This is a genomic window from Desulfosporosinus sp., assembly GCF_014237355.1.
Lineage (GTDB): Bacteria > Bacillota > Desulfitobacteriia > Desulfitobacteriales > Desulfitobacteriaceae > Desulfosporosinus.
Genome location: NZ_JABZFS010000080.1, coordinates 57,672 through 114,595 on the forward strand (window position 1 = coordinate 57,672; position 56,924 = coordinate 114,595).

Sequence of the window (56,924 nt, forward strand, 5' to 3'; positions counted from 1 at the left end):
GATCTTCTTGGTATCGGTAGAAAAGTATACCAATCCAGATCCGGTGGCTACGGGTTTTGCGGATTCTACTCCCTCCCTAAACTCTGGTGTATTACCCCCGTCTTTTACAGGAGTGAACCCGAGGGCAGTTGTGACGTTTGAGCTTGTAATCTCACCCCGGATTGTGGCTGAGGATTTGTTTTCAACAGCGCTTAACCCTACGTCAGTCTTAGTTAGGGTGCCCCACGACAGGCTTCCAGCGGTAGCTCCAGCCTTTAGAACCTTACCGTTGTTAGTGGTACCCGTTGCAGGGACGTGTAAATTGCCGTCACCCGTGGGATGGGAGTAATTATTAGCATTAGTAGCTATCCCGTCAAGCTTAGTTTTTAAGGCGTTGGTGAATGCGACTTCCATAGCGTTGAGAACGGCTAAATTAGAGTGGGAGTGTCGCTTAGTAAGGGCATCGGCAACATTGGCGCTTAGATTGTCATCGTCTATTAAGGATGCGCATGCATTAATCAGGGTTACTATGCTAGCCCCGGTTAATACCTGGCCTAAGTTAAGCTTTATGGTACCATTCCAGCCGTAGAAGGTATTGTCAGCTGTGCTGTACCATAGTTGGCCGGGAACGGGACTAGCCGGATCAACTGCTAGGTTCTGTATCCGCGCGTTTTGTAATTCATTTTTTGCTAGATCTATATTGGTTAAGATCTGCAAGATATCTCCCCCTTAATTAAGGTAAGCTTTACCGCTAAATACGTAACTAAACGATAATTCAACGGAGTTATTGGACAGGTATTTGACCTCACCCATCACGGTACTTCCAGCACTGTCTACGACAGTTACCGACGGAAAAAGCCCCAGGCCATGGTTAACAGTCCATATCTGTGATGGAGATAGTTGTGTATGGATATACGTTGATGCTTGGGGAGCTTCACTAACTGTTATATATCCGGCATCGTTTTCAAGTTGTGAGGTTTTGGTCGGGATATTCTCAACAGATAAATTAGACTTCTCAACTAACGGACTATCTAATACTTTCTTAATTTTTTCAACAAGTGTTGGGACATCGTTTCCAAAGGTCGCCTCTAGTTTAAAACCGTCTGGCTCATATATTTCCTTCACTTCCGTGATACGAGCATCTAGTGTTACGTCCCATTTACGGTTCATGGCAGTGACAATATCCCCAAGATCCCAGTCCTCTTTGTACGTGTAAGGCCCATTGGTCAAAATCTCGTTGTCAAAGGTCTGAATTTCGCCCATCTCAGAGAGCTTTTGTTGACCTCGGGATACTAGGTCATCACCATCCTCTATGTCCCGGGCATCAATAAACGTCTCAAGACGCTCTAGACCACTTAGGCCAGTACCGACCTCGATAATCTCGCGCTCTTCACCTTCACCTTGGCCACCAACATAGCCAGTATTTCGGTACCCGAAATCGCTATCAATAAAGGTTTGGACTTTAACTGCGTCAAAATCAACCGAAAAGATGACTGGAGGATTCACGGTTTGCCCAGCTGTAAGATCACGCCCTTCGTAAGTTTCGAATATACACTGTTTACTTACGGTATCTAGGATAACGTCCCAGCCTAAGCCACTAGAAAGTGATATAGCCTCAAGCTCTGCGTCCAACGCTTTGAGTCTACTCAGATGGACAATGTTAGGACCTCTTGAAAGATTCGGAGCAATAGCCAATGAAGGCATCTTTCGCCTTAGATCAACCGGATTTACGCAGTTCTTATCTACGTAGTGCTTCATGGCCTCTTCAGCTGTAGTTTCAACTCTATCATAAGCAAATCCAGCCGGTGGGACAGTTATCCTTCTCCCGACCATAGATGCAATAGTTGTGCCTTTGATCAAGATTGTCTCTTCCCCGTTTTCTCCAACCGATATTTCCCTGTGCAAAATAAAAGCCGCCTTATCCCCGGCGACAACGATTCTTCCTTTTTGCAATTGCCCGGTGTTCGCTTTATCCACCGAAATGTGAAGTTCGAATTCCCCAGCTTTATGCCAACGTCTGGTCCAGATCAGGCTCTCATAGTCATCTATTTCTGCGTATAAATTAAATTGTTTGTCTATGATCCGGATCGGTTGCATAATTACACCTCTTCAAACCAGAAATCTCCAGCAACTATCCCTGAAGGCTCCGAAGGGCCTGGACCTGCTAAAACCCTTAGGCCTATATCATTTTGCCTTGATGCGAACCACGTTTGCCAGTCAGCCTGGATGCTATCCCATTCGATATCGACTGAGGCCTTTTTATTTGTCCATTCGTTATCAACCACCGAAGTATGTGCTGTCCAGGCTGCCTCAATTTGATTTAGTGTGCTGTTCCATACGTCCCACATTTCCTGTGCCGGAATAGTTATTAAGCTTGATACTAGTCCGCAATTTGCTGTTAGTCGCTCATCAGTGATGTCTGAGGCTAGTATTGTGGTTGCTCCTTTGCGGATCCGCGTCTGTGCCAGGGCAAGTTCTTTGACTGTACTTGTAATCTCTAGTGAGGGTGCCTGAGGAGTACTTGAGAATGCACCCTTCTTTATGACCACACCTATTGTTCTAGCTACCTCATCAAATCGCAAAACCGTTCGATCAATGCGGTCAAGCATGGAATCGCTAGCATCTAATTCCTTAGCCAGATTGGCATCATTATGGTACATATAGCCACGAATAAATCCGAATCCAGGCTCTATGCTAACGCTTAGCCCGCTGCCTGGTGCGACCTTTAATCCTGCCTGTCCATTTTCCGTATATAAACCATCGCTCAGAAATCGACTGAAGTATTCTGCATAGTCGCTTGCTAGGTATAACCGTTCGTCACCCTCAGCGCTGTTAAAAAATCGATAATGCTCCACGTTTCCACCCCCTAAATCCCGATATAACGGTTTCTATAGCTTACAAACACTGCAGCCGGCTCGACTTGGTCATCGCTCGAATACTCTACAACATTGTCGCCTACCTGCAGCGACCAAAACGTACTTCCAAGATCGATCCAGTTGAAAGCGTTAATTCTAGAACCTGACTCATCCTCGATCTCAACTCGTTTTGCACCAAAGTCCGTTGTGATGATTAGTTTATCGGTGTTCAGTAAGCTCCGATTAACCTGAATGTATTCTCCGGTGGTTTGGTTCGTAATTCGAGGGTTAGTCGCCGGACCCTTGAACTCTATTCTAGCCGGCGTTTCCACGTCTCCCTGGTTAATAATGTTGATTAGCTTGGGACCTTTCGTGGCATAGATGGTCGGCAAGCGTAGAGGGAAGCTCATACCGCCGATCCATGTCACAATCTCATCCGTTTCAGTCTCAATGTCGAGCCAAAAGGGCTTGGGGCAAAGGAGGGTTATTAAAAAGACCTGATGGTTTACTGAGAAATTGCTCGGAAATGCCGGGGCCAGTTCTGTTATGCATTCGATCTCCTTAACAACTGAGCCTTTTTCATAGCGAAGAGTGCCGCCTAGCTTGGGATTAAAGGCTTGCAGGAGTTGCCTGCGATAAGTGTCTTTATCGGGTGCTAAGATACTGCCTTCGATGGTCAGCTCCCGTTCGGCCAACGTTCCACCTGTCACGGTTGAGCCATCTTGATAAGGTGCTTTTTGTCTCAGGATTTCGTTGTAAACACTTCCAATGCCATCAAAGCGAGTAACTAATAATGGAGCAGAGTCCCCAAGCATGACACTCTGCCCTCGTTCGTTTGTGTAAGTAACTTTTGGCATGCTACCACTCCAGCGCCAGCCGTCTGCTGGCATTTTTTACTTGACGCGCTGTCTCTGACGGTGAAAGAGGCGTTGGAGACTCAATGGTAATGTATTGAGTTATTCCGTTGGGCTTATCCTGATTACCGGCCAACACACCGCGAGCAACCTCCTGGGCTGTTTTTAAGACCAAATCTTCACTAGCTTCATGGTTATAAATTTTTGTTCCTCGCGGGAGGTTGTAGATTTCATAGCCCTTCTCATGAAGTGTTGTAAGTCCGCCAGAAAAGTAGTTCGTTCCGTTATAGTTTTCGTCCACGTCATCATCTCCGCTTGAACCGCCGGATGTCTTCGTTATAATCCAACGGATAATTGGATTATTAGTAAACCATTCTTTAAGCTTGTCCCACCCGGTTTTAATGGTACCGTCCTGCTCGTTGAGCTGCTCAGCGACATCCGCGTTTTGTTGCTGGAGCTCATATACCACCTTTTCATGCATATCTTTTGCTTTAGTGATAGATGCTGCTCTGGTTCTTTCAGCAGCTTCTATCATCTTCTTGGCTTGATCATCAGAGGTAATGACCCCTTCATTTCGTTGCCTTGTAATGGATGCCACGACCTTTTCATACTGTTCATTAGCATAACTTCGGCTGCTTGCAGAGTCGTTATATCTTTTGCCTGAAGCTGCATGCGGGTGAGAATTGCCTTCTGTTCTGCTTCAGAATCCGTTAAAGCCTGAATCGCCAGTTGCTCCATTTCGTCCTTGATCCTTTTAATTTGATCCGCTTCTTCTTGAGTTATTGACCGATGATCAGCGGCGGCCTTTTCATAAATCTCTTTGATGGTCGCATGGAAGGAAGTTAGTTCATTATTCTTTGTCTCATGGGTTTGCTTCATCTTATCGAGTGCGTTTTGAGCTTCTTGCGTGTCCAAAAGGCCTTGATCAGCATAGAACTTGGTTAGATTGGCCAGATCCTCTTCGTAATGCTTATCCCGCCCTGCTTTAATATCGGCACCCATCTTCTCAAAGGTACCCACCATCTCGGCAGCCATCCCTTGGGTAATGGTTGTGTTAGTTGCCTTAAATGCCATGAGGGATGTACTTACTTTTTTGTCCATCTCCATGTAGGATGTTACCGCTTTTTTGGTTGTGTCGGAAACTTCATCGCCAAACAGATCTACACTTGGTATAACTTCTTCGTTTAAGGAACTTACCAAGGATCCTCCTATGGCAACCACTGCCGCCACTCCGGCTACTGCTATTCCTACCGGTCCGGAAAGTGCTGTCAACGCCGTACCTAAGGCTGGAAAAGCTCTCGTCAGAATACCAACTCCGGCAGCCCCTCCTGTAGCTGCGGCACTCACGGCACCAATCGCTCCTGCTGCTCCGCCGACCAGGGATATGAGTGGGCCTAGTACCATCATTAACGGTCCAATGGCTGCAGTTATGCCGATAATGGCAAGGACTGTCTTTTGTCCAGCTGGGGACAGCTGGTTAAACCATTTCTCCATCGATTTAATCGCCGGCACAATGATGTTCTTGATGATGTCTGCTAGGGGCAAAAGGGCTGGTCCTATTGCGGCTTGCATCTCGCGCAATGATTCAGTAAGGGCTCTCGCTGGATTTGTCTCATAGGCTGCTTTAGCGGCATTCTCTGTGGCACCTTTGAAATCTCCAAGACCCTGCATTCCGTCGGCCATGGCCATAATAACTTTTGATCGGACATCTTCCCACTGGGTCCCGAATAGGGCAACGCCTGCAGTATTCTGTTCGACCGGATCTTTCATTGCCGCTAAACCCGCGACTGTCGCCATAAATGCTTGCTGACCTTTTTCGCCCCCTTCAGCGATGGCGGTACCCATTTCCTCAGCAGATAGGCCAATGGCGGTAAAGCCTTCGGCTGTTGTCTTGGATCCGTCTTGGGCTCTTATGTTAAACTCTTTCATGGAGTCTCCGACTTTATCCAGGTTCCAAGCCCCAGCCTGAGCACCGGAAATAAGAATCCCCATCATCTGTTCAGCTGATATGCCCATTGCGGCAAACTGGGGGCTATATTCCCGCAAGGTATCGATAAGCTCGCCAGAATAATCTCCGCCTTTCTGGAAGCCAACGGTGATTAGGTCCAACGCCTCTTGTCCATCGATGCCGAATGCCTTCATGGCCACACCGGCAGCGGCAGTGACTTCTTTGATATCCTGATCGAATACGTCAGCAATGGTCATAGCACCTTCTGCAACGTATTGTAACTCCTCATCGACCAAGGCGCCCATATTTAACCTGACGTCTTTGATTGCGTTGTTAACTTCCTCAATGTTTTCTCCAAAGCCGTTTTTCCAGACTTCTTCTGCGGTGTCGCCTAAGTTTTCCGCTTCCTCGGCAGTAATACCAAGCTGAGCTTGAAGCTTGTTTTGAGCGTTTTCGGCGTCTACTGCCCCTTTAAGCATAACTGCACCAGCTGCGATGGCGGGTGCGGTGATACCAACAGTCATCTTTTCGCCGATGCCTTTTACTTTATCCCCAACTTCACTTAATCTGTTGGTATTACTTTCAGCGGTTTCCCCTAATTCGTTCAACTCGCTACTTGTACTTGTTATTTGCTCCTCAAAGCGTCTCAGTTGCTGCTCTGCGGCAGCAATTTCTCGCTGAAAAGCACGATATTCATCCTGGCCGATATCCCCTCTTGCCAGTTGTTCATTGACTTGCTCTTGGGCAGCACGAAGACGGTCAAGCTTTTCCCGAGCATTTGCTACCGCGTTCCCCAATAAGGTCTGCCTTTGAGTAAGTAATTCCGTATTCGTAGGATCGAATCTGAGTAGTCTTTCAACCTGTCTGAGTTCACCCTGAATGTCTCGGCTTGATCTATTTACATCAGCCAGGGCTCTTGTTAGTCCAGTTGTTTCGCCTTCGATTAATACTGAGATTCCTTTAATTGTTGCTGCTATGTTAATCACCTCCCTTACGGCATAAGAAAAACGCCCATAAGGCGTTTATAAAAAAACTTATTCACATTTCCACTAGTACTCTAAAGCAGTCTTTAGTGAAGTTAAGGTGCCATACTAATATTCTTGAAAGATGAAAATAATTCAGAGGCGCATTTCAGCTAACGTGACATTAGTTGAAAAATAAAATCTTATAATAATTATACCCAATAACTAAGTAAGCAATATTGACTAAAGCAATACAATATTCAATCTTTGACTTTGTTTGTCTTTTATAAATAGAAATTCCGATAATAACTATACAAAGAACCGCAGATAAAATTGTTACATAGTGAAAGAAAAGCAAAAACGTAAGTAAATTGATGTCTATTGTTGATTTTATAAAGTAAAGTCTCAAAATCGGTAACCAATTGATTATGCTCATTAAAATTAGTATAAATGTTATCTTCTTTGTCATAAAACGATTTATCCCCACCTAACGATATTCCTTTTAACATTATATGGCCTGGATAATCTTAATTATCTCCTTTACTCTCAAAAATCTGCCCTAACTAATCAAATAAGAGACCCAGGTATGGCGTATAACGTCCCGCGTATTCCCGAAGTCTGGTTATTACATGCATACTGTCTCAGATTTTGGGAATACGCTGTTATCTGATGCCGGGTGCCCCCAGAGTTATTCTAAAAACCTATTTAGCTAAGTCTTTTTCGGCGATCCAGGTTAAGAATGATGTGTCAGCGCTACCCAGTTCGACAATTCTATCCTTATACATCATAATTCCTAGGCCATGTTCTTCATCCCAAGTGCAATTTAATTCATAACCTACATATGCCATACCATCTTTATAAACATTCATTATATGAACCTGGGATAGTCCTATTAACCTTTTAAAATCTTCATATGCCTCTACATCTGGCATGTATTCTAATTTCTCATCACCCTCATACCCATAATCAGCATGCAAATCTGAGTAAATTTTAAATAAGGCCTCAATAATTCTGTCTCTTATTTCATTCTGATAATCAACTGTATATTGGTATGCTACAAGATGCTCATTTGATAAATGTGGATCCTTCTGAACCATATCTCCACCAATATCTAATCTGTAAACACCTTTTGAGCTTGATACAAAGCCATTCCATGAAGTTAAGTGAATTGTGCCTTCATATCCATATTCTCCAAGTGACACATTTGGTATATTGACATTCATTTTCCTTACCCCCTTATCCCGACTCCTAAGAATGGCACCGATACACCCGGTTTCAGATAACGTAGGATTAGCGAAATAGTTCGTATTATATCCGATATGAGAATTATATTCCGAAAAGTACATATATCTTACTTTATATGTTTTCGTCATATTACCTAAATTTCCTCCTGCGTCGGATATCTCTCACGAGTAACTGATCATTTCTCCATTATCGATGCACCTAACCTCGCAGTTTGGATTTTTATTTGATTCGCTAAACTCCCAAGAAAGGAATCTTAATCATATCAGACACTACAAATCAATTCCTATAAAATACATCAATGTCTTTTTGAGTGGCCTCCCTTTCCTTGCTATCCCCATCACCAACATATGATTTAGAGTAGGCAAGTAAGTCGCATACTCTAAACTCATTTATTTCTGCAAAACTTAAACCCGTTCGTTTGCCTATTGCCAATAATTCAAGATCTAATCGTTCCGGTACCCAGCTATCCTTTGACTCACCGTCTTTTATTCTTCCCAAGAAAGCCATTGGCGACCTCCTCCATTGAGGCCGCGAGAAAGGTTGGGTTTGTTAAATCGATTTCGTCAAATGTCACGAGCCATCCTTCAAAACTTGGAAACGGTTGCGGATAGGCATCCGCTTTGGTCATCGCCCAGGTAATCTGCAACAAGAAAACGGTATCGAGTTTCGAAGAATCTTTCTCGATCCCTTTCATTCTTGTTAAATCACCCAAGAGATCTGAATGAAATTCTTGTTTGTAATACAAGAGGGCCAGAGGCGTTGCTCTGACCCTCACTTTCTTATCGCCAATCATTAGCTCTTTCATAGGGATCCTCCTTAAGCTGCAGCCGGTATTGTAACTGCTGTGAAGAATGCGTTATAGGCCGTAGCATTCGTTTCGGAGAGTTCCATCGTCCCCTTAACCACGTTCTTGCCGCCGATTTCCATAGGTTTAATAACTAATGAAAGAATATCCGTTGCCGGCTCGATTGCGTCCCCATTTGTTTTATGTTCTTTAGCTGGACGGCTGGCAGTGCAGTCAAAGTACACGAAACGCCGATTCTTCTGATCACCTAAAACTTGCCCTAAGAGGGCAAAGGGCTTAGGTATCGCGTTCGCTATTTCAACCAGCATCCCATTTTACTGTCAATTTCCCAGCCGAGCATTTCCGCAAGCACTGCATCCGGCACTAAGGCCATTTCCAGGTCTGCCGTGTAGCCATTATTGCTCGTGCTCACATAATAAGACCCATTGTCTGCATAAAACGTACTATCTTTGCCTTCGGCTTTTGGCTTAAAGCTAACCGCGCCAGGTATAGCGATGGGAGTTTCCCAGGCGGGCTGGGTTACATTTGTAAGGTCTTTAAAGGCGATATGGACTTTCTCAAGGCCAAAGGTTACTTTGTTATCCATGTTTTATCCTCCTATCAGCTGAATTCTGTAGATCACTTGATATAATTCTTCCAATTCAATTTTTGCCTCACTTTTGGAATAGGGCAGGTGCAATTCTTTAAGCTTGTCTTGGACTAACTTCTCTATAGTAAGATCCTTCTTGTCCGTGTAAAGCTCTATGTTGTAATCACCAATATCAACATAGTTTTGGTTGTCCGCTTTGAGATCCTCGTCGTCCGTAAATTGATACGTAATAAACGGAGGAGATGGGGATGGGTTCTCAGGGGTTGACTCAAATTCACCATAAGCTATGGGCATGCCCAAGCTTTTTAATGCTGTTACTAATTCAACCTGATTCATATTACCCACCATTCCTTATAATCCGTTCAATGTTCCTTACCATTCTAGGGGCATATTTATCGTGCGCCGGCCCAAGATGAGGATAAGCCTGCACTCTTCCGCCTCCTCGCTTGGCGTGACCAAATTCAAGTAAGTGAACTAGTCGATAGAATTTCTTGTTCCAAATTACATATCGCCGATTACCTGGGAGAGACTTATCCGTCTTCACAAAGCTTGCCGCATATTTTCCTTTTCGCTTTGGAGCGAGTCTTTCCGTTTCAGCTAAGACATTATCGGCAGTGGTACCAACTTCTCTCTCGATGGAGACCGTGACGTCTTCTGTGTATTCCCGGATAGAATTTGCTATTTCGTTGGCCAGTTGATCAATTCTAATGTAAGCCATCGGCAGCCACCGCCTCACAGGTCAGTTCAATCTTTTCGCCTTTTCCTCCTGTACGAATGATTCGATAGTTTATGCCGTTGTGCTTGAGCTTGGCTTCGCCGAGGTATTCCCGGACATAGATTTCGAATCGTTTGGAAGGTCGCAAACCGTTAAGAGCCGCATTGTAAAACTCACCCGAACCCACCGAGAGTTCTTCTGCAAAGACTAGGCGTTCCGTAAGAGTCTTGATCTGATTGCCAATCTCATCCGATGTAATTGTTGAACTAACTAAAAATACAGCTTGATCCGGTCTGCTCATGGCAAGCTCACCGCCTTAAGCTGGGTCATGAGAATATCGAAAGCGGGACTAAAGGCGACCTCTCCACTTTTGAGGTTCCAAATATCATTCACACCCACGGTCAAGGCTGCAATCCCTAACTCAGTCTCTACATTTTCAGCTGTTACACCAGCGTTTAACATGTACTGCTTGACTGCAATTGCTTTGATCGAAATCGTTCCGTCGGTGTACGGGCTTGTTATCCCTAGCCCGGTTTTTACTTTCTCAAGTAATTCTTCGTTCGTCATTTACTCACCCTCTACGGGATCTAAGGAAAACGGGACTAAAACCATGGTCAGTCCCGTTTTTTTCATCTCATACCGTAACTTTTGAGATAGTTCCTCATGCTCCCTGACAGTGAGTGGCCTTTTTGCTTTCAAATAAAGAACGCCCTCAGTCTGTTTTAGTTCAACAGCTTCAGGCGCCTTGCTTTTGGTTCTAGGCATTTATGCCACCTTCCTTAACAAATTAGGTTGCGGAGTAGCTGTAATAGGCGAAGGTGTTCTTAGCGAACAATGGCTTGCCACCGGAGTACAGCTTGCCTCTCCATACCGTCTTATCCTCTGAAAACTTCTCAGAAGCATTCGCTTCAATGACGAAGGCCTCCGATTCATTGACAATATACGTTGAAAGATCGCCATACAACACGGACTCAGTATCAGGCATTTGGGATGTGAACACCACTGGCTGCCCGGCAATTAAGTAATTGGATTGACCAGGTCCACCCTGCACCGGAAGGCCGGATACTAAAGGCTTCCCTGCTGCATCGGTAATTGCGAAAAACCGCTTAAAGAACGTGCTGCGTTTCATAACCCATGTTGCATTATCTCCATAAGGGCTTTCAACCTCTGAACAGATCGTGGCAATCTGTTGCCAGTCCATCGCGGAATAAGTTTTAGCTGCTGAGGGTGCAACTTTAAGGGCTGCAATAATTCCTTGGAAGGTCGAGGTATCCACCGCGCCATTTAGCACATAGTTTTCAAGTAGAATCCCAATGTACTTCCCAATTTCCATGGCAAGGAACTTTTCAAAGGCTGGAATGCTGTTTCTGAGCAGCAGATTCTTAACAACAATCGTTGCCACAACGGCCTGCTGAGAAATTTTCACTTCAGTAAATGAGAAGTTAAGGGTTACTGTGCCGTCGGGATTCTCGGTGGGTGCCTCGGTAGTACCAATAGGAAGGGACACGTCACCTGTAAAGCCAAACTTAGTGATAGCCGTATACAATCGGCCATATTGTTTGATCACCGAATAGACATTATCGAGAGTTGTTTGGGGAACCAGGTATTCAGCGCCGCTGGCCACACTTTCGCCGCTCATATCCGTAACAGCGCGCTTACCATATGCCATAATGTCGGCATCTGCTTCGCTGATTTTCCCATTGAGATAACTTCTATAGAAAGCATCCCGGTACTTTGTGCTTGAGCGATAATTCTCTTCCGTTAGATCGTTATGGTTTTGCTTGCCGAACATAAATCCTCCTCGTTTCTCGGTCTCCGGTGCTTCCTGGAGCCTTTCATTGATTTCGTCCAATCGTTCAGACATACTTCTAAGGTTGTCGGCCACTTCGTTCATATCTTCGGCTGACATATCCCGATGATTTTTAACCTTGCTTTTCAGCTCCAGTCGCTTTTGTTCCAACTCAGATTTTTCCCTACGGAGTTCAGCCGCCTCTTTTTGCGTTAATTTCATGGATCCTTTTCCTCCTCTTTCTTAGTTGTCACGTATGGTTTACAACTGACTGATCAGGTTCATTAAGGCCAATTTGAGAGCTGCATCGTCAGCCGATGCAGGCGTCTCAGCGGTCTGCTCTTCGGTAATAATGACCGTTTCTTCATACGCCGGGAAGACGACGATACTTACCTCATAGACATCATTAATCTTGAGGATTACATCGATCTTGTTTTCCCAGTCGGTGGCGATCATGGCATTGTTATCGAACCAAAAGGACATGCCATCCACAATTTCGTTTTGAACTCGGTCAAAGACGTAATCGTCCAACCAGGTATTCCCCAGAGTTACCTCAATAAACAAACCGACCTCGTCAACAACGGTTCTCATATTCTTTCCTGCTCTGCCGAGCACCCAAGACGTGGCATGATCCCACAATAAAACAAGCTTTGAAAGATCAACCCCTTCCAAAGCTTTCTTATCGACCTTCTCGATCCACTTACTCCCACGGTAGGGGCGTCCCGGTGTGTCGAAAAGTATTGGGTACCCCCGCAATCTCCTGACGTTTTGGCCATCCACTTCTTCGCTGATCGCTCTAAATTTTGACCGATCATCATCAAAGAGCATGCGCTTTTTAGACTGCTGACTCAGGGGTGATTTTTTCTCCGCTTCCTTGTTCATCGCTCTCTCCTCCTTTCTGCTCCACCACGTAGCTCCCGGGACTTAGCACTTGAAAGTTCTTGTTTTCCAAGAACTTGTCTAGTTCCGGCGGCCCTTTGGTGATGCCAAGCCGTTTTCTGATCTCATTTCGGTTCATAATTGTCCCATAGACCATTTCTTTATAGAAGGCAGTCTTGGTCGCCAGAGTGCTGATTTCCAAGTCCACCAATTCTGCCTGAACGCAATTTCCGTGAAAGATTTCCGTTTCACTGAACAAGGCATAGGTGGAGGTCTCTTCGATTTGCCACACCCAGGGCTTGATGGTGTTGTCCACAAACTGCTCAAACTGAAGTTCTGAGGCGGTTCCGTTAATGATTTCATAGCTAACACCGAAGTAGTTATAGAGTTTTCGGGTGATATCATCCAGAAGTTTGGTATCTAAAGGATTGAGTTTCATGTCAAGATTGTGGACTTCATACTCAGCGCCGATCATTCCGAAACCGGTCGTGTTTTCAGCTGTTAGAAATAGCTCTTTAAACTCATCCAGCTTTTTCTTCATGTCAGAGCTCTTCAGCTGGGACTTGACTTGAAGCAAAGCAGCGATTCTTTGACTGTTCTCACTGTCCTTGACGGCTTGGTTTTGCATGGTGTTGACAATTTGTACATAGTTTCCTGAGGCCTGTTTGCTGAATCCTTGTTTGCCGTCAGGGAACCGCTGCAAATGAATTAGGTCCTCGTAATAAAATGGATAGCTTCCGCCTAACGTGACAATGATTCTCCCCTGGGCATCCTGGCTGAACTCACCTCTGGTAAAGGGCAATGGCCAAAGCCAGCGCAGTTTGCCGCTGTGTTCATCCCATTCGGGCATGATGAAACAGTTATTGGTTAATAACACTTTGGTCATACAATGAGTCCAGAAAACTTGAGGGCACTGATAAAGATTGGTTCTTACCTTCAGGGCAAACCCCAGCCGGTCATTGACTTGGGTCATGTTACCTTCCGTGTCTGCTCGGATATGGTAAAAGGGAATGCTGGCGACCTTTTCAGCGATGAAGTTAATGGCGGTCCGGATTTCCGGGATGTTGTAAATATTCCCCCCGAAGAGTTGCGTCAGGGAATATCCTCGGTTCAGTAAATCGATGACTTTGGCAGCCGTTATTTTTTCTTTCTGAAAATAACCTGCCACATATCGGAAGAACCCCAATTGATCACCTCTTTTCTACGGCTGGTATTCTTCGAACAGATCCAATACTTTTTTATAAGCAATATAGGCCATTAAAAAGCTCAGGTACCCGTCGATTCTCGCCTTACTCTTTGCCTTGTCCGGTTGAATGTTTGCGTTGGTGTCGATCTTAGCTGCAGTATTTGTTGTACACCACCGGAAAAGACCATTGTGTCGACTGAACTGTACAATCTTGTCCTCAAACAATGATTTGGTTTCCTTCATGGGTTGGGAAAGACTTTTAGCTCCCATCGCAACAGGGAAAACCACACCTCGTCCCTCGTTGTCTTCTCTTGGGAACCCCGATATCTCCATGTCGCTGGCAAAGTCCTCAAAGTGCCAACGGTCAGCACCGATCTTCCAGAAGGTCACGCCATAGTTCTCGGCTAGATCAACGTACCATTGCACAACGTCCTTTCTGCTTACCATGCTCCCCTCGCAAATATGCAAGAGCTCATGGTTAAGTCCATCACTTGCTCCGGTGTAAGTAAAGCTCTCGTAAGCCATTTTATCTGCCTTGCTTGTTTTGCTCAATCCTTGACCGGGCAATGAAATACTTTTGAAACAAATACAGTTTGCCTCCGATGGGTACCAGGGCTGACGATGCACAAAGATCCGTCGTCTCAGCAATGTCACTTGCTCCAACTGCATAAAGATCCCGTATCATGTCCTCGGTCATATCGATAGCGCATTGATCAACAATGGGGAGATCAAAATAGATCATGCTTAAGGAGCTGGCCCTGTTCAGATGCTTGGCCAAAAACGATGGCATTTGAGCATGGTCTTCCAGGGCTTTTTGATATTCGCCTTCGAGATAACTCATGGTGGGTCTGGCTTCCCCTGCTCCTGGGTTAGCCTTTATCCAGCACGTTCGATCCTCAGGCTTGTCATCATCGTCGATCCGCAAGATCATCGGGAAGACGCGCTCTTTACTCTTTCCGTTTAAGACCTTTTTACAGCGCTCGAAGATGCTGTCAAAGATTCCTTCACGGACAAAGCCAAAGGTTGAGATGATGACGTTCAACGGTTGAGCTCGGGCTCCTTGGGCCGAGGAAAAGACATCATAGGTGTTACGGTTTTTAATTGCATGAAGCTCATCGATGACAACACCATGAGGGTTTAAACCGTCCTGACCTTCGCTGTTTTTACTGCCGGCTTTCATGTATGAATTGGTAGCAGGAAACAGGATCATCTCAGTGTTGTCTTTATCCCTCTTAGTCCGCCAATGTTTTTTGGGGTTATCTTTGGGGGTCAGAACATCACTCGTCTGCAGAAAAGATTTTGCCGCTTCGTAAACAATGGCCGCTTGAGTTTTCATGGTGGCCAGACACCACACCTGAGCAGCCGGTTCTCCGTCGGCCAGTAAGAGAAAGTCTGCAATGGCTGAAATGAAAGTAGATTTACCCCATTTTCTGGCCACGAATAGGATGAGTTCCCTAAAGTATCGAACGGTCATCTGGAGTTCGGTGTCATAAATTTTGAAACCAAAAATGCAGGCAGATATATACTTTTGCTCTATGGATAATTCAAAAGGTTGTCCGGCCCAGCGGCCTTCCTTGTGCTTAACGAGTTTGCAGAAATCAATAAAGGCCTCTACGTCGGTATCGTCGTAGAAGACCTTTGGGTTTTTAAGTAAGGATTCAATGAGTTTCTTTAGCTTTTTGATGTCTTTACAATGCTTTTTAGGCTCTCGATCAACATAATCATGCCAGCTTTTTATATACTCGGGAAGAGCGACCTTAGGCCTAGCCACCTTTCCCCCGCCTTAGGATAATTTTTTCGAAGGCATCCGGCTCCGGGGCTTTAGGTGGAGGACCCTGCGGCGTTAAGTCTGTCAGCTGCTTGATTATGCTCATGTGGTTCTTCACCATCGTATTATAGATCTCAACCTCAGGTGATTTTTTCGTTCCAAATTGGTTTTCACCGTTCTTGTATTCAGAGACAGTGCCTTCTCGGTTAATGGTTTCCTGCAGATCCTCAAGGGTAATGGTCATGAAGGCAGCGTTGGTGATCAGCGATAAAACTCTGTTCATGGTCTCTTTGGGCATATTCTTGAAAAGACGCTTAAGTCTTTGGATCTCTTTCTTAATTCGCTCTTCTTTCGTTAAATCTTGATGTTCCTTTTTCATGGTTTTATCACCTCCCCACCACACCCCCCTATACGGATCTAACTCGCGTAATAAATAACCTTCCCTCCCCGGTCCCCAAGCTAAAAGCATTACTTTTTTACCCCGGGGGGGGTTGTGAAATCTTGTAATCCTGTACTTCTCCCGCTTTTATGGTTATGACAATCAGAACACAAGTATTGTAGGTTATCCGGATTGTAAGCTATGTTCCAGTCATGCTTGTTTGAATCGGTTAATTCAATGATGTGGTCAACTTCCTTGCCCGGCTTGATGATACACTTAGCTTGGCATTGCTCACAGAGACCGTTAGCTCTAATAATGACAAACTGTCTTGCCTTCTCTCATTCTTTGTTTTTATAGATCTCGGGATGCCTTGCCATTACATTGGTCCAGATATACCCTTATTCGACCGCATCATCCGATCAAGTGCTTTAAATATCTTTGTATCCTCGTACTTTATTTTAGGATGATATTTAACCGGTTCTTTCTTTAGAGTCTCATTAGCCATGTACTGCCCTCCTTATTGGACATAAGAAAAGAGCCTTTCGGCTCTTAAGCCCTTTACTGCACTGGGACACAGCAAGAGCACTTTTCAAAATTCTCTACACCTACACATTAACATATATTTGCGAGTTTTAAGTGCCAAGACTCTGCCAGCTTTATGCCAATTTACTGCCAGAATCAAAACACTGATACCTTTTTTACGACTCAAAAAATATTGTCATTTCCTAAAGGAATTGGAAAGTTTTTGTAGAAAGTATTTAGCATTTGAAAATTAGTTATTAATAGATAAAAGCACCATTTTTCTATCAAAATGAATATTTCTTGTGTTGATAAACGGAGTATTACCGACACATGCGTATTACATATATATTTTGGGCGTCTCCGACACTTGTAGAGAATTCATGGTTATATGACATACCAACTTAGATAGATATGAGAATAGGGGAGAAAGAAGTGGAAGAAATTAGTTTTTCTGTTATATTAATTGCTGTAATTACTGCCTATATTGGATACAAGTTCAATGATAGAACTAAAAAGAAAGAAAAGTTTATAAAAGAGTTGACTAATAGTTATAATGAAGTTTATTTTCCTATGTATGAGCTTCTTTTGAATATAACTAAGGCAGAAGATAGCATCCAAAGAGATAAATTACTAGAAGATTTTTTGGTTACATATTCTGGTGTTGATTCTAAGATTCGATTTATTGGTACTTGTTCTATATTGGAATACTTCTATGACCTCAGGAGCACATATAACAAGTACATTAAAGAGAACAAACAAAATGAATCTATATTATCAGAAAAACTAACTAACTTATTAAATATGATTGAAACTGAATTTTGGGATGCACACGATATTATTTATGAAGATCACATTCAGTTTAAAGATGATTCATTTAAAAATCCGTTTTTAGTTGTATCATTAAGTATTCTAAGAGTTATTTATTATTTTACTTCTTTTGCGCTTGGACTTAGTTTTCTTGTACTTTATGTTGTTATATGGGATAGAATTATACCTGTTGAATTATTACCTAAAGAAGTTAACTTCCAAAGCACAATTGGTTTAATATTATTTTTAACAATGGTCTACGGTATGATGTTTACTATTAAGGAATTTGCAGTGAAAAGGAATAGAAGGAAAAGTAAAAGTTTTAAAAATATTGTAAGAAGAATAAAGAGTAAAGTCTCTAAGAAGAATTGAGCGCAAGTTGGTACGTCATATAACACGCAGTTCCCGAAACTTAGAATATATGGATAAGGTAAGATGCTTCGGACTGCTGGGGCCTTAGACGACATGGATTAGAAGGAGAATAATAAGAATGATTGATTCTGAGAAAATTAAAAATCGTATTAGGAGATATGAACGTGCCTACTATGATGAATTAAGAATGCAAATGAGTAGATTAACAACTGTTTTGGATGCCTTTCCGGATTTTTTGAAAGGTCATAGGAAAATCGAAGCTTATCTTGTTCAGGATGGACTTGTAATTATTCATTGGTATGATGAGACGGATTCTTTTCATTTCACTGTTTCTGCGCTATATGCCCAAAATTTAATTAAAGAATTAAGTGATGAGATTCTGGTATTTGGTGGAATACCATTATCTCGACCGCTGAATATGTTGTTTTCGGATATGAATGTGAAAATGGAAACTACTATGGGGCCAGTTGAATGGTCAACTCCATGGGTAACAATGGAGGTAACAACTGAGCTAGGAATCTCTCGATGGGGAGAAGATAGCGCTAGGGATCAGGCCAGAAAAGATGTGTTAACGTTTACAAGTGCTTACTTAATGGATATGAATAATTTGACTAGACAAGATACTCCGAAAATCTTTGAAAAGCTCGAAGAGATAATAAAAGGTTTTCGTTTGGTCTTAGATTCAAATCCAAATGAAGAGGTTTGTCAGCGATATCTGACAGAAAATCCGGTACTGATGTATCCATCGGCCTTATCTATAATTCCTAAACATCGTCTAGGAACGGAGTATATTACTGATTTCGTAATTGAAAGTAGTTCGACCGAGTACATTTTGGTAGAAATTGAACCACCTAGTTTCAAATTATTTAATAATAATGGTGACCCATCAGCCAGACTTATGCACGCACAAAAACAGGTAGAAGATTGGCGTCAATGGGTTCAGGAAAATCTATCTTATGCTCGTAATTCTTTGCAAGGAATTATGGACCCTGAATGCTGGGTGATAGTTGGTAGACAAAAAGAACTAAGTGATGCGGATATTAAGGCTCTAAAAAGAAAAAACTCAGAACTTCATCATATAACTATTATGACTTACGATGAACTATTAGATAGAGCTAATCGATATGTGGAAAATTTGAAGAAACTGGGATAGCCCCACGTCATCTAAACCAGCTAATTGGTTGTAGTTTATTTAGCTCGAAGTAAGAGGAAGTTTAAAATGAGGACAATAAATGCAATTTATATTTCAGTATTCAAAGGAGGAGTAAAATGGAATGGAAATCGCCTGAATACTCAAAGGGTCAAATTATTAATGCAGGAAAATTCATAAAAGATACTGCTTCCAGTGCTGAAGAAAATAAAGAAGCATTAAAGGTTATTGATAATTGGAGAGCTTCACACGCATTCCCGCTTCAAGTTATTTATTGTCACTTGAAAAGAAAATATGATAAACCTAATTTTATTGTTGCGCAGAGGTTGAAGCGACTTGATTCAATCGTTAAAAAATTAGAACGAGAGCCCACTATGAGCCTTTGGACTATGCAAGATTTGGGTGGGTGTAGGGTTGTCGTTCCCACTATTGATGATGTATATGATGCGGCAAAAAAATACAAATCATCTCGTGTTCGCCATGTTCTAAAGAAAGAATACGATTATATACAACAACCAAAGCGCTCTGGCTACAGGAGTTATCATCTAGTGTATCAATATCAAAGCGACACTAAAGAGACATATAATCGTAATATGCTCATTGAAATTCAAATACGAACATATTTGCAGCATTTATGGGCCACTGCAGTAGAAACGATGGGGTTGTTTACCAAGCAAGCGTTGAAAGCCAGCAATGGGGAAGAAGATGCACTACGCTTCTTTGCACTAATATCCTCGCTGTTTGCGTTAAAAGAAGATATGCCAATTGTACCTGAAACACCTGAACAACCAGAAGATATTATTTCAGAATTGCAATTACTTGAGTCCAAGCACAACTATTTAGGCATGCTAAGCGGGATTCGTGTAGCAGTTGATCGTTTGGATGAGAAAAGTAGTAAGCGCATAAGCTACTGCATACTAATCTTAAACTATACTACACGACGTCTTAGGATGAAATTTTATAAACCAAGCCAGATAGATGAAGCAACAAAAGAGTATAATCAAATTGAAAGCACCAGAGCTGAAAACAAAATTGACGCTGTTTTGGTATCGGTATCCTCATTTAGCACACTAAAAGCTGCTTACCCAAACTACTTTTCTGATATCGACGACTTCGTAACTACTATAAATGAAATTATTAACGAAAAATAGTTGTATTCTAATTTATGGTAGATATACAGATTATGACCAAATTCTGTAGCAAATCAGGTTACATTCATATATTTATTTTTTGTGATTTGGAGTTTTGTCGGTAAATACTTAATACAGCTCTGTCTTAATCTGGGGGCACGATACGTCGTAGAACAGCGTATTCCCGAAATCTGAGAGAATATGGACGTAGTAATCTGACTTCGAGAATACGCGGGACGTTGGCAAAACTAAGGATGAGTGTTCAACCTTCACCAACCAACTCCTCAAAGCTAATCTGCTCCCTCTTTACATACCCAAATATCTGCGCCGCCATAACCACAAAACAAAATGAGTCCAAAAGTCTAATTAAAAAAATAATATTTTCAAACCATATTAAAAAGCTGCCCCTTTCTAACCTCTTTCATTTTATATTATATACAATTGAATTTTAGCTCACTGCTAGTTTTTGCCAATTCAAAAGAACTTGTCTGACTGACTAATATCGATTATAATACATGTTAACATAATAAAGTTATACGACTGGAGTGGGTTCGATTCCCACACTCCCCTCCAAGGTTGCAATCCTTTTAAGTAGTAGTTGGTGGTGGGCTGGCACATTGATTGCGGGACTAATATCCACTAACATAGCAAATATCTATTTAATTCTTAAACCTAATTGTAAAACGGGGTGGTTACTAATGAACGGATTGCCGATTTTGTTTGTAGCTCTAGTAGTCGTGGGGAGTTAGTGTAAAGGTTAGCATAGTGTTTAAACACCTAGAGCTACGATAAAGCGTCTTTATAGGCGCTTTTTCATTTTTTACCCCACCAACTCCTCAAAACTAATCTGCTCCCTTTTGACGTACCCAAACATCTGAGCAGCCAAAACAATCAACTCATCCTTTAACCTGTAATACGACCTCACAGCAATCCCTATTTCCCCTGCTACCCAAAAATCTTTGTTGAACCGCTGCATATACTTAAGATCAATCAACTTTCTCTCCGTTTTTCCCAGAGAGCCAAGAATCATATCAACCTCCCAGATCTTTTGCCTTAGATCCCTAATCTCGGTTTCAAGCTCCACTCTCCTATTTACATAGCTACCTGTTTGATCGCCAATCTTTCCAATGGAGCGGCCAGGGCTTAGGCTAATCTGAGCCGTATTACTAGGAAATTCGTTCTCAAGTTGTGCAATAAGTATCTGTAGACGAAGTTTGTCCTGCGTGTATGCCGTAAACCGACGGATCGTTTGTCGGTACCACAACGGCTTTACACGCTTTTTCTTTTCCTCAGTTGCGGCTTCAGTTGTCTCCAAGCCCCTTACCTCCTTATCCACATTTAGCTAAAAGTTTGTCCTTCGAGTTATTCACTTGACCCACAAACTAAGCAATGCATAGCAACACCAACCGTAACAGTCTTACCCCCACATTCTTTGCAGCCAGCACCTTCCCTATGGTAATAACAATTTTTCATCTTTGGCTTCTTGCCAAGACTTATTACCCTACACTCCTGGACATCCTTTTCGGTTTTTCTTTCCGGATTACTGCAGAATCTATCCCCGCACTTAAGCACCTTTCTTCCCTCCGATCCTCTCCCACCGACAATCGTCAGTATACGGATATTTACATTTATCATTTTCTTCACAAGCCTTGCACTGACATTTAGAGGCTTGTCCTTTACACTTGCGGCAGTTGCACATTTGACCTCAATCCTCTCTTCTCTCTAAGTATTTCTAGTCTTCTCAGCTCAATTTCATTGTCCATAACCCATCCTGAAATTGCATGGATAATATATTTAAACGTCCTTCATCAACCGGCACTGCCTTGGCCCTCTCAGGTTCAAATATGAGCTTGTTTTCTTGGGCATTTTCGCCGGCATAATATTGGCCGTTAAGTACAACGAGTGCTTTTTATGACTTGCTTCCCTCCTTGCCAAATCCTGACCAGCTTCCCATTCTCTAAAAATCTTGAACCAATCCTCGGCATCCATGCAGACTTTCCATTTCTCACGGTTTCGGCGGAAAGCCACAATTGGCATTTCGCCTTCTTTGGCATCCCTTCGGCTTTGAATCATTGCTTTTTCAATGTTGAGCGCTTCAACTCTCTTGCATTCAATGTGGATTCCAGGGAGGCCAACGACATCTTCCCCTTCAAGCCCACTAAATTGTTGGCCTCGTCTGCAATCATATCCTTGATCCCTACAGAGCCGAGCAAACTCGCGCTCACCGGCTGCACCTTTATCGCGACTGTTTGTCATTGCGCTCTTTTCAACTCCTGTTCATGCTCTGCTTCGTATGCTAGTCATCATTTACAGATAAAAGCCCTCGTACTTCCCAGGAGAGGCTTTATTAACAGGATCCTTATTCCCGCGCTTGTGCCCTTTTTGGCTTTTACGTTCAGCTTCACGGGTCTTAATATGATCAACTGTCAGAACACCAACATCTCGCCATTTGGAAAGGATACCTCCAAGATATTTTCTATTCCGCTTGTCTGGCCCAGCTGCATCACACTCATTGAGTGCTTCAATGACCACGGCATCTGGATCCGGACTTCCTCTGGATGAGAATTCATCACACCATGCGATAATATCCTCAGCCTCTCCTGGGGAAATCATCCTCCCCCATTTCTTATGAGCCCAATCGACGGCTTTTGTGCCAATAGCCACGGGGCGGTCTTCGCCAGTTTCGGATATGGCTTCCTCATCCTCGTTCAAGCTTGTCTCAATTTCCTCGCGCGCGGTGATGGTGATGATATTAATATCTTTATCTATATCTCCTTCTTTATCTTCATCTTCTTCTATAGCGTTTTCTTCGCGTTGCTTTGGCGTTACATTAGCGTTACTCTTTTTCTCTCGATGTTTACGCGCACGCTTTGCAACTTCTTCAGGCTTGTCAGAAGGCTTTTCATATTGTCTATCATCAAAGTGGATAACCGTAATGATCCCATCTTGATCCACATCGATCATGCGAAGCTTTTGGAACTTCTTAAGACAAGATGTTAGTTCCTCTTTTGAAATAAAGAGAGTCCTAGCCAACCCTTCAATAGGATAAGCTAGGCCTTCTTCGATGCAAATAATACCCCGAACTTTTGACTCTGCAGATAAACACAAGATGTTTATCCAAGTCCGAAATTCTAAATCACTTAATGCCTGCATCTTCGGGTCGGTTCTTATTTCGGTGTAGAGTTTAAGCCAGGGCATCTTTGCCATTTGTCCTCCTCCTAACGGAAATTTGATAAAGCTAATACTTAGGAACGTTGGGGGTTATCACTCATGCTGTTCAGCAGCATTGCTTTGATCTATCTGAGAGTCTTCATCCGTCCGAGTAATATCTACAATGACTTCCGGGACATCCGTCATATCTTCGGCAATATCAGCCTTTATGGTCTCATCTGAGGACTCCACTTGCTTGGCTACCTCGATGGAGATCGGCAACCATTTCCACGCAGATCTAACGACGGTTTTCTTTCCCATCTCAACGTAATCAGTTACCCACGGGCCATTATTTGAGCTCTTTGAACGCTTTCGGTGCTGATCAATTTCTGTCTTACTCATGTAATGGGTCTGATACCCTCCGTCTTTGAATTTAGCGACCATATAGAATCCACGAATCTGCCCTTGTTCCGTGAACTTCTGATCATCTCGTAGGTGCCAGGGAATATGTTCGAGCTTTTCATCCAGGCCATACTGGAGTTTGAATAAATCATTTTCATAAACTTCATGGGCTGCAATTGATTGAATATGGCCGGATCGTCGTGCTAGGTCAATCATTCCGCGATAACCAATTTGGAATTGAGCCTCTTTTCCGTAGGGGATGATATAGCAAGCACCCAGCATATTAGGTTCTAGCCCCAGTTGAGCTGACTGCATAACCGCTCCCATCAAACTCTCGATACTACACTCCAAAAGTTTTGGATTCGTCCTAATAGTTGTCAGCGCGATCCGGGCAAGCCGGTCAGCGTTCATATGCTTAGGCAGCGCTTTTGCAATTTGTGACTGCATTTTATCCAAGTAAGCTGCCACTGTTCTGGCTGGGTCGTTTACCTTCGCTGGGGCCTGTGCCTTATTTGCAAGCTTGTCCTTTAAAGCGTTATTATCCATCTCTTTTATCCTCCACTCCTTATTTAATAATGAATCGACGGGATTCGCTCCGGTTGGTAAATTGAACATATAGATCTGGATGAGCTTTCTTTAGGCTCTTACTATCTATTCGATTGGACGTTACGCTCTTCCAAGTGACCTTGCGATCTCCAAGTACCGCAATTTCGCTATTTTCCATAAGTAACTTAATTTTATTCTCAGATTCCTCCTTCCTATTTTCCCAGTGCTCTAAGTTTTCTTTTGCTTCATCATATTGTTTAAGAAGCACTTTAGCCTCATCAGGCAAAAGAATCACGCTTCCCGGATCTGCTGAGGGATACAACCGATTGAGCAGTTCGGTCGAAGCATCTGACCCATCAACTTCTGGCGGTGTTCTCTTAGCTACAAGTTGCCAGAAATCGTGCTCAATAGTGATGATATAGTCAATAAGTTCGTTGTCCCTATCAACCCTTTGATGCCGAAATTTATTCCCCCCAATCAGAACGGCGATATAACAAGATGGAAGATCTGTAACTGCTAAATAATGTTGTATTTGAAGCATATAAGCATCAGGTACCTTATCCTCTTCCCACGATGACTTAAGATATTCTGAAGCCGTCTTGCATTCCAGAAATGCACTTTCACCTACGACTACCCTGTCCAAGTTTGCAAGCATCCATGGATATTTAGAATGCTGCAGCATTTGATTCCTACGTCTAACTTTCATTCCGGTTCTCTTCATGAATTCCTGTGCAATCAGTTCCTCATGAAGTGTCCCCCAATAGGCTGCTTCCCCTGCCTCGTCAGGCTCAATTTGACCTGTCTTATCTAGCCACACTCCAATTGGACTTCTATATTTACTAAGACCTGCGATAGCAGCTACATCAGATCCTCCTATTCCACAGCGGCGCCATTTCAGCCAATCTTCACGAGTCATGTCCTTAGTTTTTACGAGTAACTGAACCCCCATTTTTATAACCCCATCTTTACAAATTTGTTATATAATATCTCATGCGAATTTTTCTTTTCGGCTTCCGTTCCAGCGGGAGCTTTTTTCATGCACAGATGTATAGGCGTTTGGCCGTTATAGTCAATAAAATGGAATTCCGATAGTTCGCCACCATCAATCTCAACGCCGACATTGCCTCGGTACTCCATGCCAGGGAATATGTCCTCTAGCACTCCGTATAGATCATCCTGATCGGCATCTAGCGCTGAAATGATCGTAACTCGCATGAGTCCATTCTCGTGAAAATCTATACTTGCCTTGGATACCAAATGGTTATGATTTCTGGCGAGGCCCTGGATATCTATAAGTTGACCTGCTGTGAGTTGTTTCATTTCATCCCTCCACTTTTTCAATCCGAACTTCTAATTCCCAAACTCCGAATTCTATGGCATCTCTACGGTTCTCCATGTAAAGATCTAGCTTATCCCCGCATATTGCACCACCCCGATCCGTGACGGTGTACGTATTATCCAATTTAGGTATATAGATCAGGGTACCAAATGGAAAACTCGGATCCGCTGCTATAGTCCGACCTTCTAGTACATGTTCACCGCTGGCCGTGATGCCCTTACCATCCATCCCTTTGTCATTGGCCGTATAAGCCGTGACGATCATTATTCGTCGTTCGAACTTTGAGGATGTACCTCGGCTAATCGAGGTTGCAGGATCGAATCCCTGATGGTATCTCGATTGCTGGTCGTGTAATTGCGACAGCTCCGGACAAACAGCCTCCGTTGGTGTTAAACATAAGATCGCTGCCAGTAGTGGGATAACAAAAATCCTTCGAACTTTTAATCACTCCTTTTCTAGCGAGTTTTTCAACATAGGCGCATACAAGTGCAAATCGGCATTGCATTTTATCTCTCGGCCCTGTGCACCCCCCGCATATTTCAAGACGCTGAAAAAAGCGTTCATAGGTCATTTGTGAGCCCTTCTTCCTTTGGTCTTGTTTCTCCATTTCATGTACTTTTGATAATGATTTAGCTTTTGCCTAGACTTTCTAGTGAAAAGTGGGGTAAATATAATTGTGAATAGTCCCGTCGCCCAGTATCCTTCAGGTCCTCTCTCCCACCTCATCCCACATCCGTCAACGGGGCATCTGGCTTTGGTTTTTCCTTCAGGAAACGTTATGGCTTGTCCACACTTACAGAGTGGAGTTAGTACAGTGTTTTTCAAAGTTGCCGACCTCCTTAATCCATCCGGCAATACATCAATTTTTCACCTCTCCTCGCCATACTTTTTCCCACATGCCGGGCAAAACCTGAACATAAGCTGCTCTAACTCGTAAGCTGTGTGTCGCCTTCAGGCAATTCCTGGACTGCTTTCTGAAGCAAGGCCTCTATCTGTTTACAATTGCAAAACGGATCCGAAGGCAACAGTTCTAATGTCAGGTAAAAGCTGAGAGTTTTGTCGGCCAGCTCTTTTGCAAGCACTCTTGATATCTCAATCTTCTCGTTCGTCTTTGCCCGGCTGCCTTTTGTAATCCAGCCCACGCGCGGTGAGTGCATAATCTTCATTACCACATCATGCGCTTGGTCCTTATTGGTTATCTGTTCTTTCATTAGGACCTCACCTCTCTTTCCTATGCCGCTCTCATCCATTGCCTCTTCTTCAGAATCAAAGCTCCCAGCGAACTTTCCGTCAATCCAGAGCTCAACATAACCGCGTTTCTGGATGATTTCGTATGACATAGCTTCACCACCTTAATAAACTCTTTTCACCACTTTCCCAGATCTGCTTGCATCAGGCACTCGTATTCGACGCTCCAAAATATCAGCAATTCTGAACCTGATTTGTCCCGGATGATTTTCCCACCCGGAACCAGCGGGCACTCTTTTACTGTCACGGATCCTGGTACAAAACAATCGTTGATAAACTTAAGAACTTTTCTGCTCGGACTTACGATATCGCTCTTGTCCAAATGTTTTTACCTCCTCCAAGTGTCTTAAGCATTTTGTTCGAGGCTTAACATAACCACGGCTTTCAAGCTTTTGCCGATGTTTCTCCTTGACTTCTGTAGCACTAAACTCATATTCACGACAAATCACATCTAGATAGTGGTCGATTGCTACTCTGGCGTCCAGCGCCTGCAGTAAGCTTTCAAAGATTATCTCCCTTTGTTGCTCGTTTATAGTCTCCGGAGGGCTTATGATCATCTTGGCTGCCTTTAAAGCCTCTATTGCCTCTTCAAGTTCCTCTTGGGTCTTTGCCCAAACCGTTGTCCTGTGCAAGTCTACCTCCCCATCCAGCCAAACTGCCCCATAAAGCCCACCCGTTACTTCTTCGGCTACGGCCATGCAAAGACGATGACTATCAATTGTCTTTGTCAGTCCGGAAAGGACCTCTGGTGGAGTCGGCAGCTCCCCACGTTCATATTCACTCAGAGAAGATTTTCCGATATATAATTGTGCGGCTAACGACTGCAGCGAAAGCTGAAATTCCGTCCTGGTTTCTCTGATCACTTGTCCAATGCTCATTATCATTCACCTTCTTTCAAGCGGAAATTTAAAGCTCGTCCATGCGTAATTCCGGAATAAAGGCGGATTTTATTCCGCTAGAGTAAGATGTATTCTATGGTCAACAGCCTTTCAGTCATTCTTTCAAGCTTCCTTGCCTGTCAGAACCTCAGTACCCCCAGAATTAATAAAATCCATAACCGCTTTAGTCGGTATCCTAATACCTCTACCAATTTTCGTGGCCGGCAACTTCTTGCGTTTTACGAGTTCGTATACGGTCCACCGGCTAACCTTCATGAGTTCAGCCACTTCAAAGGGATAGAGCATCACTTGAGTAATACTTTTTGCAACTTGGGAGACGGGTCTCTCCTCTCCTTCTGTTGCTGGATTTAAAACTGTTTTCTCCATCTTCATTCTCCTCTCACCTGAATTTCTACTATATGACTACATTTCGGACATTTTGTCTTTAAGACCAAAGATCCGCGTAGACTAAACTCAGCAAGTTTTCGGCCACAATATGGACAGCGGATCTGGTTCATTGGGCCTCATCTCCTTCACACTCAATTGTAACTAGATTTACTACCCGCTATTACGATAGCGTAACGGTTCGTGTAAAAAAAAGAGGTCTTCAAACTTCATATCAGGAAATGCAGCTAATACCCCTGCTACAAAATCTGGGCCTGGATCATTGTGCCTTGGATCATCATCTGGTAAGCGGACTCGCCAAAGTTGAACTGTAGAAACTCCAATTTTGCTTGCTATATCCACATCTCGAAGTCCATCGGTTATTTTTTTGAACACTTTAAATTTTAATTTAATTGAAGCCAACTAAATCCCTCCCTTCTCCATTACGCCCTCGCAACATTATAGTAGCACAACGCCTTACGAACACGCAAGTACTTTGCTTGATTTATTTACGCACGCGTAAGTATTACGTTAACGAAATAAATGTATTATACTAAATAGTGGGAAATCTTGAACGGAGTTGATGTAAATGCCGCAAGATGACATTGGAGCTCATTTGAAAAGCTTACGATTAAAGGCCGGATATGAATCCCTTGGATCATTATCCAGAGCCTCTGGAGTTACCGTTGCCACACTCTCTAGAATTGAATCGGGGGGACAAAAGCCAAATCCAGAAACTCTAGAAAAGCTGGCTCCTTTTTTAAAAGTTTCACACGAGGAGTTAATGACCGAGGCGGGTTACCTAAAGCCACTGTCTGGTAAAAGCAAATTAAAAACCAGTAACCTACAGGGCCGTACCGATAATATTACTCATACAAATAACCTCACCCCAAAAGAAGAACGCGACATTGCCAGGGACCTAGATAGAATACTGTCTGATCTCGAAAGCAACGAAGCCCTAGCATTTGATGGAGAACCTCTTGATGATGAAACCAAGGCACTTATGAAGGTCTCATTAGAAAATTCAATGCGCTTAGCCAAGCAAATTGCTAAAAACAAATTTACCCCTAAGAAATATAAATAGGCATTGCTGTGGAGGAGGGGTTTACTATAAATAGAACTAAGCAAGCAGCGGACAAGCTTATTAGACGCTATAAAACAAATGACCCCTGCAAGATTGCAGAGGCCAAAAACATGATCATAATATATGAACCATTGGGAAGTACATTAGGCTATTATAGCTCTTATAAGCGCATTAACTTCATTCATATCAATAACAGTTTAAATAGTGTCTGGCAACGGTTTGTCTGTGCACATGAGTTGGGACATGCTATCTTGCATCCAAAAGTAAATACTCCATTTTTAAGGTCTTATACCCTCTTTTCAGTCCAACGGATTGAACGAGAGGCAAACGAGTTTGCTGTTGAGTTACTTATGCCGGATTATACTATTTGCGCACATGATAATAAATCCCGATCAATCTATGAGATTGCGGCTAGTTGCGGGATCCCAAAAGAGTTAGTCAAATTAAAAAAGCTGGATAATTAAGAAGCTACCCTGGACATTTCAGGCGTAGCTTCTATTGCTATCTATTCATATCGACATATTGCGACTAGAAATATCTTATTATTCAAAATAAAACTAAGTTATTGAGTAGTGAGTAATACCAATTACTCACCATGAGCTAGTGCAAACAACATTCAGGGTACGGACAAGATAAGAGGGGGATGAAATATGTCCAACGCTATTTCTTATGACGATATGGCCTATCGAGAGTTCACAAAAAAATCCGAATTAGACACCATCCTGAATACTCTCATCGGGATCCTAGAAGGAATTACCCTAGACAAGAAAATCAACCCAAGCGAACTAGAAGAACTAAGACATTGGTGCAACTATTACCGCAAGTATGAAAAGAGGCATCCTTTCAATCAATTATTACCTATCATTGATTCTGCTCTCGAAGACAACATCTTAACGGATGAAGAAGTTCAAGATATTTTTTGGCTTGCAAAAAACCTACAAAATTCTGAGGGCTTCTATGATTATATTACTACCTCCTTACAGCGTCTATATGGCCTCTGTCATGGAATACTAGCTGATAACGAAGTAACCGAAACCGAAATAAGAAACCTGTCTGAATGGATCAATGAAAATGAAGATTTAAAAGGTTGCTATCCTTATGATGAGATTGACAGCTTGATAATATCGGTACTGGCCGACGGCAAAATTGATCAGGATGAGAAAAATATACTAAAAGCCTTTTTCGGCGAATTCGTCAATACATCGCGATCATTAAACATAAGCAAAACCGAGCTAGAAGAGTTAAAATCCAAATATAACATAAAGGGTATATGTGCCGCTTGCCCTGAAATTACAATAGAAAATTCAACGTTTTGTTTGACCGGATGTTCAATTTTTGCCCAAAGAGAGCAGATAAAGTCCCTAATTGAATTATGTGGAGGCAAATTTAGCAACACCGTAACGAAAAGCACAGATTACCTCGTTGTTGGCGCAGATGGCAATCCATGCTGGGCTTATTCGTGCTATGGGAGAAAAGTTGAAAAGGCTGTTATTTTGAGAAAATCCGGTCATCCAATTACCATAGTTCATGAGAACGATTTTTGGGATGAGTTATTACCATACGCTCAGCGCAAGGGTATAGACACTAAGGTGTACATGAAGAGGTAGTAATGTATCCCATTTACGACTTAAGCATGTGTGCAAGGAAGACGGTTACAATGGTTCAATTGCTATAAATTGGAGCTATTTATTTTTGTCTTTTATGTTATTTTATATTAATTTAGGTTATATTATAAGAGAGGAAGTTATATATATATGCCAAGAAGCCCTGAAGACTCTATAAGATCCTCTGCTTGGAGTGGAAAAATTGGCTTTTCTGCTCATGCTATGGAACGCATGGGTGAGAGAATGATAACAATTGATCAAGTCTATGATTGCATTTTATATGGTGCAAATATCGAAACTCAAAAATCATGGCAGAGATATCAAGGTGATATTTCAACAAGCTACAGGCGGTATTCCTTGTTACTATGTTGTAGTTGCAGATAGTTCCCCTTTTCCAGAGGTTATTACAGTGTGTTCTACTATAGATGAAGTTTGGGAAATCATTAATGGTATTCTCAAAAGGAGGTCAAACAAATGAAGTGCGTATATTGTGGTTCTGAGATGAAAAAGATTAAAACCAGTGTCTCCGCCTCGTGGGGAAAATACAAAATAGAAATTCAAGGGGTGGAACCTTATGTTTGTACCGGCTGCGATCACAAGATGTATGACCCTGAAGAGGCTAGGATGATTCAGGAAATAGCCCGCGGATATGCCGATTCTAAATTAATAGAAAAGCCTGAATTTCTAAATGTAGACGAAGTTTCCGATTTATTAAAAGTTTCACAACAAACTATTTACAATATGCTTAAAGATGGCAGATTAATTGCTTCAAAGATAGGCCGTGAATGGAGATTTAACAGAAACTCGGTCGAAAGGCTTTTCGCACCTCAAGCAGTAGCCGCAAGAGGCAATACAATAACTAAAAATGATTTAGATATTATTGACTCCCTTTTAGGAGAGTGAAGTTGATGTCAAGTTTTCTTGTCCAGAAACTACCTCCCGAGCATTACGCTCGGGAGCTTTTGGCCAATTTGAAAATCAGTACAGTACCTACACCGGTGGAAGTAATTTGTAAAAACCTCGGAATATTACTTAATTATCACTCAGGATTAAGTTGTGAATCCCTAATAGCAAAAAAGAACGGAAAGACTGGAATTATTATAAACGATAGAGAAAGCAATTGGCATCGTAAACGTTTTAGCATTGGGCATGAGTTGGGTCATTATTCTATTCCTGCACATTTACAAGATACATATCAGTGCAACCTTAACGACTTAAATCACTACTATCCTGATAAAATTGCGGAATTAGAGGCCAACCAATTCGCTTCTGAACTATTAATGCCTTCGAATCACTTTCTACCAGATGTAAAAAAACATGAATTAAGTCTTTTTAATCTCATTGAGTTATCCAATAAGTATGATACATCTTTGATTTCCACTGCTATAAGATTTATAAAAACAACGGAAGATTTAGGCGCCATAGTTCTATCTAAGGATAAAAACATAAAATGGACTTTCCACTCGCCACGTTTTTTTGGTGTAATTAAAGACAGAGGGCCGTTACACATTTCTTCAACTGCCCATGATTACTTTGAATATGGAATCGACCTTCCTACCTCTAGCCGCCGCGTGTCAAGTGATGTGTGGTCAAATCATTTTAGTGGAACCACTCTTATAGAAGAGACTCTATCAATGCCTTTGTTAGAGCTTACCTTATCAGTAATTAAGCCGTTACCAGAATATGTTGATGAACATTACAACACATACTACGGATAATACTAATAAGGAAGTTTTTTATAGTAATACAATTGATTCTTTATTTTACTAATGATAAAATACACTATATAGTGCGCCAGAGGACCAGTGCCGGATCGCGACGGCGAGAGACCCGGAGCGCCAAACATTTCAGAGGGCCTTCGAGCCCCACATTTCTCTTTAACGGAGAAGTGTGGGGCTTTCGTTTTTTTGAGAGCCCCGATAACTTAGGAGAAATCAAAATGAAAGTTAGAGCTCATGTCGAGAAACGCTCAAAGGATCGGTACACAATTGTCATTGATAAAGGTCGAAATGCTGATGGCGGTAGAGACCGAGATTATATCCCTACAGAAATCACTAACAAACGAAAGGCTGAAGAGGAAGCCGATCGAATACTCCAAGAATACCGAAATGGCACCTACATCCCACCCTCTACATTAACTTTTGGTGATTTCCTGGACGTGTGGCTAAAAGATTACGGGTTACAGAAACTTAGCGACAGAACTTATGAATTTGACGAGAAAATGTTCGAGCTACATGTTAAACCCCGTTTGGGTTCTATTTCCCTTGACCAACTTATGCCTCTTCACCTACAAAGATATTACAACTACTTACGCACAGAAGGCAGAAAAGACGGTAAGCCTGGCGGCCTATCTGAATCAACTGTCTTTAAACATCACTGCATTCTCCATAAAGTCTTAAAGACCGGTGTAAAATGGAAAATGATTCGAGAGAACCCTGCTGACTTCGTTGAGATTCCAAAGCGCCCAGATTCCGATGTAGCCTCTTACTACGAACCTGACCAAGCTGTTGTCATGTTGGAGTGTGCAAGAAATGAGCCTATTGATAAATACTCCATGGTGTCGATCGCAGTTTATGGCGGTACTCGACGAGGTGAAACCATCGGCCTAAGGCGGCAAGATATTGACTGGGATAACAATATTCTTAGAATCAGACAAACAGTCCAATATACAAAGAAAAAAGGGATCTTCATTAAGGGGACAAAAAGCAAGAAAGGAATTAGAGACATAAAAGTACCTGACTTAGTAATGGACGCTTTACGAACTCATTTGGCGAATCAGGAAAAGCTTAGGGATGAATTAGGAGAGGATTATATCGACAACGATTTAGTGTTTTGCCAGGATGACGGAAAGCCTATGTTCCCAGACACTATTACAAGTTGGTTCCGTAAATTTCTCATAAACCACAATCTGCCTAAAATTCGCTTTCACGATTTGCGCCATACGAACATCACTATCATGATTGCCAACAAAATTCCCGATAATGAAATTGCGCGAAGAGCTGGCCACGCGGATCCTGCCACTTCTAAGCGCCTCTATGGCCATGTATACGCCAGCATGAAAGATGAAGCAGCCAGTGCTATTGAGAATGCTTTAAAACCTGCAGCAAAAAAGGAACCCGATCCCCCGCAACCTACTTCAGCAAGTGCCAAAATAATTGCCTTCCCAAAAAGGAATCTTGCATAGGATGAATATTTATACAGACTAAAACAACCCTCAGAGATATTTCTGGGGGTTGAATTTTTGTGTTGAATAGTATAGGCGTGTAAATTTGGGCGACGATTTGGCGACGATTCGTTAAAATGGGCCTATCCCCCAAAAACACAAAATCCCGCAATCTCTTGCGGGAGTAGTGTTCCTATGGAGCCAATGGTCGGAATCGAACCGACGACCTGCTCATTACGAGTGAGCTGCTCTACCCCTGAGCCACATTGGCATAAATAAAAAATTCGACTTAGACAGTATAACATAAGTCGACTCGTTTGTTAAGGATAAATTAATTAGATTTATGCAAAAGTTATTAGGAAATTGGTGTTTATTCTCCTCTTTTTGGAAATAATACCCTTCCAAGGAGGATTAACCATGCTAAGCCGACGTGACTTTTTAAAATTGGCTGTCAAAGGAGCCGTTCTGGGCAATTTTTATCAACTTATCACTCCTCCTCTAGCAGAAGCTGTGGCAGCTGGTGAAGTTAAAAAACTTCCCGTGGTCATGATTGAGACAGGCACTTGTACTGGAGACAGTATCTCCCTTGACAATATTTGGACGCCAACCTTTTCGGATATTCTTACTAATATTGTCGATTGGCGCTATGATTGGACCATGAACCAAGTTCAAGGAGATGCAGCCTATAGAATTCTGCAGGACACCTACGAAAAACTTCCGAACGAATATATTCTTATCGTCCAGGGTTCCATGATTCAACGGGATGACGGACATTATAATCATGTTGCTTACGAGGATGGAAGGTTAATTACAGGGATCGATCTTGTTCGCCGTATAGGGCTCAAAGCAAAATACGTTGTTGCCATTGGAAGTTGTGCTACTTACGGAGGCCCTGTTGCAGGCTATCCCAATCCTACTCAGGCAACGGGAGTACAAAATATTTTACCCGAGCGCAGAGTCATAAATGTTTCCGGTTGCCCTGCTCATCCTGATTGGATTATGGGAACCTTGCTCCATTTGGCTTTATATGGTGAACCTGAGCTTGAGAAATTTGGACGGCCAAAACTTTTTTACGGTGAAACAATACATAATCGCTGTCCTCGCAGGGCTGACTATGACCAAGGTATCTTTGCCACTGATATCGGGCAAAAAGAATGCTTATTCCGAGTCGGCTGTAAAGGACCGGTCACCTATGCCGACTGTTCCATCCGCCGTTGGAATGACCGATTTAATTGGCCGATTGGTTGCAATACGCCCTGTATCGGGTGTACGGAACCCGGTTATCCGGATTTGATGTCCCCGTTTACAGTACATTTGCCCGATATCCCTTTTCCTGGGGGAACAAAAGTTAACACCGACTCCATCGGTCTAGGGGTTCTAGGGTTAACCTCTGTAGCGATTACCGGACATGTTGTGACATCTCTCGCTAAGGGGCGCCTGCAAAAGAATTTACTTAGGAGCTCTGTCAAAGTCCAACATCGACCCGCCATCAAAAAGGTCAATACTTATCATCAGTACCGGCTTAAGAAAACTAAGAATTAGGAGTTAGCATGCTGCAAAAGAAAACTATCTTTCCAGTGACTAGAATCCATAATCCAATGTTGTTAGAAGCTTGGCTCGAAAACGGGGAAATCAAGGACGCCTATATTTCTGATACACTTTATCGGGGGTTCGAGCAAATTCTAATCGGGCGTTCCGCCATGGATATGCCCTATTACACTCAACGTATCTGCGGCATTTGTTCATCTGCCCATGCTATTACTGCGGCACTAGCAGTAGAGCAGGCTTTAGGGATGCAAGTCCCCCCGAATGGGTTGTTAATTCGCAATCTTATCCTAGCTAGTGATTTTATCCAGAACCATATTCGTCACCTTTATTTATACACTATGCCTGATTATTTTCGGGGGCCAGATCTGGCCCCATTTATTCCCCATTCAGAATCAGACTTACGTTTAACCAGCCAAGAAAATACAATTATGACTGAACACTACTTTAAAGCTCTAGAAATCTCTCGAGATGCCCACGCTGCCTTTGCAGTGTTCGGAGGCAAGGCCCCTCATGGCCATGGGATTGTTCCCGGTGGTGCCAGTATGGAAGTCGATGCAGATAAAGTAAACCGTTATCGCGGGTATATGATGATGATCCTCGGCTTTATCGATGACGTTCTATTACCTGATGTTACTCTGATTATGGAGCGCTACCCAGAGTACATCGATCTTGGTAAAGGGATCGGTAACTATTTGTCAGTCGGAGGATTCCCCAGTCCAGAGGGAAGCACCCTTTACCCCCAAGGGGTCATTCTTCAAGGCAAACGAGAAAGCTTTAGTGAAAAACATGTTACAGAAGATGTCACCTACGCTTGGTATAAGCCCCACGGACCTCTTCACCCTATGGAAGAGGATACGGTTCCCGACCGCAGTCAAGCTAAAGGATACACTTGGGTTAAATCTCCTCGTTACCGGGGACAACCCGTAGAAGTAGGCCCCCTAGCAAGGGCTATAATTAATAAAGAAGAGGTTTTGGGCCATGGTGCCCTCGGTCGGACATGGGCGCGAGCAATCGAACTAAAAAAAATTGCTGTTACGACCTTGGAATGGCTAAACCGTCTTGAACCTGGAGCGGAAACCTTGGACCGTAAGATGGGACAAGATTCAGGGGTAGGGATAGGGCTTCATGAAGCAATGCGCGGTGCCTTAGGGCATTGGATATTGGTTGAAAACATGCGAGTCAAACATTATCAAATCGTTACCCCTTCAGCCTTAAACTTTGGTGCTCGTGATGAAACCGGAACACCTAGTGTCGGAGAAACATCCATACTAGGCTTAAAAATTCAATCTGAAGACCTTAAGGAAGCGGGCCGTGTTATTCGCTCATTCGACCCTTGCTTTTCCTGCAGTGTTCATATCATTGATGGAGAAAAGATTCGCGCCCTAGAAATTCCTGTCTAAATCTGAGGCTCCACGAGATATTTCTTTTATCTTAAACAAAACTTCTAGAGAGCCTGCTTCATCTAGTTTCATCGAACTTTTACAAGTGGGCTTAGTTCATTTTAGTTTTAGCGGAATTATCAGAGGCATAATGTACGGTATAAGGATAAGGGATTAACATGAAACACCATGTCAAACTAAGAAAATCTGTCAGGAAACAACTTCAAAAGGGAAACGTAGAAGGAACACTTATACAATCCCAGCCGATTTGGGTTAGAATCTTTCATTGGGGATTTGCGTTTAGTCTAACTCTTGTTATATTATCTGGCCTTCAGTTACATAAACCAGCTAGTTTTTTGGCTCTAAATTTCAGCAAAGTTCTAACCATACATCTAATTTCCTGTTGGTTTGCGCTTGGATTCTTGGGGATACGTATAGCAGACGCTCTCATCCGTAAGGACGATTCTTTGATCCCAAAACTTCAGGATCTCAAGCATTTCCCCCAACTTATGGCCTATTATTTCTTTCTGCGTTCTTCTCCCCCCCCAGGAAGAAAATATAATAGCGGGCAACTAATAATCTATACTTCCTGGTTCGTCCTGTTTCTAGTAGCAACTCTTCTCGGCCTTGCCTCATATTGGGAAGGCGAGCATCTTATTTGGGTCTGGAGGCTGGTAGGAGGTTTTCAAGTCATTCGTTGGGTTAAGTTTATTGTTAGTATTTATTTTCTTGCGACAATCCCTGTCCATATCTATCTGAGTATAACAGAAGATATCAGCCGACTTCAGGCCATGGTCACCGGTTACGAACGAAAACCCACCCCAAACAATCGTTAGAAAAATTTTCCTTGAATAATATGATACTTTTTGCTTCAAGTTTGGGTATAATGGGGGGTAGAGTTTTATACATGAAAGGGACGATTTGCCTTGGCATTACATATTCATTTTGTTGGTATTAAAGGTACTGGGATGAGCGCTCTAGCTCAAATTAGCGCGCAAATTGAAGGGGCTACTATATCGGGATCTGATGTTGAAGAAAGCTTTTATACTGACAGTGTGTTAAAACGTGCCAATATTCCTGTTTTAGGCTTTTCTCCAAGTAACGTAGAAAAGGCTAATTTGGTGGTTACCTCTGCGGCCTACACCAATCAACATCCTGAAATTGCCCGAGCCTTAGAGCTCAACATTCCGGTATTAAGTTATCCCCAATATCTAGGACGCTTGCTTGCTAAAAAACGAGGGATTTGCGTGACTGGAACCCATGGTAAAACAACAACAACCGCCATGATGGGTCTCGTTATGCTTCAAGCCGGATTAGATCCAACCATCGTTGTTGGCAGCGATGTCCCAAGTATTGGTGGAAATGCACATTCCGGCAAAGGCGAATTTTTCTTAGCAGAGTCTTGTGAATATCGTCGACATTTTCTTAATTACACTCCAGAACACCTGATTATTACCAACATAGAATTTGATCATCCCGATTATTTTAAGGACCTTGAGGATGTTATGTCTGCCTTTGCTGAATTAGCTCTAAAAGTCCCTGAACACGGTCACATTTACGTTTGGGATGAAGATCCAAACCGGCAATTCCTTAAATCAGCTGCGCCCATTACAACCTTTGGCATCTCTGAATCTGCGGATATTCGCGCAACAGAAATCCTATTTAAAGATGAGAAGAGTTCTATGAAAATCATGCTTAAAGGAAAGTACGTTGGGGATTTGGATCTGCATGTTGCGGGAAGACACAATATTGTCAATGCCTTAGCAACCATTGCCCTATGTCATGAAATCGGTATTCCTATGGAGGAAATCCTCTCTAGCTTAAGCAAGTTTAATGGGACGAAACGTCGTTTTGAACATATTGGCAGTAACACAAATGGAGCTTTAATCGTCGATGATTATGCCCATCATCCTACGGAAATACGTACGACCCTGGAAGGAGCGCGACTTTCTTTCCCTGATCGTCGTATTAGAGCTATTTTCCAGCCTCATACCTTTAGCCGAACGGAAAAACTCTTACTTGAGTTTTCACAAGCTTTTGAAGGAGCTGACGAAGTCGTTATTGCCGACATCTTCGCTTCGGCACGAGAACTAGAACATCATACGGTTTCTGCCCCAAATCTAGCTGAAATGATCCTTCAACAGGGTGTTCAAGCTCGCTACATTGGAACGTTGGACGATATCAAGGTTTATCTTAATCAAACACTCGCGCCCGAAGACCTTGTCCTTACTTTAGGGGCAGGAGATATCTATAAAGTCGGCTTAGAAATTGTTAGTTAAGTAGCGTTCTGAACAAATATCTAATTATTATTAAATAGGAGCCTTACATGTACTTAAGATAAGTATATGTAAGGCTCTTGGTTATACTGCCATTAGATTGTCATAGCTGTTGGTTTATCATCGTAAGATTTCCCCTTCTTCAAGTGGAGTCTTACGTTTTTTTGACTCAATCCCCCGTATGCCTGTGATAATATCCTTCCAATTGTGGCATCGGATAATGCCCTGAGGGAGCTCCTCTTGGTTATAACTGGCATCTAACAAAAATACGGGGACTCCACATTCAGCTATCAGCTTGGCATTTACTTGATAATCCTCAATAAACGCCTCGATCCCCCACTCTTTAACAACCTCCGCCTTACTGCCAAATCCTGTGCAGAGAACATGTTCATGATGAATTTCTTTTAACAAAAACCATTGCAATGTAAGATCCTTTTGTTCAGGTGTTCTTGCTGTGACATAAATTATTTCATGCCCATCTCGAAGAAGGGCTTCAATTCCTTCCTTAGCACCTGGTATTGGCTCAGGCATCATTAGCAAACGTTCTACGTTATTGTCAAAAAAGTTATTCATATCTTCACTAGAAACGCCAAAGGCCACATGCATATCATAATCATCGACGACTGGTATGTTCTTGCCATAGTGCCGATTTAATTCCTGTAACCAAAAAGGATAGCTATCAGAAACGACACCGTCAATATCTATTCCAATTCGCACCTTAATCTAACCTCTCAAGTTTGGGAAGTTCAAGGCTTGGTGGCATGTGGCGTTTATGTTCACTCTGACGATGGAGAGACTCGATGCGTTCTTGGATTTCAGGAGGGACTTCTTCCCCTAGCAGGTAGCGATCTATTTGGTCATAAGTAACTCTCATTTCCGCTTCATCCGTCTGACCCGGCCATAGCCCGGCAGTGGGTACACGAGTAGCAATTCTCATGGGTAGACCAAACATCCTTGCCCATTCACGTACTTCAGACTTAGTAAGTGAACTAATCGGTAAAAGATCGACACCGCCATCACCATATTTCGTGAAATATCCGGTATAGCTTTCAGGAGCATTATCCGTTCCCACGACCAAATAATTCATAGCGTTTGCCACTGCATAGAGAGTCGACATACGTAAACGAGCTTTCAAATTTCCTTGACTCATTTTTTCTGCCACTAAACTGCAGCTTATACTTTCCAGACCCTTTTTTACTTGTCCCATGACCTGTGTATGTGCACCACTTAGGTTTACTTCTATCGTTCTCATCTCGAAGCCCTCGGCGATCCATAGTGCATCCTCTGCATCTTCCGGATCAGAATGGCTAGGCATAACTACCCCTATAGAATTCTCTGGAAATGCTCGACTACAGAGACCTGCGACTACTGCTGAGTCAACTCCTCCGGAGATTCCTACAACAACTCCCCTTGCCTTCGCCTCACTGACCTTTTCACGTAACCAGTCTATGGCTTGTTCAATTCGGTCTGCTAATTGCTGATCTGTCCACATTCTTACTCCACTCCCTGCTTTTGCTTTATATCATTATGAATCGTTAAAAGTAATTGTTGTTTTAACTCAAAAAGATTGGTCGATAAATCCACAATATAGGTGTGCGGATTTATCAGTCGTTTCACTTCATCCCAAAAAGTGTCTAACTCTTGTTTTGCATAGGTTTGAATTTCCTTGAGCTTAGGTAATTCATACACTCGTTTCCCGCCCCTGAATACTGGGATCAATAGTTCCCTAGTATGGAAATTGGTTAATGTTTTTCGTTTCCACGTCTGAATAGGATCGAAAATAGTCAGAGGTTTTTCTGGATCAAAAACGTCATCTTCCATTGCAATAAGATCTGCCATAGCTTTTCCTGCTCTATCGTAAAAGCGCACAACTTTCTTGATTCCGGGATTGGTGATCTTTGCGATATTCTCCGAGACCTTTAACCGAGGATGAAAAACCCCCTGTTCTCCTTCGGCAGCCAGTTTGTAAACTCCCCCTAAAGAAGGGTTATCTTTAGATGTAATGAGATTGGTTCCAACACCCCAGGAATTGATCGCTGCCCCCTGAGCACGAATCGCGAAGATAGTTTCCTCATCTAAATCATTCGACGCCACAATGATGGCATCCTTAAGCCCTGCTTCGTCAAGCATACGACGGGCTTCTTTAGACAAATAGGTTAGATCTCCACTGTCAAGACGAATACCAACAAAATGGTGCCCTCTTGCTTCCAACTCAAGCCCGACTTTAATGGCATTTGGCACGCCTGATTTGAGGACATTATAGGTATCCACTAGCAATAAGCAACGATCGGGAAAGGTGTGAGCATAGGCTCGAAAGGCTTCCAATTCTGTTGGAAAGCATTGAATCCAGCTATGAGCCTGAGTCCCTGACACCGGGATACCGTAACGCTTTCCTGCTAAGACATTGGATGTTGATTGGCATCCTCCGATAAAAGCTGCTCGTGCTCCTAAAATCCCAGCGTCCGGCCCTTGCGCTCTCCGTAAGCCAAACTCCATGACAGGTCCCCCATCTGCAGCAGTGACTACTCGAGACGCCTTTGTTGCAATAAGAGTCTCAAAATTAACTAGGTTAAGAATTGTGGTCTCCAGAAGCTGAGTTTCAAAGATACGTCCCTTGACACGAATCAAGGGTTCGTAGGGAAAGACCGGAGTTCCTTCCGGTATGGCATCAATATCCCCCGTGAAATGGAATCTACTTAATTCTTCAATAAACTCTTCGCTAAATAGGTTAAGGCTTCTTAAATATGCCAAATCCTCTTCCCCAAAGGAGAGGTTTTCAATATATTCGACAACTTGTTCAAGCCCTGCAGCCAGCGCATATCCACCTTTAAATGGTAACGACCGAAAGTAGACATCGAATACAGCTTCCTTGTCCTGATAACCGTTTACTAAATAACCTTGCATCATTGTTAATTGATATAAATCTGTTAGCATCGTCCGATTTTCCATTTAATTATGCCTCGCTTTGTACTATCAATGCACATTCTAATTTGAATGTGTCTAACTATAGGATGTAATATCTATAAAAATTCATGCGTGAGAATTTCGACCTCTATGCAGGATATTCCTGCCTTAGACTTAAAATAAAGAAAAGTGCCCTTCAGATGTAACGATTAATTATACTTTCCTAGGATTAAAACCTAAAGCTGGCTTTAGGTTTTAATCGTGTATTATGTAAAATTTCCGCGAAAAAACAAAAGAGTTATCCACAGGGGAGGAAGGATTGTCCACCTTCTATCCCCGTGTTATCCACTATAGAATACGACCTATACTGACTTTATCCACAGGTTTATCCACACTATACACAGCTTTTTTTCTCATTCTGTTGAAAACTAAGGTTATACATCCTTTAATGACGCATGGTACAAACTTTTCTGGAACCCTATACCGGTATCAATACTCCTTTATAGTACACAATTCCAGATTAAGCCTTATTTTACGTCGAAATCCTCTAACACCAACTTTGCAGCAGTTTTCCTTCGACATAATATTTAAAAAGGTACTGTGAACTCAGAATTAGTCGTCTACCAAAGCAAATTTTCTAATAGCATACGACTCATCTTAATTCCCTTAGAGACAGTCTCGGGAGAAGGACCTCCTGTAATCTTGCGAGCCCGAACACAGAATTCGATACCAATTGAGCTAAATAGATCTTCTTCAAAAACTGGGGAGAGCTTTTGATAGTCGCTTAAACTTAGATCTTCTAACCCCATTCCATTTTTACTGCAATGTAAAACTATCCGTCCGACTAATTCATGGGCTTCCCGGAAAGGTACCCCTTTCTTTGCCAGATAATCAGCTAGATCTGTGGCATTGGTAAACCCCCCTTTGGCTCCAAAAGCCATTGTATCCCGATGGACCTGCATAGTTCTTAGCATAGGTTCTACAACCAACAAGCATTTCTGAATAGTATCTACAGCATCAAAGACCTGTTCTTTATCCTCTTGCATATCTTTGTTGTAAGCGAGGGGAAGCCCTTTCATAACGGTTAAAAGAGCCATCAAATCTCCATACACACGTCCGGTTTTTCCCCTAACTAACTCTGCCACATCCGGATTTTTCTTTTGAGGCATGATACTAGAACCCGTAGAATATCCGTCATCCATGGAGATGAACTGAAATTCCCCGCTAGACCAAAGAACAAGTTCCTCACACAGCCGACTCAAATGCATCATGAGGATGGATGCACTTGCCAGAAACTCAAGGGCAAAATCCCGGTCACTTACCCCGTCCAGGCTGTTTAATGTGACTCCATCTAAGCCCAGTTCCAGAGCCACTTGTTCCCGGTCAAGAGGGAACGTCGTCCCGGCCATAGCCCCAGAACCGAGGGGGGAAATGTTTAAGCGTTTACGTGTATCTTTAAGTCGACCTAGGTCACGTAAAAACATTTGCACATAAGCCATGAGATGATGTGCCAGCGTAATCGGCTGAGCCTTCTGCAGATGAGTATAGCCTGGCATCCAGGTTTCCAGATGCTCCTCCGACAGGTAGAGAAGGGTCTGAATCAACTGTTCCACCAAGGACTTTGTCTGATCAATTTCAGTTTTTAAAAACAGTCTTAAGTCCAAAGCGACCTGGTCATTTCGGCTCCGTCCAGTATGTAACTTTTTCCCTACAGGGCCAATCCGCTCAGTGAGAAGCTTCTCGACATTCATATGAATGTCTTCTGCACCAATCTCAAACTCAATCTTTCCCGCTTGAATGTCTGCTAGGATCTCGGTCAAGCCCTTAATTAGATGGTTTGCTTCCGCCTCTGAGATGACTCCAACGCTCCCCAGCATCCTTGCATGAGCGATACTCCCTTGAATATCCTGTTTATATAGGCGCTGATCGAACCGTATTGAGGAATGAAAGTCCTCCACCAACCCCTCTGTACTTTTTTCAAAACGTCCGCCCCAAAGTTTCACGTTACATCTCCCTTTCATCTATTTATTATCCTGAAAATTAGTTTAGGTTAATGTCATCCTGAGCGATAGCGAAGGATCTAGATCCTTCAGTCGTGCCTCCCTCAGGATGACATAGTGCTTGATTGCTTTTCTATACCCGTAGGGTCAATTCATGAATTGACCCTACCATATACGTAAAGAAAGCGCCGGGGGGCCCGGCGCTACACTTTACTCCTATTTACGCAACCCTGATTGTTTTTCCATCAAAGCTCTTACCTTCAGTGGTAAACCGAAAAGGTTAATAAATCCTCCGGCATCCTTTTGATCATATACCCCATCTTCACCAAAGGTCGCATACGCTTCATTATAAAGGGAATAAGGGGATTTTACACCCGCTAAGCTGCAATTTCCTTTGTATAATTTTACTCGAACTGTACCCGTAGCGTTTTTCTGAGTCACATTAACGAAGGCATCTAGGGCTTCACGAAGCGGGGTATACCAAGTTCCATCGTAGACAATTTCCGCATATTTTAAGGCGATTTGTTCTTTATAATGTAAGGTTAAGCGGTCAAGGGTAAGACGTTCTAACGCTTGATGAGCAAAATAAAGAATAGTTCCTCCAGGTGTTTCATAGACTCCGCGAGATTTCATCCCAACAAGTCGGTTTTCGACCATGTCAACAATTCCAACCCCATTTTTTCCGCCCAGTTCATTGAGGGTTTCTAATAGATCAACAGGAGCAATTTGCTGACCATTCAAAGAAGTCGGAACCCCTTGTTCGAACCCAAGCTCCAGGTAGGTTGCTTCATCTGGAGCATCCTCGGGAGAAACACCAAGCAAATAAAGGTCTCGTTTGGGCTCATTCCAGGGATCTTCCAGGTCTCCTCCCTCGTGGCTGAGATGCCAAAGGTTGCGGTCCATACTATACGGACGATCCTTGGTTACCGGAACCGGAATTCCACGTGCTTGAGCATAGTCAATGCAATCTTCTCGAGACTTAAGATCCCAAATCCGCCAAGGTGCAATGATCTCCAAGTCTGGATTGAGGGCTTTAACACTCAATTCAAATCTCACTTGGTCATTACCTTTACCCGTTGCACCATGAGCAATCGCAACCGCTCCCTCCTTCTCCGCAATTTCCACTAACCGACGGGCGATTAATGGACGGGCAAAAGAGGTTCCTAAAAGATAGTCGCCTTCATACACTGCCCCAGCCTTCAAGGTCGGGAAAACGAATTCTGTAAGGAATTCCTCTCTTAGATCCTCAATATACAGCTTGCTTGCACCACTTTTAATTGCCTTCTCTTGAAGAGGAGCCAGTTCTTCCCCTTGGCCAAGATCCGCCGCCATAGCAATTACTTCATACCCATAAGTCTCCTTAAGCCAAGGAATAATAATGGAGGTATCTAACCCACCAGAATACGCTAAAACAACTTTTTTCATAGTTATTATTCTCCCTCTCCAACAAGTTTTTAACCCCTACCTAGATTATGTGGCTGATTATTGTGTATAGTATTCTACTATATTTTTTAATTATTTACACGCAAGTTCATGCGATGTTACATAACTAAGGCCATTACCGCCTTCTGAGCGTGTAGACGGTTTTCTGACTCATCGAAAACCACTGATTGGGCACCCTCGATCACCTCGTCGGTTATCTCTTCCCCACGGTGAGCGGGAAGACAATGAAGAACAATAGCGGATTGATTTGCTAGTTTCAAAGAGTTTGAATTAATTTGATACCCTTTAAACGCTGCCATACGCTCCTGGGCCTCTCCTTCTTGACCCATACTTGCCCAAACATCCGTGTAAAGCACATCTGCACCTTTAACAGCTTCTGAGGGGTCATCGACTACCTCTACTAATCCACCATTATTCTTGGCATCGGCCTGGGCCATGGTGACAATCGCTGGATCAGGTTTATAACCCTGAGGAGAAGCAATGACAACATGCAAGCCCATCTTAGCTCCGCCAAACATCAAAGAATGTGCCATGTTGTTTCCATCACCAACATAGGCAAGCTTTAAGCCCTCTAAGCGTCCTTTATGCTCCTGAATCGTCATGAGATCGGCCAGAACCTGACATGGATGAAGTTGGTCTGTAAGTCCATTAATAATCGGTATTGTAGCAAACTCTGCTAACTCTAAGACTTCTTGGTGACTGAACGTTCGTATCATGATTCCGTCGACCATCCGAGAAAGAACCCGCGCCGTATCGGAAATAGGCTCTCCTCTGCCAAGTTGGATATCTCGTCCGCTCAGAAAAAGTGCATGTCCTCCAAGTTGATACATCCCTACTTCAAAAGAAACTCGAGTCCGTGTAGATGACTTTGTAAATACCATTCCCAAGGTTTTTCCCTGAAGGATTGGATGTGGGCGTCCGGCTTTTTGCTCTGCTTTAAGGTCTTTAGCTACATCTAAGATATAGCTTAATTCATCTTGATTGAAATCATGAAGGGAAATAAAATCCCGTCCTTTAAATAGGGATTTATCAATTGTTTTCATTACATCCACTCCTTTAATATGAATTATTATACACTTCACTGTATAATAATTCAATAGGTAAATCATCTTCTGCTTTGCTTTACCAGTTACCAAAAAGCTTCCAAAATGGGCACGAGGGGTAGGAGCTTTTTAGAGATCCCAAGTATATATTATATTAGTATTTCTAGCTTTTACACAAACAAAAACTTTTCTCCTTGAGTGATTAAACTAACATATCATCTATCCATTGTTTGTGCAAAATGCTATTTAACTATTTAATCTGACACAAAGATCAGAGTTTTATTGGCTAAAGATGGCACTAATGGATAATTGATTATATAATAGAACTATTAAATAGATACACTTATAGGGTTGGAAACTACCTACTTTACGGTTACTGTTTCCTATATGCTAATACGTTAGAGTAAGTTAATGGAGGTAAACATCATGAAATCAATTAAAGAAACAGATTTACCGGGTATTGGTAAGAAGTTTCAACTCCAAACCCGCAGCGGAGAGAAGGTTGTCGTCGTTGTACATGATGACGGCCGTAGGGAAATTTATCATTTTTATCGTGAGGACCCAGATGATTCTATCTCTATGGTCACTTTAGATGACGAAGAATCCCGTTGTATAGCTGCTATTCTAGGAGGGATGACTTATCGCCCTAAAGCATTAGAGACTGTAGATGTCGCCTTAGGAGATATGCTTATCGAATGGTACAAAATTGAGCCCGGAGCGTATGCCATTGGTAAAACTATCAAAGAATTGTGTATCCGACAGATTACTGGAGGAACGATAATAGCTATTGTAGAAGAGGATCAGAGTAAAACAGTGAACCCTGGACCTGAGGCGGCCTTTAGTAATGGCTCTACTGTCGTAATTCTTGGTGAAAAAAAACAAGTTAAAGCCTGTAAGCATCTCTTAGTTCATGGGAGTGTTCAGTAATGGAGCATTTGATACTGGAGATAGGGCTTGCACTAGCCTTGATTGCTGCTGCAGGACTTTTCGCCGGTAAACTCCGAATTTCTATTGTACCAATCCTAATCCTGACTGGCATGATCGTTGGTCCGCAAGCACCTCACATAAGCGTCTTAGACTTTCGATTTATTCACAGCGCCCCATTGATTGAATTCATGGGGCGTTTAGGAGTGCTGTTCCTCTTGTTTTCTCTAGGGTTAGAGTTCTCGATTAAACGTCTTTTAACTGCTGGGCCATCCATCATCAGAAGCGGTACAATTTATATGGTTATTAACTTATCTGTAGCTATTATATTCCCTTTGCTACTGGGTTGGCCTGTTAAGGAAATACTTGTCGTGGCAGGTATTATGACCATCTCTTCTAGTGCCATCGTAGCAAAAGTCATTGTCGATTTAAAGAGAGCGGCTAACGATGAAACGGAGATCATATTGGGGTTGATGATGTTTCAAGATGTCTTCGTGGCTATTTACTTTTCCGTTGTTTCTGGTCTAGTTCTTGCCGGTTCCACTTCCATTTCAGAAATAGCTATGAGTGCCTTAATGGCCCTGTTATTTATCGGAGGTTTTCTTTTTTTGGGGCATAAGCTGGTTCCAAAACTTGACCGTTGGTTGGATATCCCCTCGGATGAAACGTTTATGCTTGTTATATTCTCTATTTTAGTTTTGGTAGCGGGTTTCTCTGAAACCCTGCACATTGCTGAAGCCATCGGGGCTTTACTCATTGGTCTGGTCCTGGCAGAAACAGAGCATTCCGAACGTATAGAGCATTTAATTGTTTCCTTTAGAGATTTCTTTGGGGCTCTTTTTTTCTTTAGTTTTGGCCTAAGCATTGACCCTTTTGCCTTGGGGGGAGCTGTTTGGCCTGCCGTAGCAGCTGTTCTCTTAACTCTCTTAGGTAATATCGTGTCCGGCGTCTGGGCAGGGAGAAAAGCGAGTCTTTCCCACAGAGCTTCACTGAATATTGGTTTATCCATTATTTCGAGGGGTGAATTTTCGATCATTTTAGCCACTCTTGCAAAAGCAGGCGGATTATTGCCTGCACTCCAACCCTTTGCCGCCTTATATGTTCTCATTCTCGCCATTCTAGGCCCCCTAATGACGAAGGAATCTCGTTGGGTCTATAATCAATTAAGGCCACTGCTGAAATGGCCGCAAATTCCTGATAGAAGGAAGTTAAGAAAAAGTACAGGTCAATGAGTGAACAACTCATTGACCTGTACTCTTTTTGCTAGGTCTAAGAGGAAAGTTGCTTAATAATCTGTCGTTTATATCGGATAAATGCCTCGGAGACCGAGAACTGATCTCCTCTAGGTCGTGGCGTATCGATAACAATCTCATGAGCAATCATCCCGGGAGGTCCAGTCATGATATAGACCCTATCCGAAAGCAAAATGGCTTCATCAACATCGTGGGTGATGAATAACGCAGACATGTTAATGCGTCCCATTAACTCGAGATACCACTTGTGCATCGCATTTTTTGTAATGGCATCCAAGGCAGAAAAGGGCTCGTCAAAAAGTGCCACCTCGTGGGAAAATAAATACGTTCTTAAGAGTGCAGCACGCTGGCGCATCCCTCCTGAAAGCTGGATGGGATACTTCTTCTGAGTCCCCTCCAGTCCAAAATCTGCGAAGTAGCTAAGCGCCTGAGTTCTGGCCTTCTGCTTGTTTACACCCCGAATAAAAAGCGGCAATGCAACATTATCCAGCACAGTCAGGTGGGGCTGCATCAAGTCTTTTTGCTGCATATAGCTCACTTTGCCTGCCTGCCCGGTTATATCCTCACCATTTAAGAGCACATGCCCTGTTTCAGGGGGAAGCACGCCTGCAATCACGTTGAAGAGAGTACTTTTGCCGATCCCACTTACACCTAATAAGCTTACCAACTCGTTCTCTCCAAGGTTAATATTGATATCCTTGATGATTAATTCACCCGCAAAACTCTTAGATATAGTTTGGGTTTCAAGCTTTATTTTACCCATGGTTACTCCTATATGTCATGAAGCCCTACTTGGCCAGATAAGCGTTTGTAAATCCTGCTCCAGAATCGAGTTTATTCGGTATGAGCTTGTTCTCAAACATCCAGGTATAGAAATTGTCCCACCGCTCCTGATCAATATATCCCCATTGTTTGACTTCAGCCTTATACTGATCCGCAAGGTATTTCTGGCTGGCTGTTGCAATATCCAGATCCACTTCAGGGGCATACTTCACTAGGATTTTAGCTGCTTCTTCTGGATTTGCAATGGCGTATTCGTACCCTTTTGCTACGGCTACTAAAAACTTTTTAGCAGTATCTTCATTTTGATTTAGGTATGTCTGACTGGACGCGATCACCGGGGTGTAAAAATCCAACACTGGATCAATGTCTTTAAAAGAGAAGAAGTTTGTATCTAGACCTTTCACTTTGGTGGCTACTCCATCCCAACCATAGTAAATCCATACGGCATCAACATTGCTTTGCAGGGCTGAAATAATATCAGTTACGGTACTGGGAATCATTTTTACATTATCGTAGTTCCCACCGTCTTTTGTGATGACTTGCTTCAAAATGGCTTTTTCGACAGGGGTATCCCAGGTTGCGTATACTTTGTTCTCCATGTTTTTGGGACCTAGGATATTATCCTCTTTTAAGGAGATAATTCCTGATGTATTATGTTGCAAGATGGTACCTACCGCAACGACATCCAACGGACTATTCGAGGTAATAGCAGCGGCAATTTCCTCTTGGAAACTTACTGTAAACTCTGCCTTTCCCGCTGCTACTAGGGGCAAAGCTCCACCCTCTGGGGGTTGAATGATATCGACTTCCAGACCAGCATCCTTAAAATATCCTAATTCCTTTGCAGCGTATACTCCCGTATGGTTGGTGTTGGGGGTCCAATCCAGGACAAAGGTGATCTTTTCGGTCGACTGTTGGGTTGGCTTTTCTGTACCTGTTTGTGAACAGCCAGTTAAGCCAATTATCATTAAAACCGCAGCCATCAAAGCAACAAACTTCTTTTTCATGTTCTTTCTTACTCCTCTACTTAAATACTTATGGTCTTATCTTTCATAGTACATCTTAGTTGATTAATTTCTTTCCTCCTCGGTATGTCTCCAAGGCATTGCCCTACGTTCTAATAGCCCTACGCATTTCATGAGCAATAAACTCAATATGATAATAAGGAAAATAACTGCGAACATCTTATCAAAGGCGTAGGATTTCCGCACGCGAGTCATATATACTCCTAATCCACTATTTCCACCCAGCCATTCCGCTATGACTGCACCAACAATAGAATAGGATACGGATATTTTGAGACCCGAAAAGAAACCCGGCAAGGCATTGGGCAGCTTAATGTAGCGATATATTTGCCACTTCCTGGCACCCATGGCACGCATTAAATTCATTGCATCCGTATCGGAGGATTTGAAACCACCTAAAAGCGCGATGGTCATCGGGAAAAAGCACGTTAATACTACTAGTGTGATCTTAGGTGCCATATCATACCCCAACCACAATACTAATAGAGGAGCAAGGGCAACCGTAGGAATCGTTTGAGTGACGACCAAAAGGGGATGTACGGCTTTATATAAAGCTTCAAACCGATCCATCAAAAGTGCTATGCTAAACGCTAAAACAATGCTAATAGCCAAGCCTCCAAAGGCTTCTGTCAAAGAAACTGCTGCATGCTGCATGAGCTCGGAAAACGAGTTGATAAAGGCTCGGATCACGTCGATGGGGGAAGGCAACATAAACTTAGGAACAAATCCGGTTTCCGTCACCATATGCCATACCAGCAGTAAGAATAGTAATAGTGCTGTTGGATAGAGCTTATTGGTGATGTTTTGTAACTTTTTCATCGATGGTCCAAATTCCGCCACCAGGCTTATAGCTGATTTTTACATAGGACATCACACTAGGTGCACCTTCCTCGATACAAATCAACTGGCAGCGTTTAACAATATCCATGAGCTGTTCAAAGTCTCCCTCAATAGTCGTTTCAAATGGGCCCACAAAGACATTAAGTCCAGTCGATTTTAAGTACTCAATAACTTTGTCCACTACGTGTAGGATTTCTTCTCCCTCCACTGCCGGTAGTACTTGGATCGCAACACTCGCATTAATCATCTGCTTTCCCTCCTTCTTTGTTATATAAAATAAAAAAACCCTCTAAAATTGTAGAAGGTTCTTACTCACGCAATGATCGGCATCGATACATGCACTATAATTCCCTCCGCTAGCATTACCTAGTTCAGGTCAATGGGTCGGAAACTCATATTTCCCTCTCAGCCGATAGATCAGCTCCCCAAATATTTATTATTTTCGTAATCATAGCATCTCGGTTAGGCGTTTGTCAACTTACATCTAGTGGGACGGGGGGACAGGTTCCTAGTCCCCCCGTCCCACCCGGTTTACATCACCAAATACTCCTGTAAAGCGAGAACCTGGGGAGACGTATGACTTCGTATCTCTTGGAACGCTCGGACGACGGCTTTCGCAGTATCCATTGACGAAAAACATGGGACGCCGTGTTCTGCAGCTAACCTCCTCAGAAGATAACCAGTCCTCTCCGGGGTTCCTTTATTAGGCGTGCTAAGGATGAAGGAGAATTCTCGCTGTCTTATGGCTTCTTGAAGCGCCTGGCTGGATTCAGTCACTTCTTCTACCTCTACACCACATAGGGCTAAAGCCTTGGCAGTATCTCCGGTTCCCTTGACACCAAATCCCAACTGAGCTAGTTGTCGAGCCAGGGTAATCGCTTCTGGCCGATCTTTCTCTGCAACAGATACTAGAATATTCCCATCTTTGGGGAGGGGAATACGAGAAGCCGCAAAAGCCTTGGCTAAAGCATGCCCGAATTGGGTATCCATCCCTAATACTTCCCCTGTTGACTTCATTTCAGGGCCTAAGGAAGTTTCGACCTTTGTCAATTTTTCAAAGGAAAAAACCGGAGCTTTAACAACGACGAAGGGAACTTCAGGAGCAAGTCCATGGTTATAGCCCATATCCTTCAAGGTCTTGCCAAGAGCAACTTGAACAGCTAAGTTCACCAGGGGAATCCCCGTCACTTTAGAAAGAATCGGAACCGTACGGCTTGCACGTGGGTTCACTTCTAGAACATATACCTTGCCTCGCACGACGACAAATTGAATATTGATAAGTCCTCTGATTCCAATTCCTTCAGCCAGACGACAGGTGAAATCTTCGATTTGTTCGATTTCAGCAGGGGTTAAACTCTGGGGCGGATAAACTGCCAGACTGTCTCCTGAGTGGACACCGGCGCGTTCGATATGCTCCATGATGCCTGCTATTATCGTGGTCTCTCCGTCTGAAACCGCGTCAACTTCAACTTCTTTTCCATCCAAATATCTATCCACCAAAATCGGATGCTCTGGAGATAGATGAATCGCCCGCCTTAAATAATCTTCCAGTTCATCTAGATTCTCTACCACTTGCATAGCACGACCACCAATGACATAGGATGGACGGACAATCACAGGAAATTCCAGTTCCTCGGCAATTTTCTTGGCTTGGTCGACTGATATAACACTTCGCCCTTCAGATTGAGGGATTCCTAAACGACCTAATAATTCAGCAAACCGCTCCCGATCCTCAGCCATATCAATCGCATCAACGGGGGTTCCTAGAACTTCTATTCCCGCAAGTTTTAGACGGCCCGCTAAATTTATGGCTGTCTGTCCTCCAAATTGAACTAAGACTCCATCCGCTTTTTCTTTACTTAAGACATGAAGCACATCTTCTATGGTCAAGGGCTCAAAGTAGAGCTTATCTGCAATATCGAAATCTGTGGATACTGTTTCCGGATTATTATTGATCATAATGGCTTCTACACCCGCTTCTTGCAAAGCAGTGAGTGCGTGTACAGAGCAATAATCAAACTCAATTCCTTGCCCGATTCGGATAGGTCCTGAACCTAAGACGACAACCTTAGGACCTGTACTCACCTTTCCCTCATCTTCTTCCTCATAGCTGGAATAATAATAAGGGGTTGCCGAAGCAAACTCTGCTGCACAGGTATCTACAGTCTTATAAACTGGAATAATCCCCAAGTCCCTACGCATCTCACGAACGGTTTCTTCCGAGCGCCCCGAAAGTTTGGCAATGGCTAGATCAGAGAACCCTAGAACTTTTGCCAAGCGCAGTAACTCGGTGGTTAAGGGCTCATTTTGCAAGCGTTGTTCCAGTAGAACTAGCTCTTTAATCTTATACAAATAGAAAGGATCAATCTGAGTAAGCATTTGAACTTCTAGTATGGTCCAATCCCGACGAAAGGCTTCAGGAATTGCGAAAAAACGTTCATGATCGGCTGACGTAAGTTTGTCTTCGATCTCCATCTCTGTCCAACCCCCAGAAGCTTTAATCCGAAGACCGACTGTGCCAACCTCTAAAGAACGGGTTGCTTTTAAAAGGGCGGCTTCCAACGTCCGCTCCATGGCCATTACTTCTCCCGTCGCTTTCATTTGTGTGCCCAGACGATGGTCAGCAGCCGGGAATTTATCAAAAGGCCAACGAGGGAATTTTACAACTACATAGTCCAGAGCCGGCTCAAAACAAGCACTGGTATGACCGGTCACTGGATTCGTCAATTCTGGCAGAGTAAAGCCCACAGACAAAAGAGCCGCCATCTTGGCAATGGGATAACCAGTGGCTTTAGAGGCGAGGGCACTCGAGCGGCTAACCCGGGGATTAACTTCAATTACGACGTATTCTCGATTGACTGGATTTAAAGCAAATTGAACATTACATCCTCCATTAACCCCCAGGGCCCGGATTATCTTTAATGATGATGCTCTCAGCATCTGATATTCGACATCACTCAAGGTCTGCGAGGGGGCAACGACGATGCTATCTCCAGTATGTATTCCTACGGGGTCGATATTTTCCATGTTACATATTGTAATGCAGTTATCTGCCGCGTCACGCATGACTTCATACTCAATTTCCTTCCAGCCAGCCACACTCCGCTCTAAAAGACATTGTCCAATGGGGCTGGCCTGTAACCCTCCCCTTAAAATATCATCGAGTTGTTTGTGGTTTTTGACAATCCCGCCACCCGTTCCGCCAAGAGTATACGCAGGCCGAATAATCAGCGGGAACCCCTGTCTTTTGGCGAATTCCTTGCCTTCTGCTAAGGTGGTTACAATGACGCTTTCGGCCACCGGTTCTCCCAGTGAGAGCATTGTTTCCTTAAAGGCATCCCGATCTTCTGCTTTATAAATTGTCTCTGAGTTACAACCAATGAGATCCACGTTATATTGTTTTAAAAGTCCACCGCGCTCTAATTCCATAGCTAAATTAAGACCTGTTTGCCCACCTAGTGTAGGCAGTAAGGCATCCGGGCGTTCTTTACTGATAATCCGCTCTAGTACCTCAGGCAACAAAGGCTCGATATAGGTAATGTCGGCTGTTTGCACATCCGTCATGATGGTTGCCGGGTTACTGTTAACCAGCACTACCTCCAACCCCACATCACGAAGAGCTCTGCACGCTTGGGTCCCCGCATAATCAAATTCTGCAGCTTGCCCAATTACGATAGGCCCTGATCCAATGACAAGGACCTTCTTCCACGCCGGATTAAGAGGCATATCCAGCCCTCCATTCCTGCATTAATTGCGCAAATTCCTCAAAGAGATAAAGTGATTCACTTGGTCCCGGTCCTGCCTCCGGGTGGTATTGAACCGAAAAAACAGGTAACTCTCGATGCTTAACCCCTTCAACGCTTTGATCATTAAGGTTACGATGGGTTACGTAGAGAGGAGTTTGATTTAGACTCTCTTCTGAAATTGCATAACCATGATTCTGTGAAGTTATTGTCACTCGTTTAGACTCTAGATCTTGTACGGGTTGATTACCTCCCCGATGCCCAAACTTCATCTTATAGGTGTCTCCTCCTAAGGCTAGGGATAAGAGTTGATGTCCCAAGCAAATACCAAAGATAGGTCGTTTGCCCAATAACCCTTGAATAGTTTCTATACCGACTGCTACCTCTTTAGGGTCTCCCGGACCATTAGAGAGAAAGACGCCATCCGGTTGAAGCTTCATTATTTGTTCTGCGGAGGTAGAATATGGAACAACGGTTAGCTGAAACCCGCTTTCTTGCATGGCCTGAAGGATATTCCTCTTAATCCCGAAGTCCATTACCACCACATGAACGGCTTCATTCTCGTTTTTGATAGCAGGTAAGGTATAGATCTTAGGAGTACTAACCTTTTTAACAACATCACTTGGAACAGATTTTGTTTTCAAGCGAGGAACCCATTCACTGACATTCTCTACTTCAGTCGTTATTACTCCACGCAGAACACCGTGTTCTCGAATAATGCGGGTTAAAGCACGAGTATCAATTCCCTTTATCCCTACAACTCCGGATTGCGCCAACGTCCTGGAGATGTTTTTTTCCATCTGCCAATGACTGGGATTGCGTGCAGCTTCTTTAACAATGAACCCTTGGACCTGAGGTTTATCTGATTGATCATCCACTCTGTTAATCCCGTAGTTTCCAATGAGAGGATAGGTCATACACACCATTTGTCCAGCATACGATGGATCGGTTAACACCTCTTGATAACCAGTCATTCCTGTATTAAAGACAACTTCTCCAAAGGCCTCTCCCGTTGCCCCAAAAGACTCCCCCAATAAAATTTTCCCAGTCTCAAGTACGAGTGCTGCTTTCAATCCTATCCCTCCTCGGAACAATCTCTATCTATCTCCTAAGTCCCTTTTATCTAGATCTTTCAAACTAATTCGGGCCTCAGTCCTCTGGAATCACTTCCATAGTTTCGAGAGCACTTCATCTAGAATCCCCAAAGCTTTATCTATTTCTTGCTTCTCGACCGTTAGTGGAGGAAGGAATCGTAAGATTTTCCCCCCGACACAGTTGATTAAAAGCCCATGTCGTAGGCAATCGGCAACGATTTCAGGGCCAAACTTAGAAACTGGCCACCCCACAATAAATCCTTTTCCTCGGACGGGACCACCTGTCTGATAGTTCTGTGCCAATTTTTCAAGTCCTTGTTGAAAATATTCCGCCCGCTCTTGTACTCCCTCAAAAAATCCATCCTCAAGCATCAAGTCTAAGACGGCACACCCTGCGGCAGTGGCTAAGGGATTTCCTCCAAAAGTTGAAGCATGATCTCCTGGCTGAAAAGCGTTGGCAACTTTATCTGTAGCTAACATAGCTCCAATCGGCACTCCACCGCCCAAAGCCTTCGCCAATGTCATGATGTCCGGATGAACACCGCTCCACTCATAGGCAAAAAGCTTCCCAGTCCGGCCAACCCCGCACTGTACCTCATCAAAAATCAATAACGCTCCATATTGGTCACACAGTGCCCGTGCTTCCTGGAGAAACTCTATCGAGGCTGGAATCACACCACCCTCACCTTGAATAGGTTCAATAAATACTGCAGCAGTATTATTGCTAACCTTTGCTCTTAGACCTTCGATGTCATTCAAGGCGGCATATGTAAAGCCTGCAGGTAGTGGGTCAAACCCTTCCTGATATTTAGTTTGTCCGGTGAGGGTAAGGGTCGCTAGGGTTCGCCCATGAAAAGAGTTTTCGAGGGAAACAACTTCATATTTATGCTCACCAAAATTTTTCTTAGCGTATTTACGAGCGAGCTTAAATGCTGCT

Annotated in this window: 67 protein-coding genes, 1 tRNA gene and 1 riboswitch (2 of these 69 cut by a window edge); of the genes, 16 read left to right on the forward strand and 52 right to left on the reverse strand. The window is 43.1% G+C overall.

All coding sequences use genetic code 11. The annotated features are described in order from the left end of the window. The 24 genes from HGJ98_RS19510 to HGJ98_RS19625 all read right to left on the reverse strand — a co-directional run. Positions 1-696 carry the 5' portion of a hypothetical protein gene (locus HGJ98_RS19510; protein ID WP_291353380.1) on the reverse strand. Its footprint begins 1,566 nt before the window's first position, so only the first 696 of its 2,262 coding nucleotides appear in the window; the start codon lies at positions 694-696; its stop codon lies off the left edge, out of view. 12 nt (positions 697-708) lie between these two features. Next, the gene (locus HGJ98_RS19515) at positions 709-2,076 is read right to left on the reverse strand and encodes a siphovirus ReqiPepy6 Gp37-like family protein (protein WP_291353381.1); all 1,368 of its coding nucleotides are present in this window, start codon (positions 2,074-2,076) and stop codon (positions 709-711) included. Between the two features lie 2 nt (positions 2,077-2,078). Continuing rightward, positions 2,079-2,834, reverse strand: coding sequence for a hypothetical protein (locus HGJ98_RS19520; protein WP_291353382.1), 756 nt, complete (start codon positions 2,832-2,834; stop codon positions 2,079-2,081). A gap of 11 nt (positions 2,835-2,845) precedes the next feature. Beyond that, positions 2,846-3,691, reverse strand: coding sequence for a phage tail family protein (locus HGJ98_RS19525; RefSeq protein WP_291353383.1), 846 nt, complete (start codon positions 3,689-3,691; stop codon positions 2,846-2,848). A 1-nt stretch (position 3,692) separates the two neighbouring features. After that, the gene (locus tag HGJ98_RS19530; protein ID WP_291353384.1) at positions 3,693-4,223 is read right to left on the reverse strand and encodes a hypothetical protein; all 531 of its coding nucleotides are present in this window, start codon (positions 4,221-4,223) and stop codon (positions 3,693-3,695) included. Next, positions 4,220-6,622: a phage tail tape measure protein gene (locus HGJ98_RS19535; RefSeq protein ID WP_291353385.1), complete on the reverse strand. Its 2,403-nt coding sequence runs from the start codon at positions 6,620-6,622 to the stop codon at positions 4,220-4,222. The genes HGJ98_RS19530 and HGJ98_RS19535 overlap by 4 nt, the downstream gene beginning before the upstream one ends. Before the next feature lie 677 nt (positions 6,623-7,299). After that, positions 7,300-7,821 carry a hypothetical protein gene (locus HGJ98_RS19540; protein WP_291353386.1) on the reverse strand — a complete coding sequence of 174 codons (522 nt, stop codon included), beginning with the start codon at positions 7,819-7,821 and terminating at the stop codon, positions 7,300-7,302. Between the two features lie 298 nt (positions 7,822-8,119). Continuing rightward, positions 8,120-8,350: a hypothetical protein gene (locus HGJ98_RS19545; RefSeq protein WP_291353387.1), complete on the reverse strand. Its 231-nt coding sequence runs from the start codon at positions 8,348-8,350 to the stop codon at positions 8,120-8,122. Further along, entirely contained in the window at positions 8,319-8,648 is a 330-nt protein-coding gene (locus HGJ98_RS19550; protein ID WP_291353388.1) for a hypothetical protein, read from the reverse strand. The genes HGJ98_RS19545 and HGJ98_RS19550 overlap by 32 nt, the downstream gene beginning before the upstream one ends. 11 nt (positions 8,649-8,659) lie before the next feature. After that, complete coding sequence (locus HGJ98_RS19555; protein WP_291353389.1) at positions 8,660-8,956, reverse strand: hypothetical protein; 297 nt, start codon at positions 8,954-8,956, stop codon at positions 8,660-8,662. Beyond that, on the reverse strand, positions 8,941-9,234 hold the full coding sequence (locus HGJ98_RS19560; RefSeq protein ID WP_291353390.1) for a major tail protein: 294 nt from the start codon (positions 9,232-9,234) through the stop codon (positions 8,941-8,943). The genes HGJ98_RS19555 and HGJ98_RS19560 overlap by 16 nt, the downstream gene beginning before the upstream one ends. 3 nt (positions 9,235-9,237) lie before the next feature. Continuing rightward, the gene (locus HGJ98_RS19565) at positions 9,238-9,573 is read right to left on the reverse strand and encodes a hypothetical protein (protein WP_291353391.1); all 336 of its coding nucleotides are present in this window, start codon (positions 9,571-9,573) and stop codon (positions 9,238-9,240) included. A gap of 1 nt (position 9,574) precedes the next feature. Continuing rightward, the gene (locus tag HGJ98_RS19570; RefSeq protein WP_291353392.1) at positions 9,575-9,955 is read right to left on the reverse strand and encodes an HK97 gp10 family phage protein; all 381 of its coding nucleotides are present in this window, start codon (positions 9,953-9,955) and stop codon (positions 9,575-9,577) included. Beyond that, positions 9,942-10,253, reverse strand: coding sequence for a phage head-tail adapter protein (locus tag HGJ98_RS19575; RefSeq protein ID WP_291353393.1), 312 nt, complete (start codon positions 10,251-10,253; stop codon positions 9,942-9,944). The genes HGJ98_RS19570 and HGJ98_RS19575 overlap by 14 nt, the downstream gene beginning before the upstream one ends. Further along, complete coding sequence (locus HGJ98_RS19580; RefSeq protein WP_291353394.1) at positions 10,250-10,519, reverse strand: phage gp6-like head-tail connector protein; 270 nt, start codon at positions 10,517-10,519, stop codon at positions 10,250-10,252. The genes HGJ98_RS19575 and HGJ98_RS19580 overlap by 4 nt, the downstream gene beginning before the upstream one ends. Continuing rightward, on the reverse strand, positions 10,520-10,717 hold the full coding sequence (locus HGJ98_RS19585) for a hypothetical protein (protein ID WP_291353395.1): 198 nt from the start codon (positions 10,715-10,717) through the stop codon (positions 10,520-10,522). A 22-nt stretch (positions 10,718-10,739) separates the two neighbouring features. Further along, positions 10,740-11,963, reverse strand: a complete 1,224-nt coding sequence (locus tag HGJ98_RS19590) for a phage major capsid protein (protein ID WP_291353396.1) — start codon at positions 11,961-11,963, stop codon at positions 10,740-10,742. A gap of 39 nt (positions 11,964-12,002) precedes the next feature. Then, the gene (locus HGJ98_RS19595) at positions 12,003-12,623 is read right to left on the reverse strand and encodes an HK97 family phage prohead protease (protein ID WP_291353397.1); all 621 of its coding nucleotides are present in this window, start codon (positions 12,621-12,623) and stop codon (positions 12,003-12,005) included. Then, the gene (locus HGJ98_RS19600) at positions 12,577-13,806 is read right to left on the reverse strand and encodes a phage portal protein (RefSeq protein WP_291353398.1); all 1,230 of its coding nucleotides are present in this window, start codon (positions 13,804-13,806) and stop codon (positions 12,577-12,579) included. The genes HGJ98_RS19595 and HGJ98_RS19600 overlap by 47 nt, the downstream gene beginning before the upstream one ends. 15 nt (positions 13,807-13,821) lie before the next feature. Further along, positions 13,822-14,331, reverse strand: coding sequence for a terminase TerL endonuclease subunit (locus HGJ98_RS19605; protein ID WP_367142750.1), 510 nt, complete (start codon positions 14,329-14,331; stop codon positions 13,822-13,824). Position 14,332: 1 nt separating this feature from the next. Beyond that, positions 14,333-15,577, reverse strand: a complete 1,245-nt coding sequence (locus HGJ98_RS19610; protein ID WP_291353400.1) for a terminase large subunit — start codon at positions 15,575-15,577, stop codon at positions 14,333-14,335. Beyond that, positions 15,570-15,953: a hypothetical protein gene (locus tag HGJ98_RS19615; RefSeq protein WP_291353401.1), complete on the reverse strand. Its 384-nt coding sequence runs from the start codon at positions 15,951-15,953 to the stop codon at positions 15,570-15,572. The genes HGJ98_RS19610 and HGJ98_RS19615 overlap by 8 nt, the downstream gene beginning before the upstream one ends. Before the next feature lie 89 nt (positions 15,954-16,042). Next, positions 16,043-16,270 (reverse strand): HNH endonuclease, encoded by a 228-nt coding sequence (locus HGJ98_RS19620; RefSeq protein ID WP_367142754.1) that lies wholly within the window; start codon positions 16,268-16,270, stop codon positions 16,043-16,045. A 59-nt stretch (positions 16,271-16,329) separates the two neighbouring features. Then, entirely contained in the window at positions 16,330-16,458 is a 129-nt protein-coding gene (locus tag HGJ98_RS19625; RefSeq protein ID WP_291353402.1) for a hypothetical protein, read from the reverse strand. A gap of 449 nt (positions 16,459-16,907) precedes the next feature. Between HGJ98_RS19625 and HGJ98_RS19630 the strand changes: the two genes are divergently transcribed. From HGJ98_RS19630 to HGJ98_RS19640, 3 genes are all read left to right on the forward strand, one after another. Next, complete coding sequence (locus tag HGJ98_RS19630; protein ID WP_291353403.1) at positions 16,908-17,654, forward strand: hypothetical protein; 747 nt, start codon at positions 16,908-16,910, stop codon at positions 17,652-17,654. A 118-nt stretch (positions 17,655-17,772) separates the two neighbouring features. Then, positions 17,773-18,807: a Shedu anti-phage system protein SduA domain-containing protein gene (locus HGJ98_RS19635; RefSeq protein ID WP_291353404.1), complete on the forward strand. Its 1,035-nt coding sequence runs from the start codon at positions 17,773-17,775 to the stop codon at positions 18,805-18,807. Positions 18,808-18,923: 116 nt separating this feature from the next. Next, positions 18,924-19,955, forward strand: a complete 1,032-nt coding sequence (locus HGJ98_RS19640; RefSeq protein WP_291353405.1) for a RelA/SpoT domain-containing protein — start codon at positions 18,924-18,926, stop codon at positions 19,953-19,955. Between the two features lie 799 nt (positions 19,956-20,754). Here the strand turns inward: HGJ98_RS19640 and HGJ98_RS19645 are convergent. From HGJ98_RS19645 to HGJ98_RS19710, 14 genes are all read right to left on the reverse strand, one after another. Continuing rightward, a complete protein-coding gene (locus HGJ98_RS19645; RefSeq protein ID WP_291353406.1) occupies positions 20,755-21,249 on the reverse strand; it encodes a hypothetical protein in 495 nt (164 codons plus the stop codon). Between the two features lie 47 nt (positions 21,250-21,296). Beyond that, the gene (locus HGJ98_RS19650) at positions 21,297-21,578 is read right to left on the reverse strand and encodes a hypothetical protein (protein ID WP_291353407.1); all 282 of its coding nucleotides are present in this window, start codon (positions 21,576-21,578) and stop codon (positions 21,297-21,299) included. A 150-nt stretch (positions 21,579-21,728) separates the two neighbouring features. Continuing rightward, positions 21,729-22,190 (reverse strand): hypothetical protein, encoded by a 462-nt coding sequence (locus HGJ98_RS19655; RefSeq protein WP_367142751.1) that lies wholly within the window; start codon positions 22,188-22,190, stop codon positions 21,729-21,731. 51 nt (positions 22,191-22,241) lie between these two features. Beyond that, a complete protein-coding gene (locus HGJ98_RS19660; RefSeq protein ID WP_291353408.1) occupies positions 22,242-23,141 on the reverse strand; it encodes a DnaD domain-containing protein in 900 nt (299 codons plus the stop codon). 57 nt (positions 23,142-23,198) lie between these two features. After that, positions 23,199-24,032: a recombination protein RecT gene (gene recT / locus HGJ98_RS19665; RefSeq protein WP_291353409.1), complete on the reverse strand. Its 834-nt coding sequence runs from the start codon at positions 24,030-24,032 to the stop codon at positions 23,199-23,201. A gap of 19 nt (positions 24,033-24,051) precedes the next feature. Beyond that, positions 24,052-24,981, reverse strand: a complete 930-nt coding sequence (locus HGJ98_RS19670) for a lambda-exonuclease family protein (RefSeq protein ID WP_291353410.1) — start codon at positions 24,979-24,981, stop codon at positions 24,052-24,054. Positions 24,982-24,983: 2 nt separating this feature from the next. Beyond that, positions 24,984-25,352 carry a hypothetical protein gene (locus HGJ98_RS19675; RefSeq protein WP_291353411.1) on the reverse strand — a complete coding sequence of 123 codons (369 nt, stop codon included), beginning with the start codon at positions 25,350-25,352 and terminating at the stop codon, positions 24,984-24,986. Position 25,353: 1 nt separating this feature from the next. Next, on the reverse strand, positions 25,354-25,635 hold the full coding sequence (locus HGJ98_RS19680) for a 3D domain-containing protein (RefSeq protein ID WP_291353412.1): 282 nt from the start codon (positions 25,633-25,635) through the stop codon (positions 25,354-25,356). Between the two features lie 34 nt (positions 25,636-25,669). Then, positions 25,670-25,942: a hypothetical protein gene (locus HGJ98_RS19685; protein WP_291353413.1), complete on the reverse strand. Its 273-nt coding sequence runs from the start codon at positions 25,940-25,942 to the stop codon at positions 25,670-25,672. Between the two features lie 355 nt (positions 25,943-26,297). Beyond that, positions 26,298-26,711 (reverse strand): hypothetical protein, encoded by a 414-nt coding sequence (locus HGJ98_RS19690; RefSeq protein WP_291353414.1) that lies wholly within the window; start codon positions 26,709-26,711, stop codon positions 26,298-26,300. Positions 26,712-26,737: 26 nt separating this feature from the next. Beyond that, positions 26,738-26,941 carry a hypothetical protein gene (locus HGJ98_RS19695; RefSeq protein WP_291353415.1) on the reverse strand — a complete coding sequence of 68 codons (204 nt, stop codon included), beginning with the start codon at positions 26,939-26,941 and terminating at the stop codon, positions 26,738-26,740. Next, positions 26,898-27,497 (reverse strand): helix-turn-helix transcriptional regulator, encoded by a 600-nt coding sequence (locus HGJ98_RS19700; protein WP_291353416.1) that lies wholly within the window; start codon positions 27,495-27,497, stop codon positions 26,898-26,900. Before HGJ98_RS19700 ends, HGJ98_RS19695 begins: the two co-directional genes overlap by 44 nt. Before the next feature lie 123 nt (positions 27,498-27,620). Next, positions 27,621-27,884: a helix-turn-helix domain-containing protein gene (locus HGJ98_RS19705; protein ID WP_291353417.1), complete on the reverse strand. Its 264-nt coding sequence runs from the start codon at positions 27,882-27,884 to the stop codon at positions 27,621-27,623. 171 nt (positions 27,885-28,055) lie between these two features. Then, a complete protein-coding gene (locus HGJ98_RS19710) occupies positions 28,056-28,304 on the reverse strand; it encodes a hypothetical protein (protein WP_291353418.1) in 249 nt (82 codons plus the stop codon). Positions 28,305-28,470: 166 nt separating this feature from the next. On the opposite strand from HGJ98_RS19710, the gene HGJ98_RS19715 reads away from it, so the two are divergent. The 7 genes from HGJ98_RS19715 (at position 28,471) to HGJ98_RS19745 (ending at position 33,753) form a co-directional block, all read left to right on the forward strand. Continuing rightward, positions 28,471-28,965, forward strand: a complete 495-nt coding sequence (locus HGJ98_RS19715) for a helix-turn-helix transcriptional regulator (RefSeq protein WP_291353419.1) — start codon at positions 28,471-28,473, stop codon at positions 28,963-28,965. An 8-nt stretch (positions 28,966-28,973) separates the two neighbouring features. After that, the gene (locus tag HGJ98_RS19720; RefSeq protein ID WP_367142752.1) at positions 28,974-29,429 is read left to right on the forward strand and encodes an ImmA/IrrE family metallo-endopeptidase; all 456 of its coding nucleotides are present in this window, start codon (positions 28,974-28,976) and stop codon (positions 29,427-29,429) included. Positions 29,430-29,615: 186 nt separating this feature from the next. Continuing rightward, complete coding sequence (locus tag HGJ98_RS19725; RefSeq protein WP_291353421.1) at positions 29,616-30,572, forward strand: BRCT domain-containing protein; 957 nt, start codon at positions 29,616-29,618, stop codon at positions 30,570-30,572. A gap of 240 nt (positions 30,573-30,812) precedes the next feature. Further along, positions 30,813-30,953: a hypothetical protein gene (locus HGJ98_RS22455; protein ID WP_367142755.1), complete on the forward strand. Its 141-nt coding sequence runs from the start codon at positions 30,813-30,815 to the stop codon at positions 30,951-30,953. Between the two features lie 90 nt (positions 30,954-31,043). Then, positions 31,044-31,472, forward strand: coding sequence for a helix-turn-helix domain-containing protein (locus HGJ98_RS19735; RefSeq protein WP_291353423.1), 429 nt, complete (start codon positions 31,044-31,046; stop codon positions 31,470-31,472). Positions 31,473-31,477: 5 nt separating this feature from the next. Next, the gene (locus tag HGJ98_RS19740; RefSeq protein WP_291353424.1) at positions 31,478-32,287 is read left to right on the forward strand and encodes an ImmA/IrrE family metallo-endopeptidase; all 810 of its coding nucleotides are present in this window, start codon (positions 31,478-31,480) and stop codon (positions 32,285-32,287) included. 221 nt (positions 32,288-32,508) lie between these two features. Next, the gene (locus HGJ98_RS19745) at positions 32,509-33,753 is read left to right on the forward strand and encodes a site-specific integrase (RefSeq protein ID WP_291353425.1); all 1,245 of its coding nucleotides are present in this window, start codon (positions 32,509-32,511) and stop codon (positions 33,751-33,753) included. 175 nt (positions 33,754-33,928) lie between these two features. On the opposite strand, the gene HGJ98_RS19750 is transcribed toward HGJ98_RS19745, so the two are convergent. Continuing rightward, positions 33,929-34,003, reverse strand: a tRNA-Thr gene (locus HGJ98_RS19750). A 146-nt stretch (positions 34,004-34,149) separates the two neighbouring features. Here HGJ98_RS19750 and HGJ98_RS19755 point away from each other — a divergent pair. From HGJ98_RS19755 to murC, 4 genes are all read left to right on the forward strand, one after another. Further along, entirely contained in the window at positions 34,150-35,274 is a 1,125-nt protein-coding gene (locus HGJ98_RS19755; RefSeq protein WP_291353426.1) for a hydrogenase small subunit, read from the forward strand. Between the two features lie 8 nt (positions 35,275-35,282). Next, complete coding sequence (locus tag HGJ98_RS19760; RefSeq protein WP_291353427.1) at positions 35,283-36,680, forward strand: nickel-dependent hydrogenase large subunit; 1,398 nt, start codon at positions 35,283-35,285, stop codon at positions 36,678-36,680. A 158-nt stretch (positions 36,681-36,838) separates the two neighbouring features. Then, positions 36,839-37,495, forward strand: coding sequence for a cytochrome b/b6 domain-containing protein (locus HGJ98_RS19765; protein ID WP_291353428.1), 657 nt, complete (start codon positions 36,839-36,841; stop codon positions 37,493-37,495). Between the two features lie 90 nt (positions 37,496-37,585). Further along, entirely contained in the window at positions 37,586-38,938 is a 1,353-nt protein-coding gene (gene murC / locus HGJ98_RS19770) for a UDP-N-acetylmuramate--L-alanine ligase (RefSeq protein WP_291353429.1), read from the forward strand. A 117-nt stretch (positions 38,939-39,055) separates the two neighbouring features. Here murC and HGJ98_RS19775 read toward each other — a convergent pair whose 3' ends face one another. From HGJ98_RS19775 to argF, 6 genes are all read right to left on the reverse strand, one after another. Then, on the reverse strand, positions 39,056-39,652 hold the full coding sequence (locus HGJ98_RS19775) for a hypothetical protein (RefSeq protein WP_291353430.1): 597 nt from the start codon (positions 39,650-39,652) through the stop codon (positions 39,056-39,058). A gap of 1 nt (position 39,653) precedes the next feature. Beyond that, the gene (gene nadE, locus HGJ98_RS19780; protein WP_291353431.1) at positions 39,654-40,427 is read right to left on the reverse strand and encodes an NAD(+) synthase; all 774 of its coding nucleotides are present in this window, start codon (positions 40,425-40,427) and stop codon (positions 39,654-39,656) included. Between the two features lie 2 nt (positions 40,428-40,429). After that, complete coding sequence (locus tag HGJ98_RS19785) at positions 40,430-41,884, reverse strand: nicotinate phosphoribosyltransferase (protein ID WP_291353432.1); 1,455 nt, start codon at positions 41,882-41,884, stop codon at positions 40,430-40,432. Between the two features lie 575 nt (positions 41,885-42,459). Next, a complete protein-coding gene (argH, locus tag HGJ98_RS19790; RefSeq protein WP_291353433.1) occupies positions 42,460-43,842 on the reverse strand; it encodes an argininosuccinate lyase in 1,383 nt (460 codons plus the stop codon). 213 nt (positions 43,843-44,055) lie between these two features. Then, positions 44,056-45,264 (reverse strand): argininosuccinate synthase, encoded by a 1,209-nt coding sequence (locus HGJ98_RS19795; RefSeq protein WP_291353434.1) that lies wholly within the window; start codon positions 45,262-45,264, stop codon positions 44,056-44,058. 116 nt (positions 45,265-45,380) lie between these two features. After that, a complete protein-coding gene (argF, locus tag HGJ98_RS19800) occupies positions 45,381-46,325 on the reverse strand; it encodes an ornithine carbamoyltransferase (protein WP_291353435.1) in 945 nt (314 codons plus the stop codon). A 426-nt stretch (positions 46,326-46,751) separates the two neighbouring features. On the opposite strand from argF, the gene HGJ98_RS19805 reads away from it, so the two are divergent. Both HGJ98_RS19805 and HGJ98_RS19810 read left to right on the forward strand, forming a co-directional pair. Then, positions 46,752-47,252, forward strand: coding sequence for a cation:proton antiporter regulatory subunit (locus tag HGJ98_RS19805; RefSeq protein WP_291353436.1), 501 nt, complete (start codon positions 46,752-46,754; stop codon positions 47,250-47,252). Then, positions 47,252-48,481 carry a cation:proton antiporter gene (locus tag HGJ98_RS19810; RefSeq protein ID WP_291353437.1) on the forward strand — a complete coding sequence of 410 codons (1,230 nt, stop codon included), beginning with the start codon at positions 47,252-47,254 and terminating at the stop codon, positions 48,479-48,481. Before HGJ98_RS19805 ends, HGJ98_RS19810 begins: the two co-directional genes overlap by 1 nt. 37 nt (positions 48,482-48,518) lie before the next feature. On the opposite strand, the gene HGJ98_RS19815 is transcribed toward HGJ98_RS19810, so the two are convergent. From HGJ98_RS19815 to HGJ98_RS19845, 7 genes are all read right to left on the reverse strand, one after another. Next, the gene (locus tag HGJ98_RS19815; RefSeq protein WP_291353438.1) at positions 48,519-49,265 is read right to left on the reverse strand and encodes an ABC transporter ATP-binding protein; all 747 of its coding nucleotides are present in this window, start codon (positions 49,263-49,265) and stop codon (positions 48,519-48,521) included. 25 nt (positions 49,266-49,290) lie between these two features. Then, positions 49,291-50,292 (reverse strand): ABC transporter substrate-binding protein, encoded by a 1,002-nt coding sequence (locus tag HGJ98_RS19820; RefSeq protein ID WP_291353439.1) that lies wholly within the window; start codon positions 50,290-50,292, stop codon positions 49,291-49,293. 63 nt (positions 50,293-50,355) lie between these two features. After that, the gene (locus tag HGJ98_RS19825) at positions 50,356-51,129 is read right to left on the reverse strand and encodes an ABC transporter permease (RefSeq protein WP_291353440.1); all 774 of its coding nucleotides are present in this window, start codon (positions 51,127-51,129) and stop codon (positions 50,356-50,358) included. Next, positions 51,101-51,397, reverse strand: coding sequence for an MTH1187 family thiamine-binding protein (locus HGJ98_RS19830; protein WP_367142753.1), 297 nt, complete (start codon positions 51,395-51,397; stop codon positions 51,101-51,103). The genes HGJ98_RS19825 and HGJ98_RS19830 overlap by 29 nt, the downstream gene beginning before the upstream one ends. Before the next feature lie 84 nt (positions 51,398-51,481). Beyond that, a riboswitch (TPP riboswitch) is annotated at positions 51,482-51,588 on the reverse strand. 93 nt (positions 51,589-51,681) lie between these two features. After that, positions 51,682-54,876 carry a carbamoyl-phosphate synthase large subunit gene (gene carB, locus HGJ98_RS19835; RefSeq protein WP_291353441.1) on the reverse strand — a complete coding sequence of 1,065 codons (3,195 nt, stop codon included), beginning with the start codon at positions 54,874-54,876 and terminating at the stop codon, positions 51,682-51,684. Then, positions 54,866-55,966 carry a glutamine-hydrolyzing carbamoyl-phosphate synthase small subunit gene (gene carA, locus HGJ98_RS19840; protein WP_291353442.1) on the reverse strand — a complete coding sequence of 367 codons (1,101 nt, stop codon included), beginning with the start codon at positions 55,964-55,966 and terminating at the stop codon, positions 54,866-54,868. Before carA ends, carB begins: the two co-directional genes overlap by 11 nt. Before the next feature lie 90 nt (positions 55,967-56,056). Continuing rightward, positions 56,057-56,924, reverse strand: the 3' portion of a protein-coding gene (locus tag HGJ98_RS19845) for an acetylornithine transaminase (protein ID WP_291353443.1). Its footprint extends 341 nt past the window's final position; 868 of the gene's 1,209 nt are visible here — the last part of the coding sequence; the start codon falls outside the window, past its right edge — the gene reads right to left on this strand; it ends in the stop codon at positions 56,057-56,059.

Bases quoted from the DNA above. Each gene is read 5' to 3' on its own strand.
- HGJ98_RS19515 (WP_291353381.1), bottom strand. From the start codon at position 2,076: ATGCAACCGATCCGGATCATAGACAAACAATTTAATTTATACGCAGAA.
- HGJ98_RS19525 (WP_291353383.1), bottom strand. From the start codon at position 3,691: ATGCCAAAAGTTACTTACACAAACGAACGAGGGCAGAGTGTCATGCTT.
- HGJ98_RS19530 (WP_291353384.1), bottom strand. From the start codon at position 4,223: ATGATAGAAGCTGCTGAAAGAACCAGAGCAGCATCTATCACTAAAGCA.
- HGJ98_RS19540 (WP_291353386.1), bottom strand. From the start codon at position 7,821: ATGAATGTCAATATACCAAATGTGTCACTTGGAGAATATGGATATGAA.
- HGJ98_RS19545 (WP_291353387.1), bottom strand. From the start codon at position 8,350: ATGGCTTTCTTGGGAAGAATAAAAGACGGTGAGTCAAAGGATAGCTGG.
- HGJ98_RS19550 (WP_291353388.1), bottom strand. From the start codon at position 8,648: ATGAAAGAGCTAATGATTGGCGATAAGAAAGTGAGGGTCAGAGCAACG.
- HGJ98_RS19555 (WP_291353389.1), bottom strand. From the start codon at position 8,956: ATGCTGGTTGAAATAGCGAACGCGATACCTAAGCCCTTTGCCCTCTTA.
- HGJ98_RS19560 (WP_291353390.1), bottom strand. From the start codon at position 9,234: ATGGATAACAAAGTAACCTTTGGCCTTGAGAAAGTCCATATCGCCTTT.
- HGJ98_RS19565 (WP_291353391.1), bottom strand. From the start codon at position 9,573: ATGAATCAGGTTGAATTAGTAACAGCATTAAAAAGCTTGGGCATGCCC.
- HGJ98_RS19570 (WP_291353392.1), bottom strand. From the start codon at position 9,955: ATGGCTTACATTAGAATTGATCAACTGGCCAACGAAATAGCAAATTCT.
- HGJ98_RS19575 (WP_291353393.1), bottom strand. From the start codon at position 10,253: ATGAGCAGACCGGATCAAGCTGTATTTTTAGTTAGTTCAACAATTACA.
- HGJ98_RS19580 (WP_291353394.1), bottom strand. From the start codon at position 10,519: ATGACGAACGAAGAATTACTTGAGAAAGTAAAAACCGGGCTAGGGATA.
- HGJ98_RS19585 (WP_291353395.1), bottom strand. From the start codon at position 10,717: ATGCCTAGAACCAAAAGCAAGGCGCCTGAAGCTGTTGAACTAAAACAG.
- HGJ98_RS19590 (WP_291353396.1), bottom strand. From the start codon at position 11,963: ATGAAATTAACGCAAAAAGAGGCGGCTGAACTCCGTAGGGAAAAATCT.
- HGJ98_RS19595 (WP_291353397.1), bottom strand. From the start codon at position 12,623: ATGAACAAGGAAGCGGAGAAAAAATCACCCCTGAGTCAGCAGTCTAAA.
- HGJ98_RS19605 (WP_367142750.1), bottom strand. From the start codon at position 14,331: ATGGCTTACGAGAGCTTTACTTACACCGGAGCAAGTGATGGACTTAAC.
- HGJ98_RS19615 (WP_291353401.1), bottom strand. From the start codon at position 15,953: ATGAAAAAGGAACATCAAGATTTAACGAAAGAAGAGCGAATTAAGAAA.
- HGJ98_RS19625 (WP_291353402.1), bottom strand. From the start codon at position 16,458: ATGGCTAATGAGACTCTAAAGAAAGAACCGGTTAAATATCATCCTAAA.
- HGJ98_RS19635 (WP_291353404.1), top strand. From the start codon at position 17,773: ATGATTGATTCTGAGAAAATTAAAAATCGTATTAGGAGATATGAACGT.
- HGJ98_RS19640 (WP_291353405.1), top strand. From the start codon at position 18,924: ATGGAATGGAAATCGCCTGAATACTCAAAGGGTCAAATTATTAATGCA.
- HGJ98_RS19655 (WP_367142751.1), bottom strand. From the start codon at position 22,190: ATGACAAACAGTCGCGATAAAGGTGCAGCCGGTGAGCGCGAGTTTGCT.
- HGJ98_RS19660 (WP_291353408.1), bottom strand. From the start codon at position 23,141: ATGGCAAAGATGCCCTGGCTTAAACTCTACACCGAAATAAGAACCGAC.
- recT (WP_291353409.1), bottom strand. From the start codon at position 24,032: ATGGATAATAACGCTTTAAAGGACAAGCTTGCAAATAAGGCACAGGCC.
- HGJ98_RS19670 (WP_291353410.1), bottom strand. From the start codon at position 24,981: ATGGGGGTTCAGTTACTCGTAAAAACTAAGGACATGACTCGTGAAGAT.
- HGJ98_RS19675 (WP_291353411.1), bottom strand. From the start codon at position 25,352: ATGAAACAACTCACAGCAGGTCAACTTATAGATATCCAGGGCCTCGCC.
- HGJ98_RS19680 (WP_291353412.1), bottom strand. From the start codon at position 25,635: ATGATCGTCACGGCTTATACGGCCAATGACAAAGGGATGGATGGTAAG.
- HGJ98_RS19685 (WP_291353413.1), bottom strand. From the start codon at position 25,942: ATGACCTATGAACGCTTTTTTCAGCGTCTTGAAATATGCGGGGGGTGC.
- HGJ98_RS19690 (WP_291353414.1), bottom strand. From the start codon at position 26,711: ATGTCATACGAAATCATCCAGAAACGCGGTTATGTTGAGCTCTGGATT.
- HGJ98_RS19700 (WP_291353416.1), bottom strand. From the start codon at position 27,497: ATGAGCATTGGACAAGTGATCAGAGAAACCAGGACGGAATTTCAGCTT.
- HGJ98_RS19705 (WP_291353417.1), bottom strand. From the start codon at position 27,884: ATGGAGAAAACAGTTTTAAATCCAGCAACAGAAGGAGAGGAGAGACCC.
- HGJ98_RS19715 (WP_291353419.1), top strand. From the start codon at position 28,471: ATGCCGCAAGATGACATTGGAGCTCATTTGAAAAGCTTACGATTAAAG.
- HGJ98_RS19725 (WP_291353421.1), top strand. From the start codon at position 29,616: ATGTCCAACGCTATTTCTTATGACGATATGGCCTATCGAGAGTTCACA.
- HGJ98_RS22455 (WP_367142755.1), top strand. From the start codon at position 30,813: ATGATAACAATTGATCAAGTCTATGATTGCATTTTATATGGTGCAAAT.
- HGJ98_RS19735 (WP_291353423.1), top strand. From the start codon at position 31,044: ATGAAGTGCGTATATTGTGGTTCTGAGATGAAAAAGATTAAAACCAGT.
- HGJ98_RS19740 (WP_291353424.1), top strand. From the start codon at position 31,478: ATGTCAAGTTTTCTTGTCCAGAAACTACCTCCCGAGCATTACGCTCGG.
- HGJ98_RS19745 (WP_291353425.1), top strand. From the start codon at position 32,509: ATGAAAGTTAGAGCTCATGTCGAGAAACGCTCAAAGGATCGGTACACA.
- HGJ98_RS19755 (WP_291353426.1), top strand. From the start codon at position 34,150: ATGCTAAGCCGACGTGACTTTTTAAAATTGGCTGTCAAAGGAGCCGTT.
- HGJ98_RS19760 (WP_291353427.1), top strand. From the start codon at position 35,283: ATGCTGCAAAAGAAAACTATCTTTCCAGTGACTAGAATCCATAATCCA.
- HGJ98_RS19765 (WP_291353428.1), top strand. From the start codon at position 36,839: ATGAAACACCATGTCAAACTAAGAAAATCTGTCAGGAAACAACTTCAA.
- nadE (WP_291353431.1), bottom strand. From the start codon at position 40,427: ATGTGGACAGATCAGCAATTAGCAGACCGAATTGAACAAGCCATAGAC.
- HGJ98_RS19785 (WP_291353432.1), bottom strand. From the start codon at position 41,884: ATGGAAAATCGGACGATGCTAACAGATTTATATCAATTAACAATGATG.
- HGJ98_RS19795 (WP_291353434.1), bottom strand. From the start codon at position 45,264: ATGAAAAAAGTTGTTTTAGCGTATTCTGGTGGGTTAGATACCTCCATT.
- argF (WP_291353435.1), bottom strand. From the start codon at position 46,325: ATGAAAACAATTGATAAATCCCTATTTAAAGGACGGGATTTTATTTCC.
- HGJ98_RS19805 (WP_291353436.1), top strand. From the start codon at position 46,752: ATGAAATCAATTAAAGAAACAGATTTACCGGGTATTGGTAAGAAGTTT.
- HGJ98_RS19810 (WP_291353437.1), top strand. From the start codon at position 47,252: ATGGAGCATTTGATACTGGAGATAGGGCTTGCACTAGCCTTGATTGCT.
- HGJ98_RS19815 (WP_291353438.1), bottom strand. From the start codon at position 49,265: ATGGGTAAAATAAAGCTTGAAACCCAAACTATATCTAAGAGTTTTGCG.
- HGJ98_RS19820 (WP_291353439.1), bottom strand. From the start codon at position 50,292: ATGAAAAAGAAGTTTGTTGCTTTGATGGCTGCGGTTTTAATGATAATT.
- HGJ98_RS19825 (WP_291353440.1), bottom strand. From the start codon at position 51,129: ATGAAAAAGTTACAAAACATCACCAATAAGCTCTATCCAACAGCACTA.
- HGJ98_RS19830 (WP_367142753.1), bottom strand. From the start codon at position 51,397: ATGATTAATGCGAGTGTTGCGATCCAAGTACTACCGGCAGTGGAGGGA.
- carB (WP_291353441.1), bottom strand. From the start codon at position 54,876: ATGCCTCTTAATCCGGCGTGGAAGAAGGTCCTTGTCATTGGATCAGGG.